The following is a 57671-nucleotide window of genomic DNA, read 5'->3' on the forward strand; positions in this document are numbered from 1 at the left end:
AAGAGGTGCTGGAAGTGGTGATGGTCGGCGGTTCCACCCGCGTGCCGCTGGTGCGCGAGCGCGTCGGCGAATTCTTCGGTCGCACCCCGCTGACCTCCATCGACCCTGACAAAGTCGTCGCCATTGGCGCGGCGATCCAGGCCGATATTCTGGTCGGCAACAAGCCGGACAGCGAACTGTTGCTGCTCGACGTTATCCCGCTGTCGTTAGGGCTGGAAACCATGGGCGGCCTGGTGGAGAAAGTGATCCCGCGTAATACCACCATTCCGGTGGCCCGCGCCCAGGAGTTCACCACCTTCAAAGATGGCCAAACGGCGATGTCCATTCATGTGATGCAGGGCGAGCGTGAGCTGGTGCAGGATTGCCGCTCCCTGGCGCGCTTTGCGCTGCGCGGTATCCCGGCGCTGCCGGCGGGCGGGGCGCATATTCGCGTCACCTTCCAGGTGGACGCCGATGGCCTGCTGAGCGTCACGGCGATGGAAAAGTCGACCGGCGTGGAAGCCTCTATTCAGGTGAAACCGTCTTACGGTCTGACCGATGGCGAAATCGCCACCATGATTAAAGATTCGATGAGCTACGCCGAACAGGATATTCAGGCGCGCATGCTGGCTGAACAGAAAGTGGAAGCCGCACGCGTCCTGGAGAGCCTGACAAGCGCGCTGGCCGCCGACGCCGCGCTTTTAAGCGCCGCGGAGCGTCAGGCTATCGATGCCGCTGCGGAGCAGGTACGCGCCGCCGCGGCAGGCGACGACGCCGACGCCATTAAAGAAGCGATTAAAAATATCGACACACAAACCCAGGAATTCGCCGCCCGCCGTATGGATCAGTCGGTCCGTATCGCGCTGAAAGGCCAATCCGTGGACGAGGTTTAAAATGCCAAAAATTGTATTTCTGCCCCACCAGGACCTGTGTCCGGATGGCATCGTTGTGGAAGCTGAGACCGGTGAAACTATTCTGGATGCGGCGCTGCGTAGCGGCATCGAGATTGAACACGCCTGCGAAAAATCCTGTGCCTGCACCACCTGCCACTGCATCGTGCGTGAAGGCTTTGACTCGCTGGCGGAAAGTACCGAAGATGAAGACGATATGCTGGATAAAGCCTGGGGACTGGAGCCTGACAGCCGCCTGAGCTGCCAGGCGCGCGTCACCGACGAAGATCTGGTCGTTGAGATCCCGCGTTACACCATCAACCACGCACGCGAGCACTAATATGGCACTGAAATGGACCGACAGTCGTGAAATCGGCGAAGCGCTGTATGACGCTTACCCTGACCTCGACCCAAAAACCGTTCGCTTTACCGACATGCATCAGTGGATTTGCGATCTGGAAGAGTTTGATGATGACCCGAACGCATCCAATGAAAAAATTCTCGAGGCGATTCTGTTAGTCTGGTTAGACGAAGCCGAATAATTTTCGCATCATGATTTATGCGGCGGTATTAAGTCGGATGAATCATTGAGCGAGAGAACGTTACGGGCTGCCATACGGTGGCCCGTTTGCTAAGAAGGATAATGATAATGACCGAAGCCATGAAGATTACGCTTTCCACTCAGCCAGCCGATGCGCGCTGGGGAGAAAAGGCGTCTTACAGCATTAATCATGACGGCATCGCCCTGCATCTCAACGGCAAAGACGACCTGGGCTTGATTCAGCGCGCGGCGCGTAAAATTGACGGCATGGGGATCAAGCATGTCGCGTTAAGCGGCGAAGGCTGGAACACCGACCGCGCGTGGGCGTTCTGGGCGGGTTATAAAGGCCCGAAAGGCACCCGTAAAGTTGAATGGCCGACGCTGGACGATGCGCAGAAAAGCGAGCTGGATAACCGTCTGACCATTATTGACTGGGTGCGCGACACCATCAATGCGCCGGCGGAAGAGCTGGGCCCGGAACAGCTGGCGCAGCGCGCCGTCGACCTGCTGTGCAGCGTGGCGGGCGAGAAGATGAGCTATCGCATCACCAAAGGCGAAGATCTGCGTGAGCAGGGCTATCTCGGCCTGCACACGGTGGGCCGCGGCTCCGAGCGCCCGCCGGTTTTGCTGGCGCTGGACTATAACCCGACCGGCGATAAAGAAGCCCCGGTATACGCCTGTCTGGTAGGTAAAGGCATCACCTTTGATTCCGGCGGCTACAGTATCAAACAGAGCGCCTTTATGGATTCAATGAAATCCGATATGGGCGGCGCGGCGACTATCACCGGCGCCCTGGCCTTCGCTATTACCCGCGGGCTGAACAAGCGCGTGAAGCTCTATCTGTGCTGCGCCGACAACCTGATCAGCGGTAACGCTTTCAAACTGGGCGATATTATTCATTATCGCAACGGCAAAACCGTCGAAGTCATGAACACCGACGCCGAAGGTCGTCTGGTGCTGGCGGATGGCCTGATTGACGCTTCGGCGCAGAAGCCGGAGCTGATCATCGATGCCGCCACCCTGACCGGCGCGGCGAAAACCGCGCTTGGCAACGACTACCACGCGCTGTTCAGCTTTGACGATGCGCTGGCGAATCGCCTGCTGGCGAGCGCCCAGGCGGAAAATGAAGCGTTCTGGCGTCTGCCGCTGGCCGAATTCCACCGTCATCAGCTGCCGTCTAATTTCGCGGAACTGAACAATACCGGCAGCGCCGCCTATCCGGCCGGCGCCAGCACCGCGGCGGGCTTCCTGTCCCACTTCGTGGAAAACTACCACCAGGGCTGGCTGCACATCGACTGTTCGGCAACCTATCGCAAATCAGCCGTTGAGCAGTGGTCGGCGGGCGCGACGGGGCTTGGCGTACGTACTATCGCCAATCTGCTGACGGCTGAGTAATGGCCTTGCCGGGTGGCGCTATGCTTACCCGGCCTGGAAAATCCGCAGGCCCGTGCGGACGTAGCGCCGCCGGGCGATTTTTGAAGTAGCCAAACTATGTCCGAAACCAAAAACGAATTAGAAACCCTGCTGGAAAAAGCGGCTACCGAGCCCGCTCATCGTCCGGCATTTTTCAGCGCACTGCTTGAGGCCACCGTCTGGGTACCAGGCCGCGCAGCCGATGGCGAGCAGATTGTCGTGGATAGCGCGTTGGATCTACAGCACTGGGAAAAAGATGACGGCACGTCGGTCATTCCGTTCTTCACTTCGCTTGAGGCCCTGCAGCAGGCGGTGGAAGATGAACAGGCTTTCGTGATGATGCCGGCCCGCACGCTGATGGCGATGACTCTCGGTGAATCGCTGTTCCTCAACCCGAAGCTGCCGAACGGTAAAGCGTTTACCCCGCGCGAAATCAGCCATCTGCTCGGGGAAGAGGGCAGCCCGCTCAGCACCCAGACGGTGCTGGAAGGGGGCGAAGCGCTGCTGCTGTCTGAAGTCGCCGAGCCGCCGGCACAGATGGTGGATTCGCTGACCACGCTGTTCAAAACGCTGAAAACCGTCAAGCGGGCGTTCCTGTGCTCGATCAAAGAGCACGCCGACGCGCCCGCTAATCTGCTGATCGGCATTGAAGCGGAAGGGGATATCGAGTCCATCATTCAGACCACCGGCAGCGTGGCCACCGATACCCTGCCCGGCGATGAGCCGATCGATATTTGCCAGGTGGTGGAAGGCGAGAAGGGCATCAGCCACTTTATGATTGCCCATATCACGCCGTTCTATGAAAAGCGCTGGGGCAGCTTCCTGCGCGATTTCAAACAAAATCGCATTATCTGACAGCGGGGGCGGTTGCCCCCGGTTTCGGTATGCTTTCAGCTCGATGCAAAAGCGGAATTGCAAAGGTTAATGCAGGGCGGCAACGATCCGCGGATAGGCTGACACCATGTTATAGAGCAGAAATCCCGTCACGCACAGCGTGACGACGCCGTTGAAGAGCGCCATATCACCGCGCCAGGCACGGCACCTTTCCTCTCCCAGCAGATAGCGTAGCGCTGCTACCAGCCCGGCGACCAGCATAAACGCCAGTAACACCCCTACCATCTGCGCAATGACGATATACCAGCCCAGCGGCGTATTCACGCCCCGGGCGCTCATCAGCGCGATCTGCGCCGGCAAAATCGTCTGGAACCCGAGGGTGAGGAGCATCAGAAGGCGCAGATCCGCCAGCTGAGCGTCGAACGTGCGGGCCAGACGTCGGGCGTCACGCAGCAGCAGCACCCCTGATGCCACCGCCGCGGCAACGCTGACGTGCTGGAGAATAAAAATATAAAACGCCAGGGTCCCGGATCCGACCCGGGACAAAAAGAACAGATTGCAAAATACCATGACCAGCAGGCCAAATTTCATCGCCCAGGCACGGAGTACCTCGCCGGGCCAGCGGCGGCTTGACGCCGGGTTGTGCATCATCCATGCGGCAAGCGTCGATTTACCGTAACCGGGCGCGAGCAGCACCATCAGAAAACCCAGCAGCGCCTGATGACCATAGGTGATCAGCGGGACGTCTTCCAAAGTGACGCCGAGAAAGCGGGTATAAACGGAAACGGGCGCAGGAACCAGGCTTAACCATGTCCGGTTCCATTGCGGCCAAAAGTAGAGGATTGCGCCGCCGACCAGCAGGCCAGCTATGCCTCCCAGCCAGGGAAGGCGCGGGGAATAAGCAGAATGTGGGTTGGAGACTAATGCCATTTTCACTCCTTGTGGTGCCATCAGGTTATAGATTAAACGCTCAATCCTGGCGCTGGCCCCGACGGCGCGCGTTAATCGCGCTATCGGTGGGAGATGGTGAATTAGTCAGGACAACCTTCGAGCCTGGCGTAAAGATCCTCATGAATATATTCCAGCTCCAGCAAGGCGCCATCGCGTGACTCGTTGAGGGCTTGTTGATGCTGCCATTCGTCGTGGCTCTCCTTTCCACCGGTAAAAATCCCCTGCAAATATTCAATCAGCGACGATTCTGCCAGCCAAAGCTCATTTTCTTTACCCTCGAAGCGGACGACAGGATATTCACCCTGTTCATCACGCTCGGTGACGTAGATAAATACCTGCTGATCCCCGGGATGGCAGAGGCGAATCAGGGCAGGAAGACGCGGATCGTTGTTCCAGACGGGCATTAGCTCTTCAAAATCCAGCCCGATCATATCAAGGCCATTCATATAATAAGCCTCTTCATCCAGTGAGTCGGAAAGCAGTACGCCATGTTCATCAATGGCGTTCAGAACCGATTCCAGCACCCGTTGACCGTAGGGGCTTGTCAGCTGGCAATCGTAGGCCAGCAGCGCTTTCAGACTCTCCGGAAGCGCCACGGTTTCGCTATTTTGCGGATCACGGTATTTCCGGACGCGCAGGCGATCCACTTCGTCTACGGGCATCGGTTTCGGGGTGGGATTGCGGTTGTGCTTGTGTACGACATCCATGAGATCCGCTAATGAAAAAGCCATCATTCAATTTCCTTATATAGTGGGCGGCAGTAAAGCCAACAGGGCAGGCGCAAGCCCTGCGGCAGCACAGAGTAGCTGGTTTAGCGACTGGCAGGAGAATGAGGCGGAGAAAATCAGAAATTATTTAGTGGCCGCGGGACGGGACGTCCGCGGCCATGCGGCGTTTACTGAGCGGCAGGAGCCGGTTCAATCGGCAGATCGCTGCGCGCCCCCCATTCGCTCCATGAGCCGTCGTACAGGCAGACGCCGTTCACGCCAAGCGTGGTGAGCGCCAGCACGACCACCGCCGCCGTCACGCCGGACCCGCAGCTGGCGATAATGGGCCGATCAAAATCGACGCCCTGACGCAAAAAGATGTCGTTCAGCTCGTCGACGGTCTTCAACTCGCCGTTAATCACCAGCTCTGTCCACGGGACGTTCAGCGCGCCGGGGATATGCCCGCGCCGCAGGCCCGGGCGCGGTTCGTCAGCCTGGCCGTTAAACCGGGCTGCCGGACGCGCATCGACAATCTGCGCCGATCCTTCATGGCTGACCAGCAGCACGTCGGTCAGGCGCTTAATTTGCTGAGGATCGAATCGCACGTCGAATTCTCCTTCGGCCACCTCCGGCACCCCTTGTTCCAGCGGCAGCTCGTCGCGACGCCAGCCCTCCAGCCCACCGGCCAGAATCGACACTTTCTCCACGCCAAAGGCGCGCAGCATCCACCAGGCGCGCGGGGCGGAAAACAGATTGCCTTCGTCATAGACGACCAGGTGCTTATCGCTGCAGACGCCCAGTTCGCGCATGGCCACGGCAAACGCCTCGGCGCGCGGCATCATATGCGGCAGCGGGCTGGTGTGATCGGACAGCGCCTCGATATCGAAAAACAGCGCGTTCGGCACGTGGCCGGCGCGGTACTCCGCGGCCATATCGCGCAGGGCCTCCTGCCCGGCGGGCGCCATGCGGGCGTCGATAATCTGGATCTCCGGGTCATCAATATGTTCCGCCAGCCAGTCGGCGGCGACAAAAAACGAGGTGGACATAGGTGCCTCCGTTTTACTATTCATGACTGAATTGTCGGCGTTTTATCGGGTGCTGACAAGTTAAGGACGCCAGAGTGGGGACGACGTCACGGCACTTTTCTGATTAATCGGCAGAAACCCGCGTCATCACTGTTGAGAAGCGCCGCCTTAACGCATAATAAAAAGTGATAATTTGCATCAGGCCCACCGGCCGAGGGGTTAGAAGGATGAAACCATTTCGTTTAGCGGCGCTGTCACTGGCGCTCCTTACCGCATTTTCATTAACCGGGTGTGATGACAGCGGTACACCGCAGGCTACGGCCCCGACGCCGGCCGCCGATAGCGGCCCTGGCGCGGCGGCAAAACCGGACAGCGCCCAGCTGGCGGCGCTGGCGGAAAAAAGCCAGGGCAAAGCGCTGACGCTGCTCGACGCCTCGGAGGTGCAGCTGGATGGCGCCGCGACCCTGGTGCTGACCTTTTCCGTACCGCTGCAGCCGGACCAGGATTTCTCCCGCAGCGTGCACCTGGTGGATAAGAAGAGCGGTAAGGTAGATGGCGCGTGGGAGCTGGCGCCGAACCTGAAAGAGCTGCGTCTGCGTCACCTTGAGCCAAAGCGCGAGCTGATTGTCTCGGTCGACCCGACGCTGACCGCCCTGAACAAGGCGACGCTCGATAAACCGTTCGAGAAGACCCTGACTACCCGCGATATCGCGCCAAGCGTCGGATTTGCCAGCCGCGGCTCGCTGCTGCCGGGCAACGTGATCGCCGGGCTGCCGGTGATGGCGCTGAACGTCGATAACGTCGACGTGAACTTCTTCCGCATTAAGCCGGAATCGCTCTCGGCCTTCGTCAGCCAGTGGGAATACCGCAATTCATTAAGCAACTGGGAATCCGACGAGCTGCTGAAGATGGCCGATCTGGTATACAGCGGCCGCTTTGACCTCAATCCGGCGCGCAATACCCGCGAAAAGCTGCTGCTGCCGCTGAGCGACATCAAGCCGCTCCAGCAGCCTGGCGTCTACGTGGCGGTCATGAACCCGGCGGGTCATTATAGCTACAGCAACGCGGCGACGCTGTTTACCCTTAGCGACATCGGCGTGTCGGCGCATCGCTACCACAACCGGCTGGACGTCTTTACCCAGAGCCTGGAAAACGGCGCCGCCCAGTCTGGTATCGATGTCCAGCTGCTCAACGCCAAAGGGCAGACCCTGGCGCAGGCGAAAAGCGATAGCCAGGGCCACGTCACCCTGCAAACCGATAAAGAAGCCGCGCTGCTGCTGGCGCGCAAAGAGGGACAGACCACGCTGCTCGACCTCAAACTGCCGGCGCTGGATCTGGCGGAGTTCTCCATTGCCGGCGCGCCAGGCTTCAGCAAACAGTTCTTTATGTTTGGCCCACGGGATCTCTATCGTCCGGGCGAAACGGTGATCCTCAATGCGCTGCTGCGCGATAGCGATGGCAAACCGCTGGCGGAACAGCCGGTGAAGCTGGAGGTGGTCCAGCCGGATGGCCAGGTGATCCGCTCGGTGATGAGCAAACCGGTTAACGGCCTGTACCAGTTTACTTATCCGCTCGACAGCGGCGCGGCCACCGGCATGTGGCACATTCGCGCCAGCACCGGCGACAACCAGCCCCGCGAGTGGGATTTCCACGTCGAAGACTTTATGCCGGAACGCATGGCGCTGAAGCTGACGCCGCAGGCGGCGCCGGTCGAGCCGAATGCCGATGTCGCCTTTGACGTCAGCGGCGCTTATCTCTACGGCGCGCCGGCCAGCGGCAACACGCTGCAGGGCAAACTGTTCCTGCGCCCGCTTCGCGACGCCGTCGCCGCGCTGCCGGGCTTTGAGTTCGGCGATATCGCAGAAGAAAATCTCTCCCGCAGCCTTGATGAAGTCCAGCTGACGCTGGATGAAAAAGGCCATGGCGAAGTGACCACCTCCAGCCAGTGGCAGGATAGCCATTCGCCGCTGCAGGTGGTGTTGCAGGCGAGCCTGCTGGAGTCCGGTGGGCGTCCGGTCACCCGTACGGTTAAGCAGCCGATCTGGCCTGCCGAGGCGCTGCCGGGGATCCGCCCGCAATTTACCCTGAAGGACGTTTACGACTACCGCACCGACACCACGGTGAAGCAGCCGGTGGTGGATGAAAACAGCAACGCCGCGTTCGATATCGTCTATGCCGACGCCAAAGGCGAGAAAAAAGCCGTTTCCGGCCTGCAGGTACGGCTGATCCGCGAGCGCCGGGATTATTACTGGAACTGGTCCGATAGCGAAGGCTGGCAGTCGCAGTTCGATCAAAAAGATCTGCAGGAGGGCGAGGAGTCGCTGGATCTGCAGGCCGGCCAGATCGGTAAAGTGAGCTTTCCGGTAGAGTGGGGCTCCTATCGCCTGGAGGTGAAAGGACCGGACGATGTCGTCAGCAGCGTGCGCTTCTGGGCGGGCTACAGCTGGCAGGATAACAGCGAAGGCACCGGCGCAGCGCGCCCGGACCGGGTCACCATGAAGCTGGATAAACCGAGCTATAAGCCGGGCGACACCATCAGGCTGCACATCGCCGCCCCGGCGGCGGGTAAAGGCTACGCGATGGTGGAATCCAGCGAAGGGCCGCTGTGGTGGCAGGAGATTGACGTACCCGCCGAGGGGATGGACCTGTCGATCCCGGTGGATAACGCCTGGAATCGCCACGACCTCTACCTCAGCACGCTGGTGGTTCGCCCCGGCGATAAATCCCGCTCGGCGACGCCGAAACGCGCGGTGGGCCTGCTGCATCTGCCGCTGGGCGATGAAAACCGTCGCCTGACGCTGGCGCTGGAGGCCCCGGATAAAATGCGCCCCAACCAGCCGCTGACGGTGAAAGTGAAAGCCAGCGTCAAAGAGGGAGAGGCGCCGAAGCAGGTTAACGTTCTGCTCTCGGCTGTCGATAGCGGGGTGCTGAATATTACCGATTACGCCACCCCGGATCCGTGGAACGCCTTCTTCGGCCAGAAACGTTATGGGGCGGATATTTATGATATTTACGGCCAGGTGATTGAAGGGCAGGGGCGTGTGGCCAGTCTGCGCTTCGGCGGCGATGGCGACGAGTTAAAACGTGGCGGTAAACCCCCGGTTAACCATGTGACCATCATCGCCCAACAGGCGCAGCCGGTGGTGCTGAACGATCAGGGCGAAGGGACGGTGACGCTGCCGATCGGTGATTTTAACGGCGAGCTGCGTGTGATGGCTCAGGCCTGGACGGCGGATGACTTCGGCAGCAGCGAAGATAAAGTGGTGGTGGCCGCCCCGGTCATCGCCGAGCTGAATACCCCGCGCTTCCTCGCCAGCGGCGACACCACCCGTCTGGCGCTGGATCTCAGCAACCTGACCGATAAACCGCAAACTCTGCAGGTACATCTTGCCGCCAGCGGACTGGTGACCTTGACCGAGGGTCAACTAACGTCGGTGCAGCTGGCGCCGGGGGCGCGCAGCACGCTGTTTGTGCCGGTGAGCGCGCTGCCGGGCTATGGCGATGGCCAGGTGAGCGCCACTATCAGCGGCCTGAGCCTGCCGGGGGAAACCTTCGCCCCGCTGCAGAAGCAGTGGAAAATCGGCGTTCGTCCGGCGTTCCCGGCGCAGACCGTCAACAGCGGCGCCGTGCTGCAGCCCGGCGAAAGCTGGCAGGCGCCGGCGGCGCAATCGGCAGGTTTCGCCCCGCAGACGCTGCAGGGCCAGCTGCTGCTCAGCGGCAAGCCGCCGCTGAATCTTGCGCGCTATATCCGCGACCTGAAAGCCTATCCTTACGGCTGCCTTGAGCAGACCGCCAGCGGCCTGTTCCCCTCCCTGTATACCAGCGCGGCGCAGCTAAAAGCGCTGGGCATCAGCGGGGACAGCGACGAAAAACGTCGCGCGGCAATCGATGTCGGGATCTCGCGCCTGCTGCAGATGCAACTGGAAAACGGCGGCTTTGCGCTATGGGATAAAGAGGGGCCGGAAGAGTACTGGCTGACCGCTTACGCCATGGATTTCCTTGTTCGCGCGGGCGAGCAGGGCTATAGCGTACCGGTCAACGCCATTAATAAAGGTAACGAACGCCTGCTGCGCTATCTTCAGGAGCCGGGGCTGATGAACGTGCGCTACAGCGACGACGCCCAGGCCAGCCGCTTTGCCGCCCAGGCATACGCCGCACTGGTGCTGGCGCGTCAGCAAAAAGCCCCGCTCGGCGCATTGCGTGAAATCTGGAGCCGTCACGACCAGGCGCGATCCGGCCTGCCGCTGCTGCAGCTCGGCATTGCGCTGAAAACCATGGGCGATGCGCCGCGCGGCGATGAGGCCATGAAGCTGGCGGTTACCACGCCGCGCCATGATGAGAATCGTTGGCTGGGCGATTACGGCAGCCCGCTTCGCGATGACGCGCTGAAGCTGGCGCTGCTGGAAGAGAACAAGCTGCTGCCGGAGGTGCAAAACACGCTGTTGAGCACGCTGTCGGAAGAGGCCTACGGCCAGCGCTGGCTGTCGACCCAGGAAACCAACGCCCTGTTCCTTGCCGGACGTACGCTGGCCGACCTGCCGGGCGACTGGCAGGCGCAAACCTCGCTGCAGGCTGAGCCGCTGGCCGGCGATAAAGCGCAAACCCGTAACCTCGACGGCGATCGGCTGGCGACGTTGCAGGTGAGCAACACCGGCAGTCAACCGCTGTGGCTGCGTCTGGACAGCAGCGGCTATCCGCAAAGCGCGCCGCAGCCAGGCGGCAACGTCCTGGGGATTGAACGCGCCGTTTTCGATACCCAGGGGCGGCAGAAGTCGCTGTCGTCGCTGCGCAGCGGCGAACTGGTGCTGGTCAAGCTGGAGGTGACCGCCAGACGCAACGTGCCTGACGCGCTGGTGGTTGACCTGCTGCCGGCGGGACTCGAGCTGGAAAACCAGAATCTGGCCAACAGCAGCGCCAGCCTGCAGGAGAATGGCGAAGCGGTGCAAAACCTCCTTAACCAGATGCAGCAGGCCGATATTCAGCATATCGAGTTCCGCGACGACCGCTTCGTCGCCGCTGTCGCGGTCAATGAAGGTCAGCCGGTGACGCTGGTCTACCTGGCGCGGGCGGTCACGCCGGGCACCTACCAGGTCCCGCAGTCGCAGGTGGAATCGATGTATGTGCCGCAGTGGCGGGCGACCGGGACCGCCAGCGGTCCGCTCACCGTGACGCCGTAAATGCGCGTAGTGCATCGGGTAAAACGCCGCTGGCGCTGGCTGGCGGCGTTTATTTTTCTGCTGTGGCTGGCGGTTATGACCGCCGATCGCCTGTGGCCGCTGCCGCTGCATGACGTCACGCCTGCCCGGGTGGTCGTGGCGGAGGACGGGACCCCCCTGTGGCGGTTTGCCGACGCGCAGGGCGTCTGGCGTTATCCGGTGACTCTCGCCGACGTGTCGCCGCGCTATCTGCAGGCGCTTATTCAGTATGAGGACCGCTGGTTCTGGCGCCATCCGGGGGTCAATCCCTTCGCTGTAGTGCGCGCCGCCTGGCAGGATCTCACCTCCGGGCGGGTCATTTCCGGCGGCAGTACCCTCACCATGCAGGTGGCGCGCCTGCTCGATCCCCACCCCCGCACTTTCGGCGGCAAGCTGCGCCAGCTGTGGCGGGCGCTGCAGCTGGAGTGGCATCTGTCAAAGAGCGAAATCCTGACCCTGTATCTGAACCGTGCGCCCTTTGGCGGCACCCTGCAGGGGATCGGCGCGGCCAGTTGGGCTTATCTCGGCAAGCCGCCCGCGCAGCTCAGCTACGGCGAGGCGGCGCTGCTGGCGGTGCTGCCCCAGGCGCCCAGCCGTTTACGTCCGGACCGCTGGCCGCAGCGGGCCCAGGCGGCGCGGGATAAAGTCCTTGCGCGCATGGTCAGCCAGGGCGTCTGGCCGAGGCTGGCGGTAAAGGAGGCGATGGAGGAGCCGGTGTGGCTGTTTCCGCGGCAGATGCCGCAGCTGGCGCCGCTCTTCGCCCGCCGGGCGCTGGCGACCAGTCGTGAGGAAAAGGTGGTGACGACCCTGGATGCCGGACTGCAGCGGCAGCTCGAGGATCTGGCGCTGAACTGGAAGTCGCGCCTGCCGCCGCGCAGTTCGCTGGCGATGGTTGTCGTCGACCACACGGATATGAAAGTCCGCGGCTGGGTGGGGTCGGCGGATATTACGGACGACAGTCGCTTTGGCCACATTGATATGGCGTCGGCGGTCCGTTCGCCTGGGTCGGTGCTGAAACCCTTTATTTATGCGCTGGCGATGGATGAAGGACTGATCCATCCGGCGTCGTTATTGCAGGATGTGCCGCGGCGCTTTAGCGATTATCGCCCCGGTAACTTTGACAGCGGCTTTCACGGCCCGGTGAGCGCCAGCGACGCGCTGGTGCGCTCCCTGAATCTGCCGGCGGTCCAGGTGCTCGAAGCCTACGGGCCCAAACGTTTCGCGGCGAATTTGCGCAATGCCGGGTTGCCCCTGATGCTGCCCGCCGGCGCCGAGCCGAATCTGTCGTTGATCCTCGGCGGCGCCGGAGCGAGGCTGGAAGATATCGTCGCGGCGTACAGCGCCTTTGCCCGCCACGGGAAGGCGGCGCGGCTGCGCATGACGCCCGGAGACCCGCTGGTGGAAAGGGCGCTGATATCCCCGGGGGCGGCGTGGATCGTCCGGCGCATCCTGGCCGGCGAAGCGCAGCCGGTTCCCGATGCCTCACTCCCGCAAGTGGTGCCGCTGGCCTGGAAGACCGGCACCAGCTACGGGTATCGCGATGCGTGGGCGGTGGGCCTCAATGCGCGTTATCTGATTGGCATCTGGACCGGGCGTCCGGACGGTACGCCGGTGGTGGGGCAGTTTGGCTTCGCCAGCGCGGTGCCGTTGCTCAATCAGGTCAATAATCTGCTGCTCGCCCGCCCGGCGATGAGCCGCGGCGGCCTGCCGGTCGATCCGCGACCGGCAACGGTTAGCCGCGGAACGCTCTGCTGGCCCGGCGGCCAGGCGCTGCCGGCGGGCGACAGCAACTGCCGTCGTCGCCTGGCCAGCTGGCTGCTGGAAGACAGCCAGCCGCCGACCCTGCTGCTGCCGGGGCAGGAGGGCGTGCGCGGGATCCGCTTCCCGGTGTGGCGCAATGAACACGGCGAACGGGTGGCGGCGGATTGTCCCGGGGCGCGCGAAAGTGTGGTGGAGGTCTGGCCGCTGCCGCTGGATCCCTGGCTACCGCCGGGGGAACGTCGCTCCGCGCGTCTGGGGCCGGCATCGAAGGCATGCCCGCCGTTGCAAACTCAGGATGCCGCGCCGCTGGTGCTCTCCGGGGTTCGCGAGGGGGCGGTGATTAAACGTCTGCCGGGGGAGGCGCGGGTGATGTTGCCCCTGCAAACCAGCGGTGGTGAAGGGCGGCGCTGGTGGTTTATCAACGGCCAGCCGATAGATGCCGCCGGCGCGAGAACCACGCTAACTCTGGATAAGCCCGGCGAGTGGCAGCTGGTGGTGATGGATGAGGCAGGACAAACGGCGGCCGCGCGTTTTACCCTGCAATAACCAGGGTAAATTTGTTGTTGGCGGTTTGTGTTTTCAATACTCATCTTATTTTAACAAAATGTTACCTTCAGCCGTAGGCAGGGGCGGGGATGCTCATTATAATGCGCGCCAGGCCATACGATCGTATGCGCAACAACAGAACATTTAATTAGAGGTAATCATGGCTATTGAACGTACTTTTTCCATCATCAAACCAAACGCGGTGGCAAAAAACGTTATTGGCAGCATCTTTTCCCGCTTTGAAGCTGCAGGGTTCAAAATCGTCGGCACCAAAATGCTGCACCTGACCGTAGAGCAGGCTCGTGGTTTCTATGCTGAGCACGAAGGTCGCCCGTTCTTCGACGGTCTGGTTGAGTTCATGACCTCCGGCCCGATCGTGGTTTCCGTCCTGGAAGGCGAAAACGCCGTTCAGCGTCACCGTGACCTGCTGGGCGCCACCAACCCGGCAAACGCCCTGGCGGGTACCCTGCGCGCTGACTACGCTGACAGCTTCACCGAGAACGGCACCCACGGTTCCGACTCTGTAGAATCCGCTGCACGCGAAATCGCGTTCTTCTTTGCTGAAGGCGAGGTTTGCCCGCGCACTCGCTAATCTCCTGCGTCTTTCACGCCACAGCATTGTTGGCTTCCTTCGCGCACCCCGGTCACATAGTTATCTATGCTCCCGGGGATTAGCGAACTCGCCGCCTCGCTGTGACCTGAAATACTATGGAGATACGAACCTCGTCTTTTCGACCGTCGCGGCGTTGGCTACGCGCGTTCACCCCGGTCACATAGTTATCTATGCTCCCGGGGATTCACTTGCTTGCCGCCTTGCGACAATCGAAAAGCCATAGAGGATTAAGCACACGGTTACGATTTTTTTATCATTGACTGCGTGCAGGCATGGCTTCCATGCGCCAGAATTTGTAGAATATAGCGCCCCTGGACGAGCTGTCGCTCTCCGGGGCGTTTCTTTTTCAACCCACCTGGGGCCATAACGTGTAATAACGAGGCCGGAAAACATTATGTCTGAACAAATTGTCACGCCTGATACCGCCGCTCTGACGGTGCCGAACAAAGATGCCAAAATCAACCTGCTGGATTTAAACCGTCAGCAGATGCGCGAGTTTTTCAAAAACATGGGCGAGAAGCCTTTCCGCGCCGATCAGGTGATGAAATGGATGTATCACTACTGCTGCGACGATTTTGATGAGATGACTGACATCAACAAAGTCCTGCGCAGTAAACTGAAAGAAGTGGCGGAGATCCGCGCCCCGGAAGTGGTTGAAGAGCAACGCTCAACCGACGGGACCATTAAATGGGCGATTGCCGTTGGCGATCAGCGCGTCGAGACCGTCTATATCCCGGAAGAAGACCGCGCCACCCTGTGCGTCTCCTCCCAGGTAGGCTGCGCGCTGGAGTGTAAATTCTGCTCCACCGCCCAGCAGGGCTTTAACCGCAACCTGCGGGTTTCCGAAATTATCGGCCAGGTCTGGCGCGCGGCGAAAATCGTCGGCGCGGTGAAGACCACCGGCGTACGTCCGATCACCAACGTGGTGATGATGGGCATGGGCGAGCCGCTGCTGAACCTCAACAATGTCGTTCCGGCAATGGAAATCATGCTCGACGATTTCGGCTTTGGCCTCTCCAAACGTCGCGTCACCCTGTCGACGTCCGGCGTGGTGCCGGCGCTGGATAAACTCGGCGATATGATCGACGTCGCGCTGGCCATCTCCCTGCACGCGCCGAACGACACCATTCGTGACGAAATCGTCCCGATCAACAAAAAGTACAACATCGAGACCTTCCTCAACTCGGTGCGCGGCTATATTTCGAAGTCCAACGCCAACCAGGGCCGGGTGACCATCGAGTACGTGATGCTGGATCATGTCAACGACGGCACCGAGCACGCCCACGAACTGGCGGCGCTGCTGAAAGATACGCCGTGCAAGATCAACCTGATCCCATGGAACCCGTTCCCGGGCGCGCCGTATGGCCGCAGCTCCAACAGCCGCATCGACCGTTTCTCCAAAGTTCTGATGGAGTACGGCTTTACGACCATCGTGCGTAAAACGCGCGGCGACGATATCGATGCCGCCTGCGGTCAGCTGGCGGGCGACGTCATCGACCGTACCAAGCGCACGCTGCGTAAGCGGATGCAGGGCGAAGCGATTGACGTAAAAGCGGTCTGACAAATGATGGCCCGTGCAGCGCAGGCGGCACGGGTCATATTTATGACCAATAGCCAGGCGAAATACGCTGATTCGGTTAATAATTACGGTGCGTTTTTGTCGACTTTGAGGCAGTATGTAGCGGCACAACAACCGCTTAGCATTCAATTTTGATTCGTCTCTGTGATCGCGCGGCTGACAGTCCTATACTGTGAGGCTGACGTACCACAGATGTCTCGCGGCGCCGGCTTTTTCCCGCGCTGAACTTTAAATTTCACGTACCAGTAGTTGTAGCGAATGAATACTGAAGCCACTCAAGATCATCAAGAAGCAAACACCACGGGCGCGCGTCTGCGTCACGCCCGCGAACAACTCGGACTTAGCCAGCAAGCGGTGGCAGAACGCTTATGCCTGAAGGTGTCCACGGTTCGTGATATTGAAGACGATAAGGCGCCTGCCGACCTCGCTTCCACCTTCCTGCGCGGGTACATCCGCTCCTATGCTCGCCTCGTACATATCCCGGAAGACGAGCTGCTGCCGATGATGGCTAAGCAAGCGCCCATCCGCGCGGCGAAAGTCGCGCCAATGCAGAGCTTCTCTTTAGGTAAACGTCGCAAAAAACGCGACGGCTGGCTGATGAGCTTCACCTGGCTGGTGCTGTTTGTGGTTATCGGCCTGAGCGGCGCCTGGTGGTGGCAAGACCATAAGGCGCAGCAGGAAGAGATCTCCACCATGGCCGATCAGTCTTCCGCTGAGCTGAACAGCGGCGACACCAGCAGCCAGAGCGTGCCGCTGGATACCAGCGCCCCGGCAGCCCCGACCGCCGATAGCGCTGCGAACAGCGCGCCAACCGATACCGCCAGCGCCCCGACCACCAGCGCCCCGGCCCAGACGCCGGCGGACAATAACGCCGTTGTCGCGCCTTCCCAGGCCAATGTCGATACCGCAGGCGCGGCGCCGACGGCGCCGGCTACACCGGCCTCGCCATTGCCGACCGATCAGGCGAACGTGACGAACCCGGCGGCGGCGGCGCAGGATCTGGTGATGAACTTTTCCGCCGATTGCTGGCTGGAAGTGAGCGATGCCACCGGCAAAAAACTGTTCAGCGGCCTGCAGCGTAAAGGCGGCAACCTGAACCTGAGCGGTCAGGCGCCGTATAAGCTGAAAATTGGCGCCCCGGCTGCGGTAGAGATCCAGTATCTGGGCAAGCCTGTCGATTTAAGTCGTTTTATCAGAACTAACCAGGTTGCGCGTCTGACCCTTAATGCCGAATCATCACCGGCGCAGTAACAGACGGGTAACGCGGGAGATTTTTCATGCATAACCAGGCTCCGATTCAACGTAGAAAATCTAAACGTATTTACGTTGGTAATGTGCCAATTGGCGATGGGGCTCCCATCGCCGTTCAGTCAATGACTAATACGCGCACCACTGATGTGGCGGCAACCGTAAATCAAATCAAAGCGTTAGAGCGCGTGGGCGCGGATATTGTCCGCGTTTCTGTTCCGACGATGGACGCCGCCGAGGCGTTCAAACTAATCAAACAGCAGGTCAACGTCCCGCTGGTCGCCGATATCCACTTTGACTACCGTATTGCGCTGAAAGTCGCGGAATACGGCGTCGACTGCCTGCGTATCAACCCGGGCAACATCGGCAACGAAGAGCGCATCCGCATGGTCGTAGATTGCGCGCGCGATAAAAATATCCCGATCCGCATCGGCGTTAACGCCGGCTCGCTGGAAAAAGATCTGCAGGAAAAATATGGCGAGCCGACGCCGCAGGCGCTGCTCGAATCCGCCATGCGCCATGTCGATCATCTCGATCGCCTCAATTTCGACCAGTTTAAAGTCAGCGTTAAAGCCTCCGACGTCTTCCTGGCGGTAGAGTCTTATCGCCTGCTGGCGAAACAGATCGATCAACCGCTGCACCTTGGGATCACCGAAGCGGGCGGCGCGCGCAGCGGCGCGGTGAAATCGGCGATCGGTCTTGGGCTGCTGTTGTCCGAAGGGATCGGCGATACGCTGCGCGTCTCGCTGGCGGCGGATCCGGTGGAGGAGATCAAAGTCGGCTTCGATATCCTCAAATCGCTGCGTATTCGTTCCCGCGGTATTAATTTCATCGCCTGCCCGACCTGTTCGCGTCAGGAGTTTGACGTTATCGGGACGGTGAACGCCCTGGAGCAACGTCTGGAAGATATCATCACTCCGATGGATGTTTCGATCATCGGCTGCGTGGTGAACGGCCCGGGCGAAGCGCTGGTTTCCACCCTCGGCGTGACCGGCGGCAACAAGAAAAGCGGCCTGTATGAAGACGGCGTGCGTAAAGATCGCCTGGACAACAACGACATGATCGACCAGCTGGAAGCGCGGATCCGCGCCAAAGCCTCGATGCTCGATGAAGCCCGTCGGATTGACGTTCAACAGCTTGAAGCAAAATAACGTGTTGGGAAGCGATACGCTTCCCGTGTATGATTGAACCTGCGGGCGCGAGGCGCCGGGGTTCATTTTTGTATATATAAAGAGAATAAACGTGGCAAAGAACATTCAAGCCATCCGTGGCATGAACGATTATCTGCCGGGCGAAACCGCTCTCTGGCAGCGCATTGAAGGCTCACTGAAGCAGGTGCTCGGTAGCTACGGTTACAGCGAAATCCGTTTGCCGATTGTAGAGCAGACCCCGTTATTCAAACGCGCGATCGGCGAAGTGACCGACGTGGTTGAAAAAGAGATGTACACCTTTGAGGACCGCAATGGCGACAACCTGACGCTGCGTCCGGAAGGGACGGCGGGCTGCGTACGAGCCGGCATCGAACATGGTCTGCTGTACAATCAAGAACAGCGCCTGTGGTACGTCGGGCCGATGTTCCGCCACGAGCGTCCGCAGAAAGGCCGTTACCGCCAGTTCCATCAGATCGGCGCCGAAGTTTTCGGCCTGCAGGGGCCGGACATCGATGCGGAGCTGATCATGCTGACCGCGCGCTGGTGGCGTGAGCTGGGCATCTCCGATCATGTCAGCCTTGAGCTGAACTCCATAGGTTCTCTGGAAGCCCGCGCCAACTACCGCGACGCGCTGGTGGCTTATCTCGAGCAGTTTACCGATAAGCTTGATGAAGACAGCAAACGCCGGATGTATACCAATCCGCTGCGGGTGCTGGACTCCAAAAACCCGGACGTGCAGGCGCTGCTGAACGACGCGCCGGCGCTCGGCGATTATCTCGACGAAGAGTCGAAAGCCCACTTTGCCGGCCTGTGCGCGTTGCTTGACGATGCCGGGATCCGCTATACCGTCAACCAGCGCCTGGTGCGCGGCCTCGACTACTATAACCGCACCGTGTTTGAGTGGGTGACCACCAGTCTCGGTTCTCAGGGCACCGTCTGCGCCGGCGGCCGTTACGACGGCCTGGTTGAGCAGCTTGGCGGTCGTGCCACCCCGGGCGTGGGCTTCGCCATGGGTCTGGAACGTCTTGTTTTACTGGTCCAGGCAGTGAATCCGGAATTTAAAGCCGATCCTGTTGTCGATATATACCTGGTAGCCTCCGGGACCGATACTCAGTCCGCCGCCATGCGTCTGGCTGAGCAGGTTCGCGATGCGCTGCCCGGCGTGAAACTGATGACCAACCACGGCGGCGGCAACTTTAAGAAGCAGTTCGCCCGTGCCGATAAATGGGGCGCACGTATCGCCCTGGTGGTGGGTGAGTCAGAGATCGCTGACGGAAACGTGGTAGTGAAGGATTTACGCTCAGGTGAGCAAACTACCGTAACGCAGGAGAGCGTTGCCGCGCATTTGCGCACACTTCTGGGTTAATCTCCCGGGAATTATTAGTCAGGAGAAGGACTGCGTGGAAACTTTTAACAACGAGAACGATCAGGTCGATGCGCTGAAGCGCTTCTTTGCCGAAAACGGCAAAGCGCTGGCGGTCGGGGTGATTTTAGGGATTGGCGCGCTGGTTGGCTGGCGCTACTGGACCTCCCATCAGCAGGATACCGCCAGAGACGCGTCGCTGGCTTACGAAAAGGCGACTTCCGCGCTGAAATCAAATACGCCAGACGTGCTGTCAGGGGCGGAGAAGTTCGCGGCTGACAATAAAAATACCTACGGCGCCTTCGCCTCTCTCGAGCTGGCACAGCATTTTGTTGAACAGAACGATCTGCCGAACGCCGAAAAGCAGCTTCAGCAGGGGCTGGCGGCCGCGTCTGATGATAACCTGAAATCGGTTATCAGTATGCGTCTTGCCCGCGTTCAGCTGCAGATGAAGCAGGCTGATGCGGCGCTGAAAACCCTCGACAGCATTAAAGGCGAAGGTTGGACCGCGATTGTGGCTGATTTGCGCGGCGAAATTCTGTTGAGCAAAGGCGATAAGCAAGGGGCCCGTGCGGCGTGGGAAGCTGGCGTGAAAAGCGATGCTTCTCCTGCGCTCAGCGAAATGATGCGTATGAAAATGAATAATTTGTCCATCTGAGAGGGACTCGATGCAATTGCGTAAATTACTTTTGCCAGGGCTGCTTTCCGTTACCTTGCTGAGCGGGTGTTCGCTGTTTAATAGCGAAGAAGATGTGGTGAAAATGTCACCGCTGCCGACGGTAGAAAACCAGTTTACGCCGTCCACGTCCTGGAGCACCTCGGTTGGCGATGGTATCGGCGAATTTTACTCTAACCTTCATCCGGCCTTCGCCGACGGCGTGGTCTATGCCGCTGACCGTAAAGGCACCGTCAAAGCGCTGAGCGCTGACGACGGCAAAGAGGTGTGGTCGGTGAATCTGGCGGAGAAAGATGGCTGGTTCTCGCGCACCCCGGCGCTGCTTTCCGGCGGTGTGACCGTCTCGGGCGGTCATGTTTATATCGGCAGTGAGAAAGCGCAGCTGTATGCGCTGAATACCAGCGATGGTACCGTTGCCTGGCAAACCCGCGTCGCCGGCGAAGCGCTGTCGCGCCCGGTGGTGAGCGATGGCATGGTGCTGGTCCACACCAGTAACGGCCAGCTGCAGGCGCTGAATGAGACCGATGGCGCCGTGAAGTGGACGGTTAACCTGGATATGCCTGCGCTCTCCCTGCGCGGCGAATCCGCTCCGGCCACCGCCTACGGCGCGGCGATCGTGGGCGGCGACAATGGCCGCGTCAGCGCGGTATTGATGCAGCAGGGGCAGATGATTTGGCAGCAGCGTATTTCCACGGCCACCGGGCCGACGGAAATCGACCGTCTGAGCGATGTCGACACCACGCCGATTATCGTCAACGGCGTTGTCTATGCGCTGGCTTACAACGGTAACCTGACCGCGCTGGATCTGCGCAGCGGCCAGATTATGTGGAAGCGCGAGCTGGGTTCGGTGAATGATTTCATCGTCGATGGTAACCGTATCTATCTGGTTGACCAGAATGACCGCCTGCTGGCGCTGACTACCGATGGCGGCGTGACCCTTTGGACACAAAGCGATCTGCTGCACCGTTTGCTGACCGCGCCGGTGTTGTATAATGGCAATCTGGTGGTCGGCGATAGCGAAGGCTATATGCACTGGGTGAACCCGGAAGATGGCCATTTTGTGGCGCAGCAGAAAGTGGACAGCTCCGGTTTCCTGACCGACCCGGTTGTGGCCGATGGTCGACTGCTGATCCAGGCGAAAGACGGTACGCTGTACGCGATTACGCGTTAATTACCGCTGTCGTGAGTGATTAAGAAACGGCCCCTGGCAGACAGGGGCCGTTTTGACTTTTTTAAAAACGTCGTTATGACGATGTTGCTTAGTGATTGTATGAGGCATTTAACATGATACCTGTGGTCGCGCTTGTCGGGCGCCCTAACGTTGGAAAATCCACGCTCTTTAACCGCCTGACGCGCACTCGTGATGCGCTGGTTGCGGATTTCCCGGGGCTGACTCGTGACCGTAAGTACGGTCGGGCCGAAGTCGAAGGCCGCGAATTCATCTGTATCGATACCGGTGGTATTGATGGTACGGAAGAGGGCGTGGAAACCCGGATGGCGGAGCAGTCGCTGCTGGCAATCGAAGAGGCCGATGTGGTGCTGTTTATGGTCGATGCGCGCGCGGGCCTGATGCCGGCGGACATCGCGATCGCTAAACACCTGCGCTCTCGTGAAAAGCCCACCTTCCTGGTGGCTAACAAAACCGACGGCATCGACGTCGACCAGGCGATGGCGGACTTCTGGTCGCTCGGCCTGGGCGATATCTATCCTATTGCCGCTTCGCACGGCCGCGGCGTGACCAGCCTGCTTGAGCAGGCCCTGCTGCCATGGGTCGATGAGGTTAATCCTCAGGAAGAAGTGGATGAAGACGCCGAATACTGGGCAAAATTCGAAGCTGAGCAGAATGGTGAAGCGGAAGAAGAGCCGGAAGACGATTTCAATCCGCAGGATCTGCCGATCAAGCTGGCGATTGTCGGACGTCCTAACGTCGGTAAATCGACGCTCACCAACCGCATCCTCGGCGAAGATCGCGTGGTGGTCTACGATATGCCGGGCACCACCCGCGACAGCATTTACATCCCGATGCAGCGTGACGAGCGCGAATACGTGCTCATCGATACCGCCGGGGTGCGCAAGCGCGGCAAAATTACTGACGTGGTGGAGAAATTCTCGGTCATCAAGACGCTGCAGGCGATTGAAGACGCCAACGTCGTGCTGCTGGTGATTGATGCCCGCGAAGGCATCTCCGATCAGGATCTGTCGCTGCTGGGCTTTATCCTCAACAGCGGCCGCTCCCTGGTGATCGTCGTCAACAAATGGGACGGCCTGAGCCAGGAAGTGAAGGAGCAGGTGAAAGAGACCCTCGACTATCGTCTGGGCTTTATCGACTTTGCCCGGGTGCACTTCATCTCCGCCCTGCACGGCAGCGGCGTCGGCAACCTGTTTGAATCGGTACGTGAAGCCTACGATAGCGCAACCCGCCGCGTAAGCACCGCGATGCTCACCCGGATCATGAACATGGCGGCGGAAGATCATCAGCCACCGCTGGTTCGCGGCCGTCGCGTGAAGCTGAAATATGCCCACGCCGGGGGCTACAACCCGCCTATCGTGGTGATCCACGGTAACCAGGTGAAGGATCTGCCGGATTCCTACAAGCGCTATCTGATGAACTATTTCCGTAAATCCCTGGACGTGATGGGTACGCCAATCCGTATCCAGTTCAAGGAAGGGGAAAACCCGTTCGCCAACAAGCGCAACACCCTGACGCCGAACCAGATGCGGAAACGTAAGCGCCTGATCAAGCACATCAAGAAAAGCAAATAATCATTAAACCCGCTTCGGCGGGTTTTTTTGTGGCCGCAATGCCGGTAAATGTCAAAACCATCCGCCATAATCCCGCGATACTTCGCCGGGAACAGATCGGCTCAGGGGTGGACTAAACATGCAAATTGGATTTATCGGCCTCGGCGCGGTGGTGGAAACCGCCTATTTACCGGCGCTGCGTCGCCTCGGATACCGTATTGACAGCTGCCAGGGCTATGACCTGGACAGCAGCAGAGCGCTGCCGGGGATCCAGCGCTGCAGTTCGCTGTCGGCGCTGCTGGCCAAACCCCTGGATACGCTCTTCATCACCACGTCATCCCTCCAGCACCTGCCCGTGCTGGAGAGGGCGTTAGCCAGCGCCATTCCCCGCATCGTGGTGGAGAAACCGATTGTGGCCAACCTTGAGCAGGCCGCGCGGCTGCGGGCGCTGCTGGCGCCGGCGGGGGAGGCCGGTCGGGTGCTGGCTCTCGACCACTGGATGGCGCGTGGGTTAGCCCTGAACGCTCTTGCTCCGCCGTGGCAGGCGGAAGAGGAGGGCAGCGGCCTGCCGCCGCCGCACCTTTCAGCGCAGGATATCGCCTGGATAGAAGGCTATTTGCAGGAGCCAAGCGGCTTTAACGCTGCCGGAGAACCGGTCGCGCTTAACTTTGCCACCGGCGAGCTGGATACCCGGCGGCTGCGTCATCCTGACGGCGTGATCCTCGATATCGGTACCCATGTCCTGGCGATGCTGCGGGAAACGCTGCTCGGCTGCGGGGGCGATGTGACGCTGGACCTCGCCGTTCGGGCGGCGAAAGACCGTCTCGGCCGAGATATTGCTCATGGGGATACGGTCACTGCCGAGGGAGAGGCGCATCTGCAGGGACGCCTTGGCGATATTCCGCTGAATATCTGGCTTAACAAATATGCCGGTCCCGCGGGCGGGCAAAAGGGAATGCGGATAGGGCTGCGGGACGGGCGACTGCTTGCCCTCGATCGCGCCCCTGATGGCGAGGTGGCGACGCTACAGGACGGCGAGCGGATCCAGCGCTGGACCCGGCCCGGAGCGATCTATGCGCACTGTCTCGATGAGCAGATCCTTGGCGCGGAGAATGTGTTTACCCGGGCGCCGGAAAGCGTGGCCGGGCTGACGCGGCGTCGGCTTGAGGAAGTGGAATGGCTGCTCAGGTTGCAGCAGCAATTACGCGGCCCTCATTAAACCCGGAACATGATAAAATAGGTGCAGATAAACGTTGAAAGGAATGGTTATGGAACTTGATTGCCCTCTGTGCCACGCGCCGTTAGATGTCAAAGGCAGCAGCGCGCATTGCGCTCAGTGCGAAAGGGTATTTGCCCTTGAGGCGCGCTGCCCGGAATGCCACCAGCCGCTGGAGGTGCTGAAGGCGTGCGGCGCGGTGGATTACTTTTGCCAGCACGGGCACGGCCTGATCTCGAAAAAACGGGTGGAGTTTATTCCGCTGGTTTAGGCGGCGATGGCTTTCTGGCCCGCGTTTTTTTCACCGGCGCAATCTGCCTCACTTCACTTTCGACCCAGCCGTCTTTCAGGCGGGTGGTGAGCAGATCGCCGGTTTTGACCTGTTTTGTCTGCTTCAACACCGTGCCGTCGCTCACCGAAGTGACGCTATAGCCGCGCGCCAGGGTGGCTAAGGGACTCACCGCCTCCAGATGGGTCACCGCGTGACCAAACCGTTCACGCCGCTCGCTGAGGCGGCTACGCATCGTTTCCGCCAGCCGGTATTCCAGCTGCTGGACGCGCGATTGCGCCCGGTGGATACGCGGCTGCGGGTTATAGTGATTCAGGCGCTGAACAGTGCGCTTTTGCCGCTGCTCGGCGCGTTTAAGCTGCGATTCCACGGCGATGCGCATCCGCTGGCGCAGGCGTTCCAGTGCGGTCTGCTGGCGGGCCAGCCGCAGCTGCGGGTGCTGCTGCTGCAGACGATGGAACAACTGGGTAAAACGGCGCTGGCGACTGGCGAGGAAATAGTCCATCGCCATCTCCAGCCGCTGCTGCCCGGCCTGCAGCTGGCGCAGCAGCTCCTGCTGATTACGGCTGACGATCTCCGCGGCGGCAGAAGGGGTCGGCGCTCGCAGGTCGGCAACAAAATCAGCGATAGTGACGTCGGTTTCATGACCGACGGCGCTGACGATAGGGATCTGGCTGGCGAAGATAGCGCGCGCCACCCGCTCATCGTTAAAACTCCACAGATCCTCCAGCGAACCGCCGCCGCGTCCGACAATCAGCACGTCACACTCCTGACGCGCGTTCGCCAGCGCGATGGCGCGCACAATCTGCCCGGGGGCATCGTCACCCTGGACCGCGGTCGGGTAGACGATCACCGGCAGCCCGGGGTCGCGGCGTCTGAGGACATGAAGAATATCGTGCAGCGCGGCGCCGGTTTTCGAGGTGATGACCCCGACGCAGCGGGCGGGGGAGGGGAGCGCCTGCTTATGTTTTTGATCGAACAGCCCTTCCGCGGTTAACTGCGCTTTCAGTTGCTCATACTTCTGCTGCAGCAACCCTTCGCCGGCGGGCTGCATGCTTTCGACGATAATCTGGTAGTCGCCGCGCGGCTCATACAGGGTGATGTTGGCGCGAACCAGCACCTGCTGCCCATGCTGCGGGCGAAACGTGACCCGGCGGTTGCTGTTGCGGAACATCGCGCAGCGCACCTGGGCGTTATCGTCTTTTAAGGTGAAGTACCAGTGGCCGGAAGAAGGCTGGCTGAAGTTAGAGATCTCGCCGCTGATCCAGACCTGGCCCATTTCGCGCTCAAGCAGCAGACGCACCGTCTGATTGAGGCGGCTAACGGTAAAAATTGCGGGGGATTGAGAGGGTAACATGTGAGCAAGATCAAACTTTAAATCAGCAGGTTATTCAGTCGATAGTAACGCGCTCAGAGGGGATGGCAAGTATTATTTGCAAAAAAGGGTAGATGCAATCGGTTACGCTCTGTATAATGCCACGGCAATATTTATCCACCCTGGTCGAGATATTGCCCATGCTACGTATCGCTAAAGAAGCCCTGACGTTTGACGACGTCCTCCTCGTTCCCGCTCATTCTACCGTTCTGCCGAATACAGCCGATCTCAGCACTCAGCTGACGAAAACCATTCGTCTGAATATTCCTATGCTCTCCGCAGCCATGGATACCGTAACGGAAGCGCGTCTGGCTATTGCCCTGGCACAGGAAGGCGGCATCGGCTTTATTCACAAAAACATGTCCATCGAGCGCCAGGCGGAAGAAGTTCGCCGCGTGAAGAAACATGAGTCCGGCGTGGTCACCGACCCGCAGACCGTTCTGCCGACCACCACCCTGCGTGAAGTGAAAGAGCTGACCGAGCGTAACGGCTTCGCCGGCTACCCGGTGGTTACCGAAGAGAACGAGCTGGTCGGCATCATCACTGGCCGCGACGTGCGTTTCGTCACCGATCTGAACCAGCCGGTCAGCGTCTACATGACCCCGAAAGAGCGTCTGGTTACCGTTCGTGAAGGCGAAAGCCGTGAAGTGGTCTTTGCGAAGATGCACGAAAAACGCGTTGAGAAGGCGCTGGTTGTGGATGAGAGCTTCCACCTGCGCGGGATGATCACCGTAAAAGACTTCCAGAAAGCGGAACGTAAACCGAATGCCTGTAAAGATGAGCAGGGCCGTCTGCGCGTAGGCGCTGCGGTCGGCGCCGGCGCGGGCAACGAAGAGCGTGTTGATGCGCTGGTGGCTGCGGGCGTTGACGTCCTGCTGATCGACTCCTCTCATGGCCACTCCGAAGGCGTTCTGCAACGTATTCGTGAAACGCGCGCGAAATACCCGGACCTGCAGATCATCGGCGGCAACGTCGCCACTGGCGCAGGCGCGCGTGCGCTGGCGGAAGCCGGCTGCAGCGCGGTGAAAGTGGGCATCGGCCCGGGCTCCATCTGTACTACCCGTATCGTGACCGGCGTAGGTGTGCCGCAGATCACCGCCGTTTCCGACGCGGTGGAAGCGCTGGAAGGCACCGGTATTCCGGTTATCGCCGACGGCGGTATCCGTTTCTCCGGCGACATCGCTAAAGCGATCGCGGCCGGTGCGGCGGCAGTGATGGTCGGCTCCATGCTGGCCGGTACCGAAGAATCCCCGGGCGAAATCGAACTCTACCAGGGGCGCTCTTACAAATCCTATCGCGGGATGGGCTCCCTCGGCGCGATGTCGAAAGGCTCCTCTGACCGCTACTTCCAGAGCGATAACGCCGCTGACAAACTGGTGCCGGAAGGTATCGAAGGCCGCGTGGCCTATAAAGGCCGCCTGAAAGAGATCATTCACCAGCAGATGGGCGGCCTGCGCTCCTGTATGGGTCTGACCGGCTGTGGTACCATTGACCTGCTGCGTACCAAAGCTGAATTCGTACGCATCAGCGGTGCGGGCATTCAGGAAAGCCACGTTCACGACGTGACCATCACCAAAGAGTCCCCGAACTACCGTCTGGGCTCCTGATTTCTTCGCCCGACCTTGCGTCGGGCGATTTATTTACTCTGTTTCACTTGCCTCGGAATTAGCGTCAATGACGGAAAACATTCATAAACATCGCATTCTCATTCTCGACTTCGGGTCACAGTATACTCAGCTGGTGGCGCGTCGCGTGCGTGAGCTGGGCGTCTACTGTGAGCTGTGGGCATGGGATGTCACGGAAGCACAGATCCGCGAATTTAATCCAAGCGGCATCATTCTTTCCGGCGGCCCGGAAAGCACCACCGAAGAGAACAGCCCGCGCGCGCCGCAGTATGTGTTCGAAGCCGGCGTGCCGGTATTTGGCGTCTGCTACGGTATGCAGACCATGGCGATGCAGTTGGGCGGCCATGTAGAAGGCTCTAACGAGCGTGAGTTTGGCTACGCGCAGGTTGAAGTGGTTAACGACAGCGCGCTGGTGCGCGGTATCGAAGACTCTCTGACCGCGGACGGCAAACCGTTGCTGGACGTGTGGATGAGCCACGGCGACAAAGTCACCGCCATCCCGTCTGACTTCGTCACCGTCGCCAGCACCGACAACTGCCCGTTCGCCATTATGGCCAACGAAGAAAAACGCTTCTACGGCGTGCAGTTCCACCCGGAAGTGACCCATACCCGTCAGGGGATGCGTATGCTGGAGCGCTTCGTGCGCGATATCTGCCAGTGCGAAGCCCTGTGGACCCCGGCGAAAATCATCGACGACGCCGTTGAGCGTATCCGCCAGCAGGTTGGCGATGACAAAGTGATCCTCGGCCTCTCCGGCGGCGTGGACTCTTCGGTGACCGCGATGCTGCTGCACCGCGCCATCGGCAAAAACCTGACCTGCGTATTCGTGGATAACGGTCTCCTGCGTCTGAACGAAGCCCAGCAGGTGATGGACATGTTCGGCGACCACTTTGGCCTGAACATTGTTCACGTCGAAGGCGAGCAGCGCTTCCTCGACGCGCTGAAAGGCGAGAACGATCCAGAAGCGAAACGTAAGATTATCGGCCGCGTCTTCGTGGAAGTGTTCGACGAAGAAGCGCTGAAGCTGGACGACGTCAAATGGCTGGCGCAGGGCACCATCTACCCTGACGTTATCGAATCTGCCGCTTCCGCTACCGGTAAAGCGCACGTCATCAAATCTCACCACAACGTGGGCGGCCTGCCGAAAGAGATGAAGATGGGGCTGGTTGAGCCGCTGCGCGAGCTGTTCAAAGACGAAGTGCGTAAGATCGGTCTGGAGCTGGGTCTGCCGTACGATATGCTCTACCGTCATCCGTTCCCGGGTCCGGGCCTCGGCGTGCGCGTGCTGGGCGAAGTGAAGAAAGAGTACTGCGACCTGCTGCGTCGCGCCGACGCTATCTTCATCGAAGAGTTGCACAAAGCTGACCTGTACAACAAAGTGAGCCAGGCGTTCACCGTGTTCCTGCCGGTTCGCTCCGTCGGCGTGATGGGCGATGGCCGTAAATACGACTGGGTGGTTTCCCTGCGTGCGGTGGAAACCATCGACTTCATGACCGCGCACTGGGCGCACCTGCCGTATGATTTCCTCGGCCGCGTCTCTAACCGCATTATCAATGAAGTGAACGGTATCTCCCGCGTGGTGTATGACATCAGCGGTAAGCCGCCAGCAACGATCGAGTGGGAGTGATCCTGCGTCCGGCATAGACTGGCACCAAATAGCATTAAAACACCCATAAGCCCGCGTAATTGCGGGCTTTTTTCGTTCTTGGCGTAGCACTGTCTGGCAAATTTTCGCATCGCCAAGCACACCGTTTCTATGGCATGGTAGATGGTACGATTTGAACCTGATGCCATGTTCGGCACTCGATACCATGCCGCCTCTGATGGGGTGTTCATGGTATCGAATTTAGGTAACGCATTGTCCTTAAATAAGTTTTTTGAGGATTTGTGGGGCTTTTTGAGCATGGTATTTTTGAGAGGAAACCCAACCCGACCATGCTGACTGATACCAAGCTGCGCAACCTCAAGCCAAAGGACAAGCTCTACAAAGTGAATGACCGTGACGGCCTCTACGTGGCCATCACCCCTGCGGGTTCGATTTCGTTCCGCTACAACTACTCGATCCACGGCAGGCAAGAGACCATCACCTTCGGCCGCTACGGTGTCGGTGGGATCACGCTAGCGGAAGCTCGCGAACGGCTGGGCGAAGCCAAGAAGATGATCGCCTCAGGGAAATCTCCAGCCAAGGAGAAGGCCCGAGACAAAGCCCGCGTCAAGGATGCTGAGACATTCGGCGCGTGGGCCGAGAAGTGGTTGCGCGGCTATCAAATGGCAGATTCCACCCGCGACATGCGCCGTGGAACATACGAGCGAGAGCTAAAGCCGAAATTCAGCAACAGGAAACTGATAGAAATTACCCACGAGGACTTGCGGGCGCTTACTGATGCCATCGTAGAACAAGGCAGGCCATCAACGGCCGTGCTTTGCCGCGAAATTATGATGCAGGTCTTCCGCTGGGCTATCGAACGCGGACAGAAGGTTGAGAATCCGGCCGATCTGGTGCGCCCGTCAACTATCGCCAAGTTTGAGCCACGAGATCGAGCACTGACACCAGATGAAATTGGCTTGATGTACCAGTACATGGAGCGCATTGGCACCACACCTTCGATCCGCGCGGCTGCCAAGCTGCTGTTGCTAACGATGGTTCGCAAAAGCGAACTGACCAACGCAACGTGGAACGAAATCAATTTCACCGACGCGCTCTGGACAATCCCCAAGGAGCGGATGAAGCGCCGCAATCCCCATTTGGTGTTCCTGTCGAGGCAGGCGCTGGATATTTTCATAGCACTGAAGACCTTCGCCGGCGGTTCGGAGTACGTTCTGCCATCACGTTATGACTCAGACTTGCCGATGAGCAGCGCCACGCTCAATCAGGTGCTCACGCTGACCTACCGTCTGGCGCAGAAGGAAGGGCAGTCGCTTGGCAAGTTTGGACCGCACGACTTGCGGCGTACAGCCAGCACGCTGCTGCATGAGGCGGGCTATAACACCGACTGGATCGAGAAGTGCCTTGCGCACGAACAGAAGGGCGTTCGAGCCGTCTACAACAAGGCTGAATACCGCGATCAGCGCCGGGCGATGCTCCAAGATTGGGCCGACATGATCGACGAGTGGACAATCAGGAAGAGCCGCCCCAAGGACTGATTCGGAGCCTTGAGACCTGCTTTTTGTCGCGAAATGCCCACTTTGGTGGGCTTTTTTTGTCCGCAAAACGTATGAATTTCCGGACGCGATAAATTGGCTTTAAGTGCCTATTACAAACCTAAGTAAAACAGCGGTTTGCGTTATCAAGATTGTCCGTCAAACGTTGAATTTAAGGACACTAAGCAATTGATTTAATTGAAAAAATATGATCATGGATGCTGGAATTTACCAGAATTGTGTAGCAATAATTAAACCTCGGATGATGACAAAACGAGGTATTCGGTGTGGAAAAAGAATTAAGGAGAGCAAGTAAAGTTCTCATTAGCAAAAAGCAACTGCTGGAGATGATTCCGCTGTGCGAGCGCACGATCTACAACTTTGAAAAGCAGGGTAAATTTCCTCAGCGCATTGCGCTCAGTAGCCGCAAGGTCGTGTGGGATTTGGCGGAGGTCGAGGCATGGATTGATGCGTGCAAACATTCCAGCCCGGCCCCTCGTCCCGGAATGGGGGCCTGAATTGTGGCGGCCAACTTGCAGGCGACATTTACGAGTAGACCGCTTGTACTGGGCTTAATACAGCTCCGGTTGGGCCGTGCATGAGTAGCCGAAACAGCGGTCTTAAGCCCATAGGCGCGGTAATAGGCGACTCTGGCGGGCTACTGGAACGCCTTGAAAATATCAGGAAGCGGAACAGTGACCGAACTCCGGCTGCTGAACGCGGTAGACCGTCTAACGTCTCGACCGTGCATGAACAGATGGAAAGGGCAAAAGAGCGGGACAAAGCGTTGTCACTTGTCCGCAAGCCTCCACAAGGCGACGCTCAGCCAGATTTTTTTGCGCCCAGCCTTTATGACGTGGGCGGCCGCGACAATCGCAGCGTCATGGATGTGGCCGTGTTCCGTTTATCCAAGAAGGACAAGCGAGCCGGAGAACTGATCCGCTACGACCTGCCGGATGGATACGTGGAAGTGTCCGCAGGAGCGCACGGAATGGCCTCCGTTTGGGACTACGACATTGTGCTGATGATGGTGTCTCACTTGACCGAAGCTATGAACCGCTATCGAGAAGGAAAGGGTGGCAAGCCGGGGAGAGTGTTTCGGCTGCATGTTAGCGACATCCTCAGATTTGCCCGACGTGGTAACGGTAGTAGTCAGGTTAAGGGAGTGGAAGCCGCGCTAGATCGGTTGCGGGGTACTACCATCAAGACAGTGCGCGAAAGCGGCAAGTTCCGGGCAACCGAAGCCGAGGGGCTGATCGCGCGCTATCGTGTTCTGTCACGCACGGACACCAAGAAGATAAGTTCTGTCGAGATTGAAGCCCCGGAGTGGATTTATCGAGAAGTCACCGAGGGCAAGCGGCCGGAGGTACTTACAGTACACCGGGACTACTTTCTGATCGAGCCGGGCATAGGACGCTTTATCTACCGACTGGCTCGCCGTGCCGCAGGCAGGGATAGCGCTAAATGGGCTTTCAAGACCCTTTACGAACGCAGTGGAAGCGGTGGCTCGTTCAAAAAATTCTGTTTCTTCCTTCGCGGGATCATCAAAGCCGATGACCTGCCTGAATATGCCTTGTGCGAAGAAGCGGGGAAGGATGGCCCTCTACTGGTCATGAGGCACCGCAATTCCTCGTCGGAACCGCTGGGCGGTTCCTAATAGACGGTGAGTGAGATCGCAAAAGAGCCCCGTTGCGGGCTTTTTTCATTTTGATTGACGGACAGTTGGCGGACAAACTGGGAACAACCCGCCACGTTGTGGATAGAGTGTCTATTAGGAACCTGAAACCGTCTATTAGGAACCGTTTCGCCGTCTATTAGGAACTGGTATCCGTCTATTAGGAACCGGCATCGCGCGTAATTCATTGAATTAAAATATTAAACTTCCTTCTTTTTACGCTAAATCTTTTAAAACTATATATAAAACTGTTTAAAACCCTTTTGCCTGTGCATAAGTCGATGGCCCCCATCCGTTAGTTCGGAACTCCTATTCGTACGAAATCGCGCCACGATCCAAAAGCGTGCCCCCCTGCGGGGTTCCCACCGCTTCGCGGCAGCTCCCCTCCCTCATGAAAGGCGTTCGCTCCGCCCCAAGGCGCTGGCCGAGCTTGCTGCCGTGGGTTGGAGGCTGGACGAGTACGCTAAGGGCAAATGGGAAACGAGCGACCCAAGGCATCCGACCGTAACGCTGCTCCCCCTTGTTTAAGGGCACCTCACCCCCTGTTTAACAGTACCCAACCCCCTGTTTAACGGCACCCGGCCAGTTTCTGAAAACCCAGCAACGGCGGGCCTTTGCGGGCCGTTCGCAAATTCCATTCAAGATTCTCTAAGAATCTCCAACATCCGCGCTAAGCGCCGCGCCTTGATGGCGCAGCTCATCGCTTGCTGCTCTTGGTCGGCCTACGGCCGTTGGGCACCAAAAAAGGTAGGGCGGGCCTGCCGTCGCGGCTAGTTCCGTGGATTACCCACCGGTCGCAGCCCCTGGTCGAGCCGTTGAAACCGGCAAAAAGACGATCAGGCACCAAAAAGGGAAGGGCAGGGCCAAAACCGACATAAGGCCTCTAACGACCTGCGAAAGCGTCCAAAATCCCTCCAGTATGGGCCGTAGCGGCTTTTTTTCAGTGTCGGAATTTGGTTGTGGCTGTCATGTGTGAAAACTTTTCACAGCGCGATACAGGTCGTTTTTGCGGTGTGTAATAGACGGAGAAGCAGCGGCAGGAAAACAAAACCCCGCACTCAGGCGGGGTTGTGGGTGATGGAGCTGGCTGTGCGCGTCAGCGATTGATGCCCCTACCTCGCTGCCGTTCTTCCTCTTCCATCTGAAGGATGGCCATTCTCACACGCTCTACCAGTACCACCTGATTCTTGCTGCCGAAAAGTGGCATGCGATTAAGCATACCCATGCCACCGTAGAAATGCGCAGCGGCAGGCAGAGCCAATCGGTTCACACGATGCTGTAGTGCCGTGTACTGCTTATCCAGTGCATCGAGCTGCGGGCCGAAGCCTTTGCGTCGCAGCCACTGGCCAAGCGCCCACATACCAATACCGAGAACAAAAAAGCCACCGAGCATCATCAGGCCAAAAAATATATCGTTCATCATGATTACGTCTCCGATTGAGAGTTAACACTAGAGGCCATGCCGGGCACATTGAGCGCGCCGACGTCTCCGGTGCTAGTGGTGTCCGATGCCGGACGAATAATGTTGGATTCCGCTTGTGCAGTCGACTCAGCGCCGTCATCAGACGCTGGACTGTCACTGCCGGGGACTGGAGGGGGAGATCCGGTGCCCCCGAGCGAAAGCCCGTGGGAGCTTTCCATGCCGGGTACGCTGATAGCGCCCAGCACGCCAAGCGCCCGTGTGGCCACCTCGGCGCCCTGCGCAACAGTCTTGCCGTTGCCGCCAGTCCCTTCTTTTGGTGTCATCTGCCGTTGCTGCGCGACGGCTTGCTGATCCATATCGTCGTCACCACCCTTCGCAGCTTTTCCGGCCTGTTTGGCGGCTTGCTTCAAGCCGCTGCCTGATTCTTGGCTAGCAGGCGAAGCGGCCGCCGACACTGGATTCGCCGATCCTGACGCAGCACCACCCCCGACGCGAGAACCTGCGGCCTTTGCGGTCGCACCGCTGCCCCCTCCTGTGCTTGCGCCAATTCCAGCGCTGCCGACGCCCGTCGCACCGCCGATGCCCCCTGCGGTACTGCCGCCTGCCATGCTGGCGTTCAATGCGGAGGCCAGTCCACCACCCGCGGCACTGGCAGCGCCTCCGCCTGTTCCCGCGGCCCCTAGTGCTCCAGCAGCCGGGGCTGCTGCCCCAGATGTTGCAACAGTAGCGATTGCGGCCGCCGCACCGGCTGCACCGGCTGCGGCCATGCCCCCAATTGTAGAGCCGCCGCCCATCGACGTGCCGCTAATCATGCCGCCGATCAGTTCAGGGATGGTTTTGGTCAGGTAGGCGCACACCAAAGACAGGCCGACCAAGGTCATCAACGACGCTTCGTCGTTGGTGTAGGCTGCCGACCATTCTGCGGAAACCTGCATGATCAGACCCACAATCAGAGTCAGGACAAACAGCTTGGCACCTACCGCAACGGCATAGCGAATGGGAGCCAGTGCATATTCGCGTGTCCATTGAGAGCCACCGAAACCCATGAACAGGACGGCGGCATTGATGATGACGTAGGCCTCTACGAGCGTCACGAACACCAGAGCCGCTATAAACGTGAAACACATCAGGACGATCAATGCAGATACGGCCACTACAACCGATGTGATTGGGCTGAACATCGACACACCGGCCGTCAACACCTGCCGTGAAAAGTCCACAGCAGTTGAGAACATATCCCCCGGCATCAGCTCCGCACTACCCAACCCTGCCGCGTGCGCCCCGGCCTGCCGGAAGCTGTTGACGATGGCCCCGCCCCACTCGGTCGCGTGATCGAGCATCGCATAAAAGAACCCTATCACGAGGATGTATTTCACCAGCTCATGGAGGAGGTCGCCCAGTTCAGCTCCGCGCATGACCAAAGGAGCAAAAGTCCAAACTAACTGGATGACGGCAAGGCATCCCAAGAGCCACAAGGCGTAGTCATGCAGGCGCGGTGCCCATTGGTTTGAAGCGTTCTGAATCAGCCGCAGAAGGCTGTTCATAGACGTGTTGCTCTGCGCCAAATCGACCCCGGCAGCCATCGCACTAGTTGCAGATAGCAAGAGCACTGCGCCGACAAGTGCGAAAACGGTTGTACGTCGCATAGTCAGAACCCCTCAGACGGGCCGCGAGTGTTTGGGCGGCTGCGGAATTGGTCATCCTGATGGCCATTGCCGACCGCTGCGCATTCCGGGGCGGCGGCGTTCGTGACGACCACGGCGGTCAGTGCCGACCCACCAAGGGCCGAGACGAGACAGAGGGCGGCAATCAGCGCCTTAGAAATCATCATGGTTAGAACCCCTCAGACGGGCCGCGTGTATTTTCACGGCTGCGGAATTGCTGTTCGGAGGCATCGCTAACGGACTGTCGTTCGTTTTGCTGCGCCATGTAGTTGCCTTGCAGTGTGATTTGTGTGGCTACCAGATCGCGCAGCTTCTGGAGCTGCTGCACGTTCTGCGCCGCAATCTCGTTCCCGGCTTGAATGGCCTGCTGACGGCCAATGGCCGACTGCGAACGGCTCACCAACTGATCCAGCAGCGCGTTCTCATCCTCGAATGTGCTGGTATTTACGCCAGCGGCCTGCATGGCCGTGCGGGCGTTATCGAAGCCGGATTGTGCCCAGTCCCGATAGCGCTGCGGCATGTTGTTTTGCCCTTGGCCAATCGAGTTCAGATAGCTGTCATAGCCCTTGAACTGCTGGCGAAACTGTTCGTCCAGATTGCTGATGTTGCGGCCGAGCGACTGCGCCGAGTTGTAGACGCTGGCCACGCGCTGGAGGTCGCCTGTGATGGTGTTGAACATGCGGCTGGGCAGCGACATGCCCTGCCTAATCATGTTGTCGTACTGCTGTATCTGCGTCTGCAACTGCTGCGCGGTGTTCAGTTGCGTATTCACCGCTTCGGCGTACTCGTACATCTGCTGATAGAACGTCGAGCAGTTCGAGCAGTAGATGGCATAGGCCGGAGCCGGTGCCATGTAGAGACTTACACCAAGGCCTGCGTTTGCTATTGCTAGAGCGAGCGCCGCGTCTCGACCGAATTTTCGGGCAGCATAAGCTGACGTTTTTTGCGATTCCATTTCCATACCGAATACCTCATTTTGTCATCATCCGAGGTTTAATTATTGACCGATATGGAGCGGTTTTAAATATGCGGATAATCTTGTATCCGCATATAATTCAATGATTTATGTCCGTAAACTGCCCGTCAATCTTCAAGAGATTGTTTCTCAACACTATGATTTTGATCGCGTTTTTCATGACGAGCGGAACGGGCTTAGCTGTCCGTTTTGATACTTTTTGCGGACAAAAAAAGCCCACCGAAGTGAGCTTTTGATAAGCCGGTGCGTGGCGTCAGTGGGCCGCGTAATAGGGATTCTGTACGCGATAGAGGTCACGCTCTGTTTCAGGGATGTGCAATGTTTCAAGGTGCCACTCTTCGAGTAAAGAAGCCAGCTCGGCCGCAATGCGCTGGGCTTCCATAACGCTCTTGCTAGGCCGCCCACTGGCTCGACCGAGGCAGGCTTGCAGTTCGTTGAGTTGATTGGCCAATGCGCTGATGCGGTGAGCTGTCTTCATGATCAATTCCCCTTGCTGATCCTTTCCACAATTCTGTCGAATTCTTCCCGGACTTGATCGTCCGTTAGTTCAAGATTAACCAATCCTGATTTTATTGCAATTCTTCCGATTCTTTCGGCTGCCTCATTGTCAAGTTTTGCCAGCCTTGCTTTTGCCGTTTCAAGCTCTGAAAGCGCATCAGCTCTCCGCTCTGAAAGTGTCTTTCTGGCCAATTTATCCACTCCTCTTTGGTGCCATTTTGGCTTTACGCCGTTGAATGTAATTGCATTCTAACGACCGTCGGCATGTTTGGCCATAACAGGATCATCGCTTCCCGTCGTGCTTGTAGGGAGCGAGGATTGGCTGACCTTGCTTGATGTATCGTGTGACGTATTTGGTGAACTGGGTGTATCCGATTTCGAGCTGGTCCGCGAATGCCTCATAAATCCATACCAGCGGTACCCCGCGTTCGTGCTCCTTCCGCACCTCATTAAGTACCGCCACGAACGATGCGCGGCCACGGCGTTGAGGGCGACGTTCAGTATTTGCATTTTGATGGTCGGTCATGTGCCTTTCTCCGTTCTCAACGTTCGGTCAAAACCAGTATATCCAAGCAAAGAAAATTAGCGCAATTTTACGTAATTCTGCGCTCGTAATAATGCGACGCTGCGCGATTTAAGGAAAACTAGCGCAATTATAGGAAAATGAACGCAACTGATGTTAGCGAAGCTGGCCATTAGCGTTAAATTGCCTAAAATTGCACTGAGCAGTACGGCAAGATGTGTGTTGTACCGGTACGGGCAAGCCCGCACCAGTCCAACACCGCCCCTTACTCACCTGCGGTTCGACGGCATCTTGCTCTGCGAGGCTGTCAGTCGCTCTGCGACATTTACACCAAAGAGGAAAAGCTTATGGCCGGTGAAAATGCGATTGAGGCTATCAAGCCGCATTCGCGTGGGACACGTCCGCGGCGGGAGCGAATTGAGGTTTGGGTCAGCATTGATGAGAAAAAAGAGTTAGCCGAAAGGGCCGATCAGGCGGGATTGTCGAATTCCGCTTTCCTTCGCGCTGTTGGGCTGAATCTACCTATAGGTTCACGGGCCGATTTGGAAGCTGTCCGCCAGTTGGCAAAGGTGAATGGCGACCTGGGCCGGGTGGCCGGATTGCTGAAATTGTGGCTCGCTGAGAAACGCGGTCAGGGCGCGCGACCGATTGACGTAGAAGCGATGATGATGGATTTCCGCGCAATCCAAGAGGACATGCGGACGCTCATGGGGAAGATTTCCAAATGATCGCACATCGCATCAACCGTGAACGCAAGGCCTCAAGCCCAGCCCGGTTAATCAAGTATATGGTGGCGGCCAAGGGCGGCATTGACCCGACGAGCTGGGAGCGCACGGCCGATTACATTCTGGATTCCGCCAATGGCACGACCGAAGGCGAGAAGGTCGCCAGCTACCGCGTTACCAACTGCGGCACGGATGATCCGGCAGATGCCGCAATCTTAATCCAAACCACGCAAGCGGCTAACACCAGGTCGAAGGCGGAAAAGACCTACCACTTTGTCTATTGCTTCCCGCCCGGCGAGCAGCCAGACCTTGAGACGCTGCACGCCATTGAAGACGAACTATGCGCTGCCATCGGCCTCGATGAGCACCAGCGTGTATCAGCGGTTCATATCGACACTGATAACCTGCATGTGCATGTGGCCATCAACAAGGTGCACCCGACCGGGTTACAGAACATCGAACCCTATTACGATCAGTTCCGCCTGATGGAGGCCTGTGAGCGTCTTGAGGTAAAGCATGGCTTGCAAAGAACGTTTCATGGTCTGGAGGCAAAGCAGCGGTATCAGAACCGCGACATTGAGCTGTTGCCAGCGAAAGCCCCAGAGCAGCGCCATAGCCTATTCCGTAAACACCTTAGAAACGCTTACGACCTCAGCATATCGGAGCCTCCCGAAGCGAAAACCCTGAACGGGTTGCGCAAGCTGTCGGATGCCCGTCTACAGAGGCAGTCAGTAGATAAAGCGGAGCCAGTCCGCATCGGCGCGAAGGTGGCCAGCGTGGAGGCGCAGTCCGGCATCGAGACTCTGACCGGGTACGCGGCCCGCGAGCTGGCCCCGGCGATGCGACAGGCGACGAGCTGGCAGGAGCTACACGACGCAGCGGCCGAGCACGGCCTAGAGGTTCGCCAGCGCGGCGCTGGCCTTGTCATCGGCGAGCCGGATTTAGGCATTTGGGCGAAGGCCAGCAACGTCGGCCGCGACCTTTCCATGAAGGCCCTAACTGACCGTCTTGGCCCGTTCCAGCCTTCCGAACGGCAGGCCGAGGCGAAGGCGAACCGCAAGCGGTACAAGCCACGACCCCGGCGGCCGGATAACCCGACGACAGCGGGCCTGTTCAACCAGTACCAGCGCGAGCGACAGGCGGCCATTCTGGCCCGCCGTCAGGGCCTCGACCAGATCAAGCGCGAGAGTGCGGCTTTCAATGCGCAGGTGAGGCAGTGGAGCCAGACAGAGCGAATGCTTTTGAAGGTCGCGGGCAAGGGGCCGACCAAACGCCTGATGTACGGCACTATCAAACAGCAGGCCGACGCCTCGCGCCAAAAGAACCGGCAGAGCGCAGACGCTCGCCGTCAGGCGCTGTTCAAACAGACGACGATGCCCACTTGGGCCGACTGGCTGACGCAGCAGGCCGAGCGCGGCAACGCCGAGGCGCTGGCCGTACTACGCGACCGCAAGGAACGGACACGCCGCTGGAACGGAGAGCTACTGACCGCCGACCGGGCCGACAAGGCCAAGGCTGTTGTTCTCGACAAGCTCAAGCCCAAGGCCCGGAAAGACGGGACGATGGCGTACAGCACCATCGACGGCGGCATGGTGATCGACCGGAAGACGCACGTTCAGGCGCAGAAAGCCACGACCGGCGCGGCACTGGTAGCGCTCGAACTGGCATCTAAGCGGTTCGAGGGCCAAGCCCTCATCGTGGAAGGCACGGACGAGTTCCGGCTTGAAGTCGCCCAGCTCGCCGGTATGCACGGCCTCAAGGTCACGTTCACCGATCCGGCGATGGAGCAAATGCGCCGCGAGACGGCCGAGCAAAAGGAAATGGAGAAGGCCTTTCAGGCCGAGGTGTACGGCCAGAAGGGTATTCAAGTTCGTGAGGGAAGCAAGTCGGCGTCGGTAATGCCTCAGTGTGGCAAGAAGCGACCAGAAGGCAGGTCTAACGATCTGACATAAGTTTTGGGTTGTGCAATCCAAAATGCAGACGCTGAAATTGTCTTGGCTTGCCGCATGCTTTATCGTCACTGGAAAAAGGAGGATGGCACCAATGAAAGACAGATCGCATGATGCAGCGATGGCTGAGCACTTCCGCGCAGATCCGTCCTATGCGGCCGAATTGCTAGCCGAAGTCCGCCGTAATGGTGATCCCGCCGAGCTGGCAATTCTGTTGCGGCTGATGGTCACGGATTCGGTAGATGCTGTGAGGTCGGAGGACGCCGATACATAGCGTACCGGGCCAGCCGTAACGGCGCGACTATCTGCAATCGCCTCTTCGGTTTCTTTTTCGTTTATGCTTGTACCTCTTTTGTATCCGTTAGCGACTACTCTAAACTTTGCGTTCATATTCTTGCACATGGTGTATTTACGTTTCGTCGTCGCGTCCACGAATCCAGTCGTGGTCGGGGACGAGCAGCGACCCAATAAGGCCCTCTGTCCGCTCTACCAAACCTTGCTCGTGCTGTGAAATCGATAGCACAAGCATTTGAATGGCCGACCTGGCAACACGTAAAGCACGCAATGCCTCTTGGGTAAACGGCTCCCGTCGATGATGTTCAATTTCAGGTGCCTGCCTGCTATGTGCAGGGTCGCCAAGGTCATGCAGCACCACGAATCGATGTGTGCCGGCGTTGCGGAGGTCCTTTTGAGAACGCAGGATTCCCGCGCTGCTGTCGTAGTCGTCGGCAAGCTCAACAAGGCCATATAGGGCACTGGTGCCTCCACGAATCGCCTGTTCCACCTTTGCGTTGAGTGGGCGTATGCCTGTCGCCCTGTCAGGGCCTCCTCGCCATAGTTTGCCAAAGTAGACCTTATCTGGCGGTAGCCCAAACTCGAAGTAATGGTTTGCCGCTACTGCCACCTTGTCGAGCAGGTCGAGAGCCGTCCGGTGCGCTAAGATGAGCGCTGACGCATCTGGGCCATAGGTGGCATAGTCGAGAGTGTCTCCAAATCGGCCCGTCGCAGGCCACACGCTTTCATCGACAGCTCGCCATAACAAGTCACGCGCTAGGATGAAGTCGCTCTTCAGCATGTTGAACATGGCGAATACTGGCGGGGGCATCCCGTCTGTACCGGGCTCTCGCTCCACAATTCCGGGAAGCATGAGCCAGTCCAGTTTGCCCATGGTGGGGTCGATGAGTTCCACGACTGGCGCAAGTGTCAGGCGTTCACGTTCGGCCCATGTGATGAACGGATTTTTGTGTGGAGATCGCGGTGGCGGATCTCCCAATTCGCATGCGAACGCTGCGATCTGTTCTGCGGCCTGTGCGCCAGCATATTGGATGATTCGATCCCTATGCCGATCCGCAATCTTGGCTAGCATGAGCGCCTCGATGCGCGTCAATTCCGAGCAGCCACCGCGCTCATAAAGCCAAAGCAGATTGCGGGCGGCGGAACTTGCAGCCACTCCATTCTCTGGATCAATTTCTAGCGCGGCAAGCCATCCATCTTGGGCTTCGCCAAGCCGATAGCTGTTGCTGAACTGGTTGGCAATATTTGTCCAAGCTTGGGTTCGCAGCGTTGAGTCGGCATCCTGATCCTGAGCGACTTTCCAGAAGCATTGTCGTGCTTCTGCGCGACGCGCTCTAGTTAACTCTTGATGGTTCAACCAATTTTCATTATGTGGCGGGAAACCTGTCGCGGCGACCAGTCCATTGGCCAAGTTATAGGTGACGTCAGCAGTTGGAAATGAGCTGTGAAGGTCACGAAACAGCGCGAGCCCTTCCTCAATCGCATCTTGCTGCCGAGTTAACGCTCCGCCATCGACTAGGATCGCTGCGCGCAGACCCATTAGGTTGAATCGCTCATCTGTATCGAGATGGAGATTGATCTCCCGGGCCTGTTTTACCGCCTCGGCAGGATTGGTGTCCAGCAAGGCATTCAGATGAGCGGTTCGCTCATAGAACCGGTCTAGTATTGATGGCATAAGGGGCTCCGCTTCGCGCTATCCGGCTGGGCGTGGTTCTTGATGGGGCGGGTGAATCCAGCAGCCGGGGCTTTCGCTGTTGAAGAATTCCACTTCGACGTGCGCTCCTAACACATCATGGATTATCTGAAAGACCCGGTTGCAGTATGCCTGATCGCCTCGGAATACTGATACCGCTACACGATTGATGCCCGTGCCGTTCATGCGCTGCAGGAGATGAATGTCTTGCTCGGCGAAGCCCCAGCCGTAGACCACTAGGGTGTCCCGCTGTGATTTCAGGACCTCTCTGTAGACGGTGGAGAGGTAGTAGCTGTTCTGGATGGAAGTAATTTTTTGCGACCAAGTTCCCTCACTTACGAACAAAGGCACGACCTGACCGTCTTGCCAGCATTGCAGGACCGCCTCCAGTAACCCGTCCTGAAGGTTGTGGATCTTGCGTTCTTGTTCCACCAAGTTTCGACACAACACCAGACTGCCATGCGGATAGAAAACAAGGGAGGTTGAACGCTCTCCTCGGATCGGCTGCCTGAATCGCTGCCAGTCATCGTTGAAGGTACCACCTCCCACGAAGCAGTCCTTAAACGCATGCTGGTCGTCGATGTCTAAACCGTAGGTTATAGCCCAGTACACAACAAGGTCGTAGTTGAGCGAGATAACCGTTTGGAATCGCTTCAGGAATTGGTAGATGGTCGGCAGATGAGCGCTTACTGCCCCGTGCTCCGGGTGAATGTCGCGGACTGTCTGGATGAGGCAGTCCCTAAGAGCGACGTAGGTGGCATGGGTCCGCTCATCCGGTATTCGTAGCGAACGGTTGACGTTCGAGGCTTGCCAGACGATCCGAAGAACCAGTTCGAAGTCGTTGGTCTTAAAGAAATTGAATAACTGCTGAGCATCGTCGGGAAGCAAGTTCTGCTCAGTGGCATGCTGAAGCAGCGAAGTATACGAAAAACTCGGATTGACGGAAATGCTGGCACCGTTGCCGAGGAGAATTGTGCATCCGTAGTTCTCGACAATCGCTTCCCAAGGTCTGATCTCGAATGGCATGTTGTCGTTCCTTGCACAATTGAGCCGGTACGTTCAAGGCTGTTGGATTCGCAGGAGATGGTTCTTGAGCAAGAACCAGCACATATTGAGCGCGAATGAGCGGCCAAGCCGCGTCATCTGATCTTCTGGGATGCCCATCGGGCGGTGAGCGCCCGGACTTAGAAAACCGAACACGCCAGCCAGCCCTTTTTCCTCCTCGACCGTGATCTCGCCGCTGCTTCGCAGGAACACAAGCACTTCGCCCCACTTCGATGGGTTGTAGGTGGGTGGTGTCGGCTGCTGCGAGGCATTATGGGCAGCCACGTCACCGGCCAGCGTCTCCAGCGCCACGCGGGCATTAACGAGCGAGGCATTGTAGTCGGGTGGTGTCGAGCGGAACGCGCCAGCCGAGTCATTGATCTTGGCGATGATTTCCTGCGCACGGGGAGCCCCCGACTTCTGCAAGGCGTCGATCAAGTCATCCTCTAAGGGCGCCGCATCGGTAATCGATGGATCAGTTTGAACCAGCATCTTGCTCTTGATGATGTAGCCGTCCAGCAGTAGGCACTGCGTCAGGTCGTGCAATCGCTCATCGAACCGATACTTAGGATTGACCCTGGCCCGCAGATCGCCTGTAGTCGCAACGACCTCGGCCAGCGCCAGCATGAGCGTGCGGGCATCGAGATCGCGTAGCGTGTTCAGTAAACCGTACAACAGTTGTCCGTGGGGCAAGGATAAGTCTTGCACCCCGTACTTGCCCAAGAGCACGATTGAAATCATGGGCTCCTGAAGTTCCAGGAATTGCGCTAACGAATAGCGGGTTCTTTGTCCTATCATCCTTCTTGCGTCTCGCAGATTTCAGAGAGGTAGTGCGGCCTTTTATGTGCGCTTGCTGATAGCTCCGAGACTTCCAGTATTCAAGCGCATACTCAGAATTCAACCACCACCAGTCCGATAGTTATCCAAATCTGATACCAAATAGCCCACCGTCCTCAGTAGCATCGGTCAAACGTGTTGGAAGCACATGGTCATTAAGGTCGAAGCCATCGATGGTTTCCTTGAAAGCGTCGTCCTCATTCATCGTCACGATGTATTGAAAGCCAAGCTCTTGGGCGATCTCTGAGCCAAGACGCAAGGCGCTAATGACCTGACGTCCGTCAACGCCATCAAACAGATGGCTATCATGGATTAGAAATCCCGGTCCCATCTGCCGCTTGGCGCACAAGCGCATAAGCATCATGTCGAAGCAGAATATCTGCATATTTTTGATGCCTTTGCTGCGCTCACCTTGCATCGGAAATTTGAAAATCGGTCCGTTGGAGGTTTCATCGACCGTCATACTGCCGGCCGATTCATACAAACGTTGCGAAGTTTCCTCGAAAGCGACGATAGCTTCGGCCAATCGGTCTTTCTGCTCAGCAAAGTCACGCCGCAGTCGAATAGTGAGGCGATTGCGCTCTATGTCCAGCTCGTTCCTGGTACCTTCGAGCTGTTCTGCAGCTTCGAAACGTTGCCTCAGCGATTCCACTTCGGATTCCAGCCGGCCCAGTTCTCCTTGCAACTTGAGGAACTGTTCGAGAGCACCATGGCTCTTGAGAATGCCAAGGATTTCGCCACGCCGTTGGTCGAGCTGTGCTTTCTTACTGTCACGAAGCTCGATACGAAGTTTGGCAGCTTCGAGTTCGCTGGACAGATAGTCCTTGCGATTGCGCACCACCGAGTCGTGAAAGCTTTTTACGTCTTCATAACGGCGTTTAACCAAGCCGGGAAGCACGATACCTGCCTCTTGATATACAGCCTGAAGGTCTTCATGGTCCGGAGGAATCTCGGAGGCGAGGGCGTTTTCCAGATCACGAATAGCCGAGAAGTCAATGGTGTTAGCGTTGGCCAAGTCGTTGAGCTCGCGGGTGAGCGTTGCGCTCTCGACTTCCAGCTCCCGGTATTCTGGCAAGACTTGGAAAGTTCCAACTTCCGCGTGAAGCTTCTTGAGACGGGCCTCCTGAATGGTTAGCTCTGTGCGCAAGTCAGCGACTTTGCCGATGATTGAACCGAAGACACCGTTGCCAGCCGCTTTCTTCAGCTCTTCGAGAGTCTTTTCCCGATCGCGTACAGCTTGCCAATCTCGGGCAATCTGCCAGTCCAGTCCGAGTAGGAACATTAGCGCCATCTGCATGTCGCCAGTTCCCTGCATCGTAGCCTGTTTTTCTGGCGTCATAAAGGCGCCGCTCGCCTGTCGGCGTACAAAGTAGGCAAACAGCGACCGGAATGAAGGCGGCTTGCTGCCTGCAGCTTCAAGGCTGCTCAGGCCAAACATTTGTTCGCCGAGGAATGTACACCACTCGGTGGCCGAGAACTTGACCTTCGCGGCAGGCGGAGCTGTAACGAAAATTTTGGCTTTGGAACCACCACTCCGCTCGACAACCGTTCGTTCCGAATTCAGATCAAAGTCCATGCCGAAGGTGTGTTCGGCCAGCTCCGGGGTGCGGAAAATCGACTCTGGACCGGCATCGGCACCGAGCAGAAAATGCACCAACTCCACGAAACTGGTTTTGCCGGCACGATTTCGTGTTTGCTTGGTGGATGCCCCCTCAGTTTTTTGGGCGAGCAGCACATTCAGGCCGGGCTTCAGATCTCCAAGATTTTTGAAGCTAGGTAGCGTGCTGAAAATGTTATGAATCACGCTGTTCTCCTGGCCACAAGGCCGCTTTCTAGTTCGATGGTTCCAAGTGCATATAGCAGGTCGAGGGAGAGCAAAAACCAGTCGTAGGTGATTCGCCGAGGCGTTACGGTCAAGCCTGTATCGTGTCTGTTCAATTCTTCCCAAAGCGCGGAGACAGTCTTGGGGCGTGCAAGGAAAGTCAAAACACGGGCACCAACAGTCAGAAGTGCACGATCATGAGGCAGATGTTTGGATGGCAGTATCATGCAGCCCCCATCGCTTGAGCATCTTCAAAAATCTCGCACTTGTCGAACAGGTATGCCAATACGGCCAATACGGCCGCCTTATGCGCAGGCGTGGTATTCGTCGTGCCTCCGGCCCACGCTTCTAGGCGGCCGAATATTTCATCGGGATGGAGCTGAGAAACTCCATCCCGAAGCTTCACGTATTCGCTCTTGAATGCCTGCGCGATCTGCTCGCCGTAGGTGGGGTTCTTCCAGCTATTGAAGAACTGCGCAACGAGCGGCGACTTCTGCATACCGATCTTCAGAAAGTCGGCGACAGCCTGAGACAGAAGGTTTGCTTCGATCTTTCCGCGCGAAACGTTCTTCACCTCGCTTGCCGTAGGTACTGGCGTGATGCTGATGTGAGTGAGCACAGCGGTCAGATCGCCGAAGCCCAGATTGACATTTGCTTCCATTGTTAACGAAGGGCCGAACCAAGACTCGAGATCCTGAAGGCTTAGCTGACGGAATTTAGTCAGCATTTCCTCGTACCCACAGTGCCCGATCTTGAGCTGTGGGTTGTCTTGCGCGAGTTTGGCTAGTGCTTCGATGATGTGTGGACCCAGACGCCCATCGGGTGCATTGTGCACGAAGGTCCACTCATCGAAATAATCTTCCCAGTGCTCTTTGGCGCCTTCGAAGTCCTCATTGATCTTCTTGATTGCCTCGGTAGCGCTCAATTCATTGGGGGCGTAGCTCTGAAACAGGATTCGCGCGGAAGGTAGATACCCGTCGTTTTTCCGATCCCCAACATTGCCCCAAGGTCGGCAAGCCATAAAATCATTGGGGTGTGCCTTCAACATCAGCTTCTCGAACAAACGTTGAAATCCATCCCCCTTTGATTCCAGGAAGGCAATGCGGAAGTCCTTTTCGTAGTTGAGTTGTTGTATTCGATCCATGCGCTTAGACTCTGGCCCTAATGTTTTTTGAGTTTTTCAGGCAGACGCTCATGGCTTCTTGATGCTGGGTTGAGCCTGCACACGATTGATATCGAAGGGGAGCGCCTTGTCGGTTGCAATGCGCGTGAGCAGTATTCGAATGGCGTCTGATACGGATAAGCCCATTCCCGATAACACGTTCGTGGCTTCCTCTTTGATATGCCCGTCAATACGAGCGCGAACGACATCATTACTGCTTGCCATTACATTCTCCAAGCTTTTTGTAGCTACATTGTGCTCCATTTGGGTCTAGATGTCATTTGATTTTTAAAGCAGTCTTCCTAGCATCTAGGCGTCGGGTTTCATAGGCTGTTCCCCCCAGTCTCATGCTGCGTCGTGGCAGCTGGCTTCACGTCCTGAAGGCTTGCGCTGCGCCGTGCCGGCGGCGATTCTTGGCGCCTATTGGAGCAAGGTGTGGCTTCGGTCAGCCTGGAATGGCATTTTTCATGGTATCTCTTATTGCAATTGAATTAATTGAATGTTATATATGGATTTTTTTATTTAATTAATAATAGAGTGGGAATAACGCCCGCCCGTTAATCGTTTTTGATTTAAGCCCGCATCCTGCGGGCTTTTTATTGCCTGTCTCATTTCACCGCTTGCTCAATCACCCGGGCAATCTCCTCCGGTTGGCTCACCATCGACACATGGCTTGCCGCCACCTCAGTGGTTTTCGCATCAATCGCCTTCGCCATCGAACGCTCCAGATCCGGATTGATCATCCGGTCATTCTTGCTGACCACATACCAGCTCGGCTTATCATGCCAGGCCGCATGCGTGACCTTTTCGGTAAAGGCCTCCGCGCGGATCGGGCCCTGGGTGGCGATCAGCCTGTTTTGCTCAGCAGCCTTAATATCTGGCGCAAAGTCCTGGCGTACCGATTTTTCAGGTAACCAGAGAAAACCCTCTGCGGTTTTAGCAATACCTGCGCTGCCCGGTGGGGCAGGGTAGCTCCCCGCCAGATCCGCCGTCGACTGGCCCGAGTCCGGGGCAAACGCCGCCACGTAAACCAGCGATTTGACCCGCGCAGCGTTACCCGCCTCGCTGATCACCGTCCCGCCCCAGGAGTGGCCTACCAGCACCACATCCCCGTGGGCCCGGGCGATGGCGCGCTGGGTTGCGGCGACATCCTCTTTCAGCGAGTTGAGCGGCAGCTGAACGGCAATGACCTCGGTATGCTGGCGTTGCAGTCTGTCGATCACCTGGTTCCAGCTGCTGCCGTCGGCAAAAGCGCCGTGCACCAGCACCACGGTTTTATTGCTACTCGCCAGTGCGGTACCGCTGGCGGCGGCCAGCAGCAGGCCCACCGCGAAGGTATGAAGAGACTGTTTTTTCATGGTGACGCCTCAACGGTAAATATCTGCGGTGCCCGACAGGGTGTTGTTCCCCCCGGCGGAGGTAATGCGAAACGCACCGGCGCCCGCTTTAACGGCTTTGGCCTGCAGTTTCGCCTCCAGATCCGCCAGCGACGTTGCGCCGCTGCTGTCGGAAACGGTGCCAATTTTTTGCAGCCCCTGAGGCTGGTTAATTTCCCGGGCAGCGAAAGCGGAAGACGCCATTGCGGCGGAGAAGGTCAGAACAGCAATCAGTAATGCTTTCATGGTTAAGATCCTCAAAAATAAGTGACTGGTGGCGTTCAGTGCATAACCGCAGCATGCGGCGGTACGATGAATTCGACTGTCTTGCGATCAACAGGTTTATGGGTTGGATCGGCGAGAATAAGGGTCACCTTGTGATGACCGGCAGGCAGGCCCACCAGAATAACCGGCTCGCCGCTGGCGTCGGCCCAGTGCCAGGGGTTGTCATCCACGATGACGTGGATATGGCCGATGCGCGGCGCCACTTTCAGCGCCTCGGGCCCGAACACCGGTTCAATACGCATGTTCTCGGCGCGGTATTGAATAAAGACCGCACCTTTACTCAGCGGGCCCGCCAGCGGCGGATCCACAATTAGTGTTGCCGGTGGCTGGGGCTGTTCGGGCGGTGCAACGGCGGCGGGGCCGTTAACATCCGCGGCGCTGAGTCCGCTAAGCGGTGCAGCCCAAGCGCAGCCTGATGTCAGCGCGAACAGCGTGAAGAGTAAATGTGGACGTATCATCGGGGTATCTCCTCATCGGGTCATCAATGGCGACAGCCTCATAAAACCATTTTTATGTATCGGGTCTGTTTGCTGTGGGCGGCTTTTTTGTATGGCTGCGTAAGCAGGGCGGCGTGGATACAGTGCGATACATTCCGCGCATGCGAAGGGCTGTATCTGCTGGCATGGTGTCTGCAGAGGCACCCGGGTGGGTGCTACAGCAAACAGGAGAATGACCATCATGAATCACGAAAAGGTAGCGTTGATTTTCGGCGGCGCGCGCGGTATCGGGGCGGCCATTGCGGCGCGACTGGCGCACGAGGGCTATCGGGTTGCCATCACCTGGGTATCACGCCCGGATCGGGCGCAGGCGCTGGTCTCAACGATTGAGCAACGGGGCGGTCAGGCGATAGCCATTGAAGCCGACAGCGCAGACCCCAGGGCTATCCAGGCCGCGGTGGATAAGACATTACGGCACTACGGCAGGCTGGATGTCGCGGTGGTAAATGCGGGCGTGCTGCGTCTCGGTACCCTTGAGGCCTATTCGCTGGACGATCTGGATACCACCCTGGCCGTCAACGTGCGTGGTGTCTTCCTTGCCATTCAGGCGGCGGTTAAGCCGATGGCGGAAGGGGGGCGTGTGATCACCATCGGCAGTAATACCGCGGTGCGTACCGGCCATGTGGGCAGTAGCGTGTATGCCATGAGTAAAGCGGCTGTCGCCTCAATGGTGCAGAACCTTGCGCTGGATCTGGCGCCACGGCGCATCACGATTAACAACATCCAGCCGGGGCCCATCGCCACCGATATGACTGCCGGAATGGCGGAGCAGATCGTCGGGCGCATTCCCTTGCAGCGTATGGGCGAACCGGACGAAATCGCCTCGCTGGCGGCCTGGCTTGCCGGTGAATCGTCCGGCTACATGACGGGTACAAGCCTGACCATCGACGGCGGCTTTGTGCTCTAGTCGCTAAGGGCAGGGATACCCTCAGCCTGGTGCGATGCCTGCCCCTTGACGATAGCCACCGCCAGTACGGCAATCAGCAGCGTTAACCCCCACGACAGCCACATCGCCCCGATCGTCCCTAAAGCCCGGTTCAGCCACGCATAGGCCAGCGGGGAGGCCGCCGCCATCAGCTGGGCCGGGATCAGCAGCACCCCGGTGCGTCTGGCGTACGCTTCAGGGGCAAACAACTGCAGCGGCAGCGTGGCTTTGACGATGGTCACCAGCCCGTTAATCGCCCCGTAGCCCAGCACAAAACCGGCGGCTGACCAGAGAAAAAGCGAGCTACTCAGGCCGAGCATAAAGCACACCGGCATAGCCAGCGCGGTAAGCAGCGTCAGGCGAAGCGGGGTGAGCCCCGCCCCGGCCACCACCTCCAGAAACCGTGCACCAGTCTGTCCAACGCCCCATAACATGCCGACGGCAACCGGCAGACCGACGCTTATGATAAATTCCGGCAGATGGGTGGAAGTGCCATTAGAGACAAAGGTGATCAGCGCGATAAACGCGGCGTACAGCCAGCCGTTTCGCCGATCCCGTACCGCGGCAGGGGCGGCGGGTTTATTGACGATAAAGCCTGTTTTATTGGGTAGCGACAGGGTTAACGCGGCGCTTAGCAAGCCGAACAGGGCATAGATCAGCAGTGCTTCCCGCCAGCTCATGGCCGCGAGCAGAGCCTCCCCCAGCGGCCAGAACACCACCGAGGCCAGCCCACCCGTCAGGGTTATGCGGGAGATCGTCCGTCGCGCCTGCTTGCCGTAGAGATTAACCAGCGCGGCAAACAGCGCGTCATACAGCGACAAACGCATGCCGATGCCGGTCAACAGCCAGGCGCTGTACCAGGCGACAAGCGAGTGTGCGTCAGCCATAAGCAGACAACCGACGGCGAGCAGCAGGGAGCCTGCCATCACCACGCGTTGCCCGCCAGCACGCGACAGCAGCCGGGCGACAAACGGCGAGAGGGTGGCCATCACCAGCATGGCGAGCGTCAGGCCTGAGTAGATTTGTGGGGATGACCAGCCGGTATCTGCCGACATCGCCCCGGCAAAGGTGCCGGGCATATAAAAAGAGATACCCCAGTTGATCAGTTGCTGAGCGCCCGCCGTGAAGGCGAGGCGTCGGGGAATAGCCGGTGTTTCCATGGTTTTTCATTCCGTTAAGACAGTTGTCCTGAGCATACCCGGCAGGCTATTGTTCTGGCAGAGCGGCCACCTTATGCGCGGTATAAGAGAAACTTTGCATGACAACACTGAACCTGGGAAACCTGGCGACCTTCCGGCTGGTCGTACAGCGCGGCAGCTTCTCCGCCGCCGCCGACGCGCTGGGGATCTCCCAGCCCGCCGTCAGCCTGCAGGTGCGTCAGCTGGAGCAATTTTTACAGACTCGGCTGCTGGAGCGCACCGGGCGTGGGATCAAGGCGACGGCGGCGGGAATGGCGCTGCTGGCCCACAGCGAGCAGATCGATCGGGCGGTGAATAGCGCGGTGCAGTCGGTCAGCGCATTTAGCCAGGAAGTTAATGGCTCGTTGACGCTGGGGACCGGCGCGACGGCCTGCATTCATCTTCTTCCGCCGCTGCTACAGCATCTTCGTCAGCAGCACCCGCTGTTGACGGTGGGGGTGACCACCGGCAACACGCTGGATATCGTCCGGGCGGTGGAGGAAAACCGGCTCGATCTTGGACTGGTTACCCTGCCCGTGCAGGGGCGCAGTCTGGCAGTGACCGCAGTGGTTGACGAGGAGTTCGTGGTCATTCATCCCAGCCACGAGGCGGGGATCCCGGCGGTGTGCACCTCTGAAGCGCTGCAGGCGCTGCCGCTCATTGCCTTCGAGGCGGGCAGCGGCACGCGGGATCTGATTGACCGCTGGTTCCGTTCGGCGGGCCTGGCGGTCACGCCGGTGATGCAGCTGGGAAGCATCGAGGCGATCAAACGCATGGTGCGGGCCGGGCTGGGCTACAGTATTGTGCCCCGCATGGCGGTGGAGCAGGCGGAGGATCGCTGTGGCTTAACGGTACATTCTCTGGCCCCGTCGCTGTACCGTCAGCTGGCGGTTGTCATGCGTCAGGATAAAGTGATTACCAAAGGAATGGCGGAAATGCTGCGTCTGCTACAGGCCGTGCGCTTATAAATCGCCAGCAGCAACATATGCCTCGTCAGGGATAGAGTCTCGAAAACGGGCGTCTCTGACAGCGGTTGGGGGCGCACCCGGCATCGGGCTCAACGGGTTACTCGCGGGCGGAAGGCTCGACGGTGAGCGTTGACTCCTGCGACGCTTTTTTATCCTGGTGATGGTACCAGGCGCCAATGGAGGAGTAGACAAAGCGTCCAAAGAAGAAGAGAAAGCTGATAAGCAGTACGATACGGGTCATGCGACGGTTAAATCGATGTCGTTTACGCATACTGGGTGCCTGACTCACAAAAGGTTCCTTGAAGTATACCCGAAGATGGGCGATGGGGGTATTAAGGCACAGGAACGAGGTGGGGTCAATTGATGCAGATGTAAAAGTGCGGCAGTGAAAACATTAATTAATGTTATATAAGATAATCGGCGTATTTACATGCTCACTTTATTAGCCAGGGAAAGGTGAAAAAATAAGTTTTATTAATGTTGGTGTCAGCATTTGTTGATTTATATCAACAGCCTCATTCTCTTGGCCACTAAAATCAGCGGACGTTACCGTATCGTTATTACTTATGCGGACAGCATGGGGTGGTTGGATGCCTGCCTGAATATGCCTCGCAGGAGCAGAGGCTCTCTGTAGAGCACCTATGAATTTATTAAAATACTATCAACAATATCGCGACAAATGGTGGGCCTTACCGCTTCTCCTGCCTGTTCTGTTATTACCCCTTGCCAGAGGGATGAATACATATACCGTGCTGAATGGTCACATGGTTTATCTTTATTATCTTCCCCTGGCGCTGGTGCTCAGCCTGATGATGTTTTTCGGCTGGGCGGCGATCCCCGGTATTATCGTTGGCCTGCTGCTTACGCTGGCCCGGGGAATGACGCCGGAACAGGCCTTTGGCGTACTGTTCCATTTTCTGATCCCCTGCGTACTCTGCTGGGGCGGATACCGCATCTTTGTTCCCCAACGGCAGCAGGTATCGCATGGTAACGTCAGACTGATGCCGCATCGTTTGTTCTGGCAAATGCTGCTCCCTTCGGTCATTTTTCTGATTCTGTCGCAGATCGCCGAGTTTCTGGGGCTGCATCCGCGCACAACGGAGATGACCGGCATCTCGCCGTTTAGTTTACGGTCGTTAATCACCTTTCAGGCGCTGATGGTAGGGTGCCTGACCGGCGTGCCCTTATGTTATTTACTGCTGCGGGTAATTCGTAACCCTTTTTATTTGCGCGGATTTATTTCTCAGGTTCGCTTACAAATTGATCCAAAAATAAAAAAAATTGAAATCATCAGCTGGGTGGCGATATTAATCCTGCTGCTGGGGCTATTATTGATGCCGCTTAATGATAGCAGCACTATATTTAGTACAAATTATACATTATCCTTACTGATGCCGGTGATGCTGTGGGGGGCGATGCGTTTTGGCTATCGCTTTATCTCGCTGATCTGGACGCCGGTACTGATCGCCGTGATCCATTTTCATTACCGTTATTTACCCATTTATCCAAGTTATAACACTCAGCTGGCGATCACCTCGTCAAGCTATCTGGTGTTCTCGTTTATTGTCGCCTATACGGCGATGCTGGCGACACAGCAGCGGCTGATCTACGCCCGCGTCCGACAGATGGCCTTCCTCGACCCGGTGGTACATATGCCGAATCTGCGGGCGCTGAGCCGGGCGCTGAACGGCGCGAGCTGGTCGACGCTCTGTTTTTTGCGTATTCCTGAGCTTGAGCTGCTGGGCCGCCACTACGGGGTGCTGTTGCGCATTCAGTATAAGCAAATGCTGGCGAATCACCTGCGTGCGCTGCTGCAGCCGAACGAAGCGGTATATCATCTTGCCGGTCACGATTTAGTGTTTCGTCTCAACAGCGAAGGGCACCAGGCGCGCATTCACTTAATTGAGCGCTCCCTGCGACAGTTCCGTTTTCACTGGGACGGGGTCCCCCTGCAGCCGCGGATCGGCATGAGCTATTGCAACGTCCGCTCGCCGGTGAAGCATCTGTATTTGCTGCTTGGCGAGCTGAACACGATTGCCGACATGTCGCTGGCCAGCGGCCATCCGGAGAATTTGCAGCGCCGCGGCGCCGGGCATGTCCAGCAGGATCTGAAAGACAAAGTGGCGATGATGAACCGCATCCTCAAGGCGCTGGAGCAAGACCATTTTGTCCTGATGGCGCAGCCTATCCAGGGTATTCGCGGCGACAACTACCATGAAGTGTTGTTGAGGATGAAAGGGGAGTCGGGGGAGCTGACAGGGCCAAACGAGTTCCTGCCGGTGGCGCACGAGTTTGGGTTGTCCACGCGCGTGGATCAGTGGGTCATTGAGCACACCCTGGCCTTTATGGATGCCAACCGGCGGGCGCTGCCCGGTCTGCGGCTGGCGATCAACCTCTCTCCGGTCTCGCTGAGCCGCAGTCAGTTTCCCGAGGAGGTGGAAAACCTGCTGCAGGCCTATAACATTGAGCCATGGCAGATTATCTTCGAGCTGACCGAAAACTATGCGCTCAGCAACCCCGAGCTGGTTTGCCAGACATTAGAGCGTCTGCGGGCGCTGGGCTGCCGGGTGGCGATCGATGATTTTGGTACCGGCTACGCCAGCTATGCGCGGTTAAAAACGATGAACGTCGATATTCTTAAAATCGACGGCAGCTTTATTCGCAATCTGCTCGCCAGCAGTCTTGATTACCAGGTGGTGGACTCTATCTGTCGTCTGGCGCGGATGAAGAACATGCAAGTGGTGGCCGAATATGTCGAGTCGCCGGAGATACGCCAGGCGGTCATCGCGCTGGGGATAGATTATATGCAGGGCTATGATATTGGCGTTCCGGTACCTCTGGCGCAGCTGGCGGAGGGGATGAGCGCCTGAAGCGGTAAAAAGCCGGGCGCGATGGCCCGGCTCGTATGCTATCCACAGAGGCGATCAGGCGTCTGGCTCTTCTTCCGCAATCTTCAGCAGCCACTCCGGCACACCTTCCCAGTACTGCTGCTCTTTTTCCAGATCCAGCAGCACCAGCGCATTCTGGCTAAACCAGTTGTGCGGGAAGGTCAGCGTCCAGTGGTGAGCTTCCGTCTGCAGCCGTAGCGTCGGCGGCGTGGTGGTGGCCTGACGCTGGTTATTCAGCAGCACGCCGAGGCGCAGCAGTTGGATCAGCGGCAGAAACTGCTTTTTCCTGAATAGCGTAAAGCGCGGCAGGTCGTCGAGTTTTATCGCTTTGCGATGATAGCGCACCAGCGTGGCCATCAGCATCTGCTGCTCCTGGTTGAAGCCCGGCAGGTCGCTATTCTGCAGAATGTAGGCCGAGTGGCGGTGCATGCCGCTGTGGTTAATATTCAGGCCCACCTCATGGAGCATCACCGCCCACTTCAACAGCGCCGCGAGGTGTGGATTGGCCAGCTTCGGATTCTGCTCCTGCCACTGCTCCAGCATAAGGGTGGTGGTTTCCAGCACCCGGCGCGCCTGTTCGCGATCGATGTTGTACTGATTCGCCAGACTCTGCGCCGTGCGGCTACGAATATCCTGGTGGCGGAAACGGCCTTCCATTTCGTACAGCACGCCTTCACGCAGCGCGCCATCAGACAGACGAAGCTCTTTAATGGCTAACGCGTCAAACACGCCGCACAGGATCGCCAGCCCCGGAGCAAAGACCGCTTTACGGTCTTCCGAGAGGCCGGGCAGGCTGAGCGCGTCGAAGTTTTTATGCTTCAGCAGCTCACTGACCAGCATTTCGAGGCGTTCCGGCGTAATAAACCCGTCCTTCTCGCCCATCGCCACCAGCACTTCCTGGGCGGCTTTAATGGTGCCGGAGGCGCCCAGCGCCACGGTCCAGCCCTGAATACGGAACTGCCAGGCCAGGGTTTCCAGCTTTTGTACCGCCGCCAGGCGAGCGCGCTGGAAATTTTCTTTATTGATCGTCCCGCCCGGGAAGTAGGCCTGGGAGAAACTCACGCACCCCATGCGACGGCTTTCCACCAGGCGGGGCTCAAAATCTTCACCGATGACCAGCTCGGTCGAACCGCCGCCGATATCAATCACCAGCTTACGGCCGCGCTCCGGCTGCGTGTGCTCCACGCCCATAAATATCAGGCGCGCTTCTTCATTACCAGAGATGATCTCGATCGGGTAGGGGATCACTTTTTCCGCGCGTTTAAGAAACTCCGCCGCATTGGTCGCCTGACGCAGCGTATGCGTCCCGACGATGCAGACGCTGGAGGGAGAAAATCCCTGCAGGCGTTCGGCAAACAGCGACAGGCAGTTCAGCCCGCGGGTCATGGCTTCTTCGCTCAACACCGAGTTTTCATCGAGGCCATCGGCCAGATGTACGCGCTGTTTCAGGCGTCCGATGATCTGCATGGCGCCGTCGACGACACGGGCGATCACCATATGAAAACTGTTCGAACCAAGGTCAACCGCAGCGAATTCCTGCGGTCGAGGGGTTTTTTCGTTTATTGGCATAGGTTAGTCGGGTTGTTCGAGTGATTTGAGATAATCGTAAATCGCCATCTGAGCGCGCACTTTACGGCGATTGCCGCGCGGCACATAGCGATTACTCAGTTCTTTATCAAGATAGCGCGCTTTTACCGTATCGTTGAACAGGATATCAAAAATATCCAGCACCCGCTGTTTCAGGCGCGGGTCGAGCAGCGGGGCGGCAACTTCGATACGATAATCGATATTACGCGTCATCCAGTCGGCAGAGGAGAGCCAGACCTGCTTATCGCCACCGTTTTCAAAACAGTAGACCCGGTCGTGCTCGAGGAAACGGTCCACAATGCTGATGACGCGAATATTTTCGCTGATGCCTTCCAGACCGGGGATCAGCGAGCACATGCCGCGGATCAACAGGTTGACCGGCACGCCGGAGCTGGAGGCGGCATACAGTCTGTCCACCAGCCCTTTGTCCACCAGGTTGTTCAGCTTCAGGGTAATACCGGACGGTTGCCCGTTCTGCGCATTAGCGATCTCGCGGTCGATCATCTCATACAGCAGACGACGCGAGTTCTGCGGCGACACCAGCAGGTAATCGAAGCTAACCGGGCGGTAGGGGTTTTCAATAAAGTTAAACACCCGGCGGACTTCATTGGTAATGCGCGCATCGGCGGTTAACAGCGAATAGTCGGTATAGATCCGCGCGGTCTTCTCGTTGAAGTTACCGGTGCCGATGTGGGCGTAGCGCACCACCTCATCGCCTTCTTTACGCGAGATAAGGAACAGCTTGGCGTGGATCTTCAGGCCCGGCGCGGAGAAGATAACGTGAACGCCCGCTTCCGTCAGGCGTTTCGCCCAGTGAATGTT

At 58.2% G+C, this 57671-nt stretch carries 53 protein-coding genes and 1 pseudogene (2 of these 54 running past the window's edge); 29 read left to right on the plus strand and 25 right to left on the minus strand.

Translation table 11 applies throughout. The features are described from left to right. The 5 genes from hscA to sseB form a co-directional block, all read left to right on the plus strand. Positions 1 to 872: the final stretch of a Fe-S protein assembly chaperone HscA gene (hscA, locus tag ACOI7D_RS06190; RefSeq protein WP_023318876.1), read on the plus strand. 979 nt of this gene lie to the left of the window's left edge; 872 of the gene's 1851 nt are visible here — the last part of the coding sequence; its start codon lies beyond the left edge, outside the window; it ends in the stop codon at positions 870 to 872. Between the two features lies 1 nt (position 873). Further along, positions 874 to 1209 carry an ISC system 2Fe-2S type ferredoxin gene (gene fdx, locus ACOI7D_RS06195; RefSeq protein ID WP_004201872.1) on the plus strand — a complete coding sequence of 112 codons (336 nt, stop codon included), beginning with the start codon at positions 874 to 876 and terminating at the stop codon, positions 1207 to 1209. A gap of 1 nt (position 1210) precedes the next feature. After that, positions 1211 to 1411 (plus strand): Fe-S cluster assembly protein IscX, encoded by a 201-nt coding sequence (gene iscX, locus ACOI7D_RS06200; RefSeq protein ID WP_002913954.1) that lies wholly within the window; start codon positions 1211 to 1213, stop codon positions 1409 to 1411. Positions 1412 to 1518: 107 nt separating this feature from the next. Beyond that, complete coding sequence (pepB, locus tag ACOI7D_RS06205; RefSeq protein ID WP_023290642.1) at positions 1519 to 2805, plus strand: aminopeptidase PepB; 1287 nt, start codon at positions 1519 to 1521, stop codon at positions 2803 to 2805. A gap of 96 nt (positions 2806 to 2901) precedes the next feature. Next, the gene (gene sseB, locus ACOI7D_RS06210) at positions 2902 to 3678 is read left to right on the plus strand and encodes an enhanced serine sensitivity protein SseB (RefSeq protein WP_109547056.1); all 777 of its coding nucleotides are present in this window, start codon (positions 2902 to 2904) and stop codon (positions 3676 to 3678) included. Between the two features lie 66 nt (positions 3679 to 3744). Here sseB and ACOI7D_RS06215 read toward each other — a convergent pair whose 3' ends face one another. The 3 genes from ACOI7D_RS06215 to sseA all read right to left on the minus strand — a co-directional run bounded on the left by ACOI7D_RS06215 (position 3745) and on the right by sseA (position 6361). Next, on the minus strand, positions 3745 to 4587 hold the full coding sequence (locus tag ACOI7D_RS06215) for a hypothetical protein (protein WP_044524347.1): 843 nt from the start codon (positions 4585 to 4587) through the stop codon (positions 3745 to 3747). Between the two features lie 101 nt (positions 4588 to 4688). Further along, positions 4689 to 5339, minus strand: a complete 651-nt coding sequence (locus ACOI7D_RS06220) for a DUF5066 family protein (protein ID WP_049013902.1) — start codon at positions 5337 to 5339, stop codon at positions 4689 to 4691. A 164-nt stretch (positions 5340 to 5503) separates the two neighbouring features. Next, positions 5504 to 6361 (minus strand): 3-mercaptopyruvate sulfurtransferase, encoded by an 858-nt coding sequence (gene sseA / locus ACOI7D_RS06225; RefSeq protein ID WP_023290638.1) that lies wholly within the window; start codon positions 6359 to 6361, stop codon positions 5504 to 5506. A gap of 206 nt (positions 6362 to 6567) precedes the next feature. On the opposite strand from sseA, the gene ACOI7D_RS06230 reads away from it, so the two are divergent. The 12 genes from ACOI7D_RS06230 to ACOI7D_RS06285 all read left to right on the plus strand — a co-directional run bounded on the left by ACOI7D_RS06230 (position 6568) and on the right by ACOI7D_RS06285 (position 24701). Then, the gene (locus tag ACOI7D_RS06230) at positions 6568 to 11517 is read left to right on the plus strand and encodes an alpha-2-macroglobulin family protein (protein WP_109547057.1); all 4950 of its coding nucleotides are present in this window, start codon (positions 6568 to 6570) and stop codon (positions 11515 to 11517) included. Then, positions 11518 to 13842 carry a peptidoglycan glycosyltransferase PbpC gene (gene pbpC, locus ACOI7D_RS06235; RefSeq protein WP_109547058.1) on the plus strand — a complete coding sequence of 775 codons (2325 nt, stop codon included), beginning with the start codon at positions 11518 to 11520 and terminating at the stop codon, positions 13840 to 13842. 160 nt (positions 13843 to 14002) lie between these two features. Next, positions 14003 to 14434, plus strand: a complete 432-nt coding sequence (gene ndk / locus ACOI7D_RS06240; RefSeq protein ID WP_004144312.1) for a nucleoside-diphosphate kinase — start codon at positions 14003 to 14005, stop codon at positions 14432 to 14434. 415 nt (positions 14435 to 14849) lie between these two features. After that, the gene (locus ACOI7D_RS06245; protein WP_002913894.1) at positions 14850 to 16016 is read left to right on the plus strand and encodes a bifunctional tRNA (adenosine(37)-C2)-methyltransferase TrmG/ribosomal RNA large subunit methyltransferase RlmN; all 1167 of its coding nucleotides are present in this window, start codon (positions 14850 to 14852) and stop codon (positions 16014 to 16016) included. Positions 16017 to 16292: 276 nt separating this feature from the next. Beyond that, the gene (gene rodZ / locus ACOI7D_RS06250; RefSeq protein ID WP_023290635.1) at positions 16293 to 17285 is read left to right on the plus strand and encodes a cytoskeleton protein RodZ; all 993 of its coding nucleotides are present in this window, start codon (positions 16293 to 16295) and stop codon (positions 17283 to 17285) included. A 26-nt stretch (positions 17286 to 17311) separates the two neighbouring features. Next, a complete protein-coding gene (gene ispG / locus ACOI7D_RS06255; RefSeq protein WP_004201890.1) occupies positions 17312 to 18433 on the plus strand; it encodes a flavodoxin-dependent (E)-4-hydroxy-3-methylbut-2-enyl-diphosphate synthase in 1122 nt (373 codons plus the stop codon). Between the two features lie 91 nt (positions 18434 to 18524). Next, positions 18525 to 19799 carry a histidine--tRNA ligase gene (gene hisS / locus ACOI7D_RS06260; protein WP_109547059.1) on the plus strand — a complete coding sequence of 425 codons (1275 nt, stop codon included), beginning with the start codon at positions 18525 to 18527 and terminating at the stop codon, positions 19797 to 19799. A gap of 34 nt (positions 19800 to 19833) precedes the next feature. Beyond that, positions 19834 to 20454, plus strand: coding sequence for a YfgM family protein (locus tag ACOI7D_RS06265; RefSeq protein ID WP_023290633.1), 621 nt, complete (start codon positions 19834 to 19836; stop codon positions 20452 to 20454). A 10-nt stretch (positions 20455 to 20464) separates the two neighbouring features. Continuing rightward, positions 20465 to 21643 (plus strand): outer membrane protein assembly factor BamB, encoded by a 1179-nt coding sequence (bamB, locus tag ACOI7D_RS06270; RefSeq protein WP_023290632.1) that lies wholly within the window; start codon positions 20465 to 20467, stop codon positions 21641 to 21643. Positions 21644 to 21756: 113 nt separating this feature from the next. Next, a complete protein-coding gene (der, locus tag ACOI7D_RS06275; protein ID WP_004144309.1) occupies positions 21757 to 23235 on the plus strand; it encodes a ribosome biogenesis GTPase Der in 1479 nt (492 codons plus the stop codon). A 118-nt stretch (positions 23236 to 23353) separates the two neighbouring features. Next, on the plus strand, positions 23354 to 24433 hold the full coding sequence (locus ACOI7D_RS06280) for a Gfo/Idh/MocA family oxidoreductase (protein ID WP_060590156.1): 1080 nt from the start codon (positions 23354 to 23356) through the stop codon (positions 24431 to 24433). 49 nt (positions 24434 to 24482) lie between these two features. Next, positions 24483 to 24701: a zinc ribbon domain-containing protein gene (locus tag ACOI7D_RS06285; RefSeq protein ID WP_004201901.1), complete on the plus strand. Its 219-nt coding sequence runs from the start codon at positions 24483 to 24485 to the stop codon at positions 24699 to 24701. On the opposite strand, the gene xseA is transcribed toward ACOI7D_RS06285, so the two are convergent. Continuing rightward, the gene (gene xseA, locus ACOI7D_RS06290) at positions 24685 to 26076 is read right to left on the minus strand and encodes an exodeoxyribonuclease VII large subunit (RefSeq protein WP_023290630.1); all 1392 of its coding nucleotides are present in this window, start codon (positions 26074 to 26076) and stop codon (positions 24685 to 24687) included. The two genes, ACOI7D_RS06285 and xseA, sit on opposite strands and share 17 nt — an antisense overlap. Before the next feature lie 158 nt (positions 26077 to 26234). Here xseA and guaB point away from each other — a divergent pair, with 158 nt between their 5' ends. The 6 genes from guaB to ACOI7D_RS06320 all read left to right on the plus strand — a co-directional run bounded on the left by guaB (position 26235) and on the right by ACOI7D_RS06320 (position 33063). Beyond that, the gene (gene guaB / locus ACOI7D_RS06295) at positions 26235 to 27701 is read left to right on the plus strand and encodes an IMP dehydrogenase (protein WP_004151980.1); all 1467 of its coding nucleotides are present in this window, start codon (positions 26235 to 26237) and stop codon (positions 27699 to 27701) included. A gap of 67 nt (positions 27702 to 27768) precedes the next feature. Next, complete coding sequence (guaA, locus tag ACOI7D_RS06300; protein WP_008803811.1) at positions 27769 to 29346, plus strand: glutamine-hydrolyzing GMP synthase; 1578 nt, start codon at positions 27769 to 27771, stop codon at positions 29344 to 29346. Positions 29347 to 29654: 308 nt separating this feature from the next. Continuing rightward, the gene (locus ACOI7D_RS06305) at positions 29655 to 30863 is read left to right on the plus strand and encodes a tyrosine-type recombinase/integrase (protein WP_186546507.1); all 1209 of its coding nucleotides are present in this window, start codon (positions 29655 to 29657) and stop codon (positions 30861 to 30863) included. Positions 30864 to 31147: 284 nt separating this feature from the next. Further along, positions 31148 to 31378, plus strand: a complete 231-nt coding sequence (locus tag ACOI7D_RS06310; protein WP_000410046.1) for a helix-turn-helix transcriptional regulator — start codon at positions 31148 to 31150, stop codon at positions 31376 to 31378. Positions 31379 to 31458: 80 nt separating this feature from the next. Beyond that, positions 31459 to 32517, plus strand: coding sequence for a replication initiator protein A (locus tag ACOI7D_RS06315; protein WP_186546505.1), 1059 nt, complete (start codon positions 31459 to 31461; stop codon positions 32515 to 32517). 456 nt (positions 32518 to 32973) lie between these two features. Continuing rightward, complete coding sequence (locus ACOI7D_RS06320) at positions 32974 to 33063, plus strand: hypothetical protein (RefSeq protein WP_234702253.1); 90 nt, start codon at positions 32974 to 32976, stop codon at positions 33061 to 33063. A 568-nt stretch (positions 33064 to 33631) separates the two neighbouring features. Here ACOI7D_RS06320 and ACOI7D_RS06325 read toward each other — a convergent pair. From ACOI7D_RS06325 to ACOI7D_RS06355, 7 genes are all read right to left on the minus strand, one after another. Beyond that, entirely contained in the window at positions 33632 to 33958 is a 327-nt protein-coding gene (locus tag ACOI7D_RS06325; protein WP_004687419.1) for a hypothetical protein, read from the minus strand. Between the two features lie 2 nt (positions 33959 to 33960). Next, the gene (gene trbL / locus ACOI7D_RS06330) at positions 33961 to 35604 is read right to left on the minus strand and encodes a P-type conjugative transfer protein TrbL (RefSeq protein WP_244341764.1); all 1644 of its coding nucleotides are present in this window, start codon (positions 35602 to 35604) and stop codon (positions 33961 to 33963) included. 2 nt (positions 35605 to 35606) lie between these two features. After that, the gene (locus ACOI7D_RS06335; RefSeq protein WP_004690111.1) at positions 35607 to 35789 is read right to left on the minus strand and encodes a hypothetical protein; all 183 of its coding nucleotides are present in this window, start codon (positions 35787 to 35789) and stop codon (positions 35607 to 35609) included. Positions 35790 to 35791: 2 nt separating this feature from the next. Continuing rightward, positions 35792 to 36583: a P-type conjugative transfer protein TrbJ gene (gene trbJ, locus ACOI7D_RS06340; RefSeq protein ID WP_186546501.1), complete on the minus strand. Its 792-nt coding sequence runs from the start codon at positions 36581 to 36583 to the stop codon at positions 35792 to 35794. A gap of 268 nt (positions 36584 to 36851) precedes the next feature. Then, a complete protein-coding gene (locus tag ACOI7D_RS06345) occupies positions 36852 to 37076 on the minus strand; it encodes a hypothetical protein (RefSeq protein ID WP_000844753.1) in 225 nt (74 codons plus the stop codon). A 2-nt stretch (positions 37077 to 37078) separates the two neighbouring features. After that, positions 37079 to 37288 (minus strand): TraC family protein, encoded by a 210-nt coding sequence (locus ACOI7D_RS06350; RefSeq protein ID WP_000101796.1) that lies wholly within the window; start codon positions 37286 to 37288, stop codon positions 37079 to 37081. Between the two features lie 91 nt (positions 37289 to 37379). Beyond that, on the minus strand, positions 37380 to 37622 hold the full coding sequence (locus ACOI7D_RS06355; protein WP_006073487.1) for a TraK family protein: 243 nt from the start codon (positions 37620 to 37622) through the stop codon (positions 37380 to 37382). 344 nt (positions 37623 to 37966) lie between these two features. Between ACOI7D_RS06355 and ACOI7D_RS06360 the strand changes: the two genes are divergently transcribed. The 3 genes from ACOI7D_RS06360 (at position 37967) to ACOI7D_RS06370 (ending at position 40567) form a co-directional block, all read left to right on the plus strand. Beyond that, a complete protein-coding gene (locus ACOI7D_RS06360; protein ID WP_186546499.1) occupies positions 37967 to 38347 on the plus strand; it encodes a plasmid mobilization protein in 381 nt (126 codons plus the stop codon). Next, on the plus strand, positions 38344 to 40296 hold the full coding sequence (gene traI / locus ACOI7D_RS06365) for a TraI/MobA(P) family conjugative relaxase (RefSeq protein WP_279616158.1): 1953 nt from the start codon (positions 38344 to 38346) through the stop codon (positions 40294 to 40296). The genes ACOI7D_RS06360 and traI overlap by 4 nt, the downstream gene beginning before the upstream one ends. Positions 40297 to 40387: 91 nt before the next feature. Next, entirely contained in the window at positions 40388 to 40567 is a 180-nt protein-coding gene (locus ACOI7D_RS06370; protein ID WP_029402309.1) for an addiction module antidote protein, read from the plus strand. A 135-nt stretch (positions 40568 to 40702) separates the two neighbouring features. Here the strand turns inward: ACOI7D_RS06370 and ACOI7D_RS06375 are convergent, their stop codons facing one another. The 10 genes from ACOI7D_RS06375 to ACOI7D_RS06420 form a co-directional block, all read right to left on the minus strand. Further along, a complete protein-coding gene (locus ACOI7D_RS06375) occupies positions 40703 to 42262 on the minus strand; it encodes an LA2681 family HEPN domain-containing protein (RefSeq protein ID WP_186546495.1) in 1560 nt (519 codons plus the stop codon). Positions 42263 to 42280: 18 nt separating this feature from the next. Continuing rightward, positions 42281 to 43306, minus strand: coding sequence for a DUF4917 family protein (locus ACOI7D_RS06380; protein ID WP_186546493.1), 1026 nt, complete (start codon positions 43304 to 43306; stop codon positions 42281 to 42283). A 33-nt stretch (positions 43307 to 43339) separates the two neighbouring features. Beyond that, positions 43340 to 44065: a hypothetical protein gene (locus tag ACOI7D_RS06385; protein WP_006171795.1), complete on the minus strand. Its 726-nt coding sequence runs from the start codon at positions 44063 to 44065 to the stop codon at positions 43340 to 43342. Between the two features lie 178 nt (positions 44066 to 44243). Beyond that, the gene (locus ACOI7D_RS06390; protein ID WP_004690117.1) at positions 44244 to 45965 is read right to left on the minus strand and encodes an ABC-three component system protein; all 1722 of its coding nucleotides are present in this window, start codon (positions 45963 to 45965) and stop codon (positions 44244 to 44246) included. Then, positions 45962 to 46210, minus strand: coding sequence for an ABC-three component system middle component 6 (locus ACOI7D_RS06395; protein WP_004687408.1), 249 nt, complete (start codon positions 46208 to 46210; stop codon positions 45962 to 45964). Before ACOI7D_RS06395 ends, ACOI7D_RS06390 begins: the two co-directional genes overlap by 4 nt. Beyond that, positions 46207 to 47127, minus strand: a complete 921-nt coding sequence (locus ACOI7D_RS06400) for an ABC-three component system protein (protein WP_002971350.1) — start codon at positions 47125 to 47127, stop codon at positions 46207 to 46209. The genes ACOI7D_RS06395 and ACOI7D_RS06400 overlap by 4 nt, the downstream gene beginning before the upstream one ends. Before the next feature lie 48 nt (positions 47128 to 47175). After that, positions 47176 to 47370, minus strand: a complete 195-nt coding sequence (locus ACOI7D_RS06405; RefSeq protein WP_004687407.1) for a type II toxin-antitoxin system RelB/DinJ family antitoxin — start codon at positions 47368 to 47370, stop codon at positions 47176 to 47178. A gap of 383 nt (positions 47371 to 47753) precedes the next feature. Further along, positions 47754 to 48503, minus strand: a complete 750-nt coding sequence (locus ACOI7D_RS06410) for an alpha/beta fold hydrolase (protein WP_032453711.1) — start codon at positions 48501 to 48503, stop codon at positions 47754 to 47756. A gap of 9 nt (positions 48504 to 48512) precedes the next feature. Continuing rightward, on the minus strand, positions 48513 to 48767 hold the full coding sequence (locus ACOI7D_RS06415) for a YdgH/BhsA/McbA-like domain containing protein (protein ID WP_044524334.1): 255 nt from the start codon (positions 48765 to 48767) through the stop codon (positions 48513 to 48515). A 35-nt stretch (positions 48768 to 48802) separates the two neighbouring features. Next, positions 48803 to 49264, minus strand: coding sequence for a DUF6130 family protein (locus ACOI7D_RS06420; RefSeq protein ID WP_032453709.1), 462 nt, complete (start codon positions 49262 to 49264; stop codon positions 48803 to 48805). A gap of 220 nt (positions 49265 to 49484) precedes the next feature. Here ACOI7D_RS06420 and ACOI7D_RS06425 point away from each other — a divergent pair, with 220 nt between their 5' ends. Further along, positions 49485 to 50210, plus strand: a complete 726-nt coding sequence (locus tag ACOI7D_RS06425; protein WP_077255383.1) for an SDR family oxidoreductase — start codon at positions 49485 to 49487, stop codon at positions 50208 to 50210. Here ACOI7D_RS06425 and ACOI7D_RS06430 read toward each other — a convergent pair. Further along, on the minus strand, positions 50207 to 51388 hold the full coding sequence (locus ACOI7D_RS06430; protein WP_044524332.1) for an MFS transporter: 1182 nt from the start codon (positions 51386 to 51388) through the stop codon (positions 50207 to 50209). The genes ACOI7D_RS06425 and ACOI7D_RS06430 overlap by 4 nt on opposite strands. Positions 51389 to 51461: 73 nt before the next feature. Here ACOI7D_RS06430 and ACOI7D_RS06435 point away from each other — a divergent pair. Beyond that, a pseudogene (locus ACOI7D_RS06435) lies at positions 51462 to 52374 on the plus strand (LysR family transcriptional regulator). A gap of 97 nt (positions 52375 to 52471) precedes the next feature. On the opposite strand, the gene ACOI7D_RS06440 reads toward ACOI7D_RS06435, so the two are convergent. Further along, a complete protein-coding gene (locus tag ACOI7D_RS06440; protein WP_017900441.1) occupies positions 52472 to 52645 on the minus strand; it encodes a YfgG family protein in 174 nt (57 codons plus the stop codon). A 370-nt stretch (positions 52646 to 53015) separates the two neighbouring features. On the opposite strand from ACOI7D_RS06440, the gene ACOI7D_RS06445 reads away from it, so the two are divergent. Next, the gene (locus ACOI7D_RS06445; protein WP_044524330.1) at positions 53016 to 55244 is read left to right on the plus strand and encodes an EAL domain-containing protein; all 2229 of its coding nucleotides are present in this window, start codon (positions 53016 to 53018) and stop codon (positions 55242 to 55244) included. 54 nt (positions 55245 to 55298) lie between these two features. On the opposite strand, the gene ppx is transcribed toward ACOI7D_RS06445, so the two are convergent. Together ppx and ppk1 are read right to left on the minus strand one after the other, a co-directional pair. Then, positions 55299 to 56831 carry an exopolyphosphatase gene (ppx, locus tag ACOI7D_RS06450; protein WP_004201914.1) on the minus strand — a complete coding sequence of 511 codons (1533 nt, stop codon included), beginning with the start codon at positions 56829 to 56831 and terminating at the stop codon, positions 55299 to 55301. A 3-nt stretch (positions 56832 to 56834) separates the two neighbouring features. Further along, positions 56835 to 57671 carry the 3' portion of a polyphosphate kinase 1 gene (ppk1, locus tag ACOI7D_RS06455; RefSeq protein ID WP_002913838.1) on the minus strand. The gene runs 1224 nt beyond the window's last position, so only the last 837 of its 2061 coding nucleotides appear in the window; its start codon lies off the right edge, out of view — the gene reads right to left on this strand; its stop codon occupies positions 56835 to 56837.

The sequence above is a fragment of the Klebsiella sp. C360 genome (assembly GCF_048822415.1).
Taxonomy (GTDB): Bacteria; Pseudomonadota; Gammaproteobacteria; order Enterobacterales; family Enterobacteriaceae; genus Klebsiella; species Klebsiella quasipneumoniae.

Coding starts and splice junctions, on each gene's coding strand:
- trbJ (WP_186546501.1), bottom strand. CDS start 36,583: ATGGAAATGGAATCGCAAAAAACGTCAGCTTATGCTGCCCGAAAATTC.
- ACOI7D_RS06395 (WP_004687408.1), bottom strand. CDS start 46,210: ATGATACTGCCATCCAAACATCTGCCTCATGATCGTGCACTTCTGACT.
- ACOI7D_RS06280 (WP_060590156.1), top strand. CDS start 23,354: ATGCAAATTGGATTTATCGGCCTCGGCGCGGTGGTGGAAACCGCCTAT.
- rodZ (WP_023290635.1), top strand. CDS start 16,293: ATGAATACTGAAGCCACTCAAGATCATCAAGAAGCAAACACCACGGGC.
- ACOI7D_RS06285 (WP_004201901.1), top strand. CDS start 24,483: ATGGAACTTGATTGCCCTCTGTGCCACGCGCCGTTAGATGTCAAAGGC.
- ACOI7D_RS06380 (WP_186546493.1), bottom strand. CDS start 43,306: ATGCCATTCGAGATCAGACCTTGGGAAGCGATTGTCGAGAACTACGGA.
- trbL (WP_244341764.1), bottom strand. CDS start 35,604: ATGCGACGTACAACCGTTTTCGCACTTGTCGGCGCAGTGCTCTTGCTA.
- ACOI7D_RS06345 (WP_000844753.1), bottom strand. CDS start 37,076: ATGAAGACAGCTCACCGCATCAGCGCATTGGCCAATCAACTCAACGAA.
- ACOI7D_RS06355 (WP_006073487.1), bottom strand. CDS start 37,622: ATGACCGACCATCAAAATGCAAATACTGAACGTCGCCCTCAACGCCGT.
- ACOI7D_RS06385 (WP_006171795.1), bottom strand. CDS start 44,065: ATGATTTCAATCGTGCTCTTGGGCAAGTACGGGGTGCAAGACTTATCC.
- ACOI7D_RS06420 (WP_032453709.1), bottom strand. CDS start 49,264: ATGATACGTCCACATTTACTCTTCACGCTGTTCGCGCTGACATCAGGC.
- ACOI7D_RS06315 (WP_186546505.1), top strand. CDS start 31,459: ATGAGTAGCCGAAACAGCGGTCTTAAGCCCATAGGCGCGGTAATAGGC.
- ACOI7D_RS06445 (WP_044524330.1), top strand. CDS start 53,016: ATGAATTTATTAAAATACTATCAACAATATCGCGACAAATGGTGGGCC.
- traI (WP_279616158.1), top strand. CDS start 38,344: ATGATCGCACATCGCATCAACCGTGAACGCAAGGCCTCAAGCCCAGCC.
- ACOI7D_RS06245 (WP_002913894.1), top strand. CDS start 14,850: ATGTCTGAACAAATTGTCACGCCTGATACCGCCGCTCTGACGGTGCCG.
- bamB (WP_023290632.1), top strand. CDS start 20,465: ATGCAATTGCGTAAATTACTTTTGCCAGGGCTGCTTTCCGTTACCTTG.
- ACOI7D_RS06410 (WP_032453711.1), bottom strand. CDS start 48,503: ATGAAAAAACAGTCTCTTCATACCTTCGCGGTGGGCCTGCTGCTGGCC.
- der (WP_004144309.1), top strand. CDS start 21,757: ATGATACCTGTGGTCGCGCTTGTCGGGCGCCCTAACGTTGGAAAATCC.
- ppx (WP_004201914.1), bottom strand. CDS start 56,831: ATGCCAATAAACGAAAAAACCCCTCGACCGCAGGAATTCGCTGCGGTT.
- guaA (WP_008803811.1), top strand. CDS start 27,769: ATGACGGAAAACATTCATAAACATCGCATTCTCATTCTCGACTTCGGG.
- ACOI7D_RS06220 (WP_049013902.1), bottom strand. CDS start 5,339: ATGGCTTTTTCATTAGCGGATCTCATGGATGTCGTACACAAGCACAAC.
- ACOI7D_RS06325 (WP_004687419.1), bottom strand. CDS start 33,958: ATGATGAACGATATATTTTTTGGCCTGATGATGCTCGGTGGCTTTTTT.
- fdx (WP_004201872.1), top strand. CDS start 874: ATGCCAAAAATTGTATTTCTGCCCCACCAGGACCTGTGTCCGGATGGC.
- guaB (WP_004151980.1), top strand. CDS start 26,235: ATGCTACGTATCGCTAAAGAAGCCCTGACGTTTGACGACGTCCTCCTC.
- ispG (WP_004201890.1), top strand. CDS start 17,312: ATGCATAACCAGGCTCCGATTCAACGTAGAAAATCTAAACGTATTTAC.
- pepB (WP_023290642.1), top strand. CDS start 1,519: ATGACCGAAGCCATGAAGATTACGCTTTCCACTCAGCCAGCCGATGCG.
- ACOI7D_RS06375 (WP_186546495.1), bottom strand. CDS start 42,262: ATGCCATCAATACTAGACCGGTTCTATGAGCGAACCGCTCATCTGAAT.
- ACOI7D_RS06360 (WP_186546499.1), top strand. CDS start 37,967: ATGGCCGGTGAAAATGCGATTGAGGCTATCAAGCCGCATTCGCGTGGG.
- ndk (WP_004144312.1), top strand. CDS start 14,003: ATGGCTATTGAACGTACTTTTTCCATCATCAAACCAAACGCGGTGGCA.
- ACOI7D_RS06215 (WP_044524347.1), bottom strand. CDS start 4,587: ATGGCATTAGTCTCCAACCCACATTCTGCTTATTCCCCGCGCCTTCCC.
- ACOI7D_RS06405 (WP_004687407.1), bottom strand. CDS start 47,370: ATGGCAAGCAGTAATGATGTCGTTCGCGCTCGTATTGACGGGCATATC.
- ACOI7D_RS06425 (WP_077255383.1), top strand. CDS start 49,485: ATGAATCACGAAAAGGTAGCGTTGATTTTCGGCGGCGCGCGCGGTATC.
- pbpC (WP_109547058.1), top strand. CDS start 11,518: ATGCGCGTAGTGCATCGGGTAAAACGCCGCTGGCGCTGGCTGGCGGCG.
- ACOI7D_RS06440 (WP_017900441.1), bottom strand. CDS start 52,645: ATGCGTAAACGACATCGATTTAACCGTCGCATGACCCGTATCGTACTG.
- xseA (WP_023290630.1), bottom strand. CDS start 26,076: ATGTTACCCTCTCAATCCCCCGCAATTTTTACCGTTAGCCGCCTCAAT.
- ACOI7D_RS06305 (WP_186546507.1), top strand. CDS start 29,655: ATGCTGACTGATACCAAGCTGCGCAACCTCAAGCCAAAGGACAAGCTC.
- ACOI7D_RS06230 (WP_109547057.1), top strand. CDS start 6,568: ATGAAACCATTTCGTTTAGCGGCGCTGTCACTGGCGCTCCTTACCGCA.
- ACOI7D_RS06400 (WP_002971350.1), bottom strand. CDS start 47,127: ATGGATCGAATACAACAACTCAACTACGAAAAGGACTTCCGCATTGCC.
- sseB (WP_109547056.1), top strand. CDS start 2,902: ATGTCCGAAACCAAAAACGAATTAGAAACCCTGCTGGAAAAAGCGGCT.
- ACOI7D_RS06415 (WP_044524334.1), bottom strand. CDS start 48,767: ATGAAAGCATTACTGATTGCTGTTCTGACCTTCTCCGCCGCAATGGCG.
- ACOI7D_RS06430 (WP_044524332.1), bottom strand. CDS start 51,388: ATGGAAACACCGGCTATTCCCCGACGCCTCGCCTTCACGGCGGGCGCT.
- ACOI7D_RS06370 (WP_029402309.1), top strand. CDS start 40,388: ATGAAAGACAGATCGCATGATGCAGCGATGGCTGAGCACTTCCGCGCA.
- sseA (WP_023290638.1), bottom strand. CDS start 6,361: ATGTCCACCTCGTTTTTTGTCGCCGCCGACTGGCTGGCGGAACATATT.
- ACOI7D_RS06335 (WP_004690111.1), bottom strand. CDS start 35,789: ATGATGATTTCTAAGGCGCTGATTGCCGCCCTCTGTCTCGTCTCGGCC.
- iscX (WP_002913954.1), top strand. CDS start 1,211: ATGGCACTGAAATGGACCGACAGTCGTGAAATCGGCGAAGCGCTGTAT.